General features: G+C 64.0%; 44 protein-coding genes and 2 tRNA genes (2 of these 46 cut by a window edge). 25 read left to right on the top strand and 21 right to left on the bottom strand.

Annotated features, from left to right (window positions below):
• Positions 1-3,336, bottom strand: partial view of an amino acid adenylation domain-containing protein gene (locus LZC95_17255; protein ID WXA98568.1) — the 5' portion only. It extends 2,985 nt beyond the left edge of the window; the window shows 3,336 of its 6,321 coding nt (coding positions 1-3,336); the start codon lies at positions 3,334-3,336; its stop codon lies beyond the left edge, outside the window.
• Between the two features lie 692 nt (positions 3,337-4,028).
• Here LZC95_17255 and LZC95_17260 point away from each other — a divergent pair.
• Complete coding sequence (locus LZC95_17260) at positions 4,029-5,945, top strand: M28 family peptidase (protein WXA98569.1); 1,917 nt, start codon at positions 4,029-4,031, stop codon at positions 5,943-5,945.
• Here LZC95_17260 and LZC95_17265 read toward each other — a convergent pair.
• Positions 5,924-6,967: a YCF48-related protein gene (locus tag LZC95_17265; protein ID WXA98570.1), complete on the bottom strand. Its 1,044-nt coding sequence runs from the start codon at positions 6,965-6,967 to the stop codon at positions 5,924-5,926. The genes LZC95_17260 and LZC95_17265 overlap by 22 nt on opposite strands.
• 182 nt (positions 6,968-7,149) lie before the next feature.
• Here LZC95_17265 and LZC95_17270 point away from each other — a divergent pair.
• The 3 genes from LZC95_17270 to LZC95_17280 all read left to right on the top strand — a co-directional run bounded on the left by LZC95_17270 (position 7,150) and on the right by LZC95_17280 (position 8,178).
• A tRNA-Val gene (locus LZC95_17270) sits at positions 7,150-7,221 on the top strand.
• Positions 7,222-7,372: 151 nt separating this feature from the next.
• Positions 7,373-7,446: transfer RNA gene (locus LZC95_17275), tRNA-Asp, on the top strand.
• Between the two features lie 486 nt (positions 7,447-7,932).
• On the top strand, positions 7,933-8,178 hold the full coding sequence (locus tag LZC95_17280; GenBank protein WXA98571.1) for a hypothetical protein: 246 nt from the start codon (positions 7,933-7,935) through the stop codon (positions 8,176-8,178).
• A 331-nt stretch (positions 8,179-8,509) separates the two neighbouring features.
• On the opposite strand, the gene LZC95_17285 is transcribed toward LZC95_17280, so the two are convergent.
• The 3 genes from LZC95_17285 to LZC95_17295 form a co-directional block, all read right to left on the bottom strand.
• On the bottom strand, positions 8,510-9,271 hold the full coding sequence (locus tag LZC95_17285; protein ID WXA98572.1) for a hypothetical protein: 762 nt from the start codon (positions 9,269-9,271) through the stop codon (positions 8,510-8,512).
• Positions 9,272-9,466: 195 nt separating this feature from the next.
• Positions 9,467-10,582, bottom strand: coding sequence for a chromate efflux transporter (chrA, locus tag LZC95_17290; protein ID WXA98573.1), 1,116 nt, complete (start codon positions 10,580-10,582; stop codon positions 9,467-9,469).
• A gap of 15 nt (positions 10,583-10,597) precedes the next feature.
• Positions 10,598-11,494 (bottom strand): LysR family transcriptional regulator, encoded by an 897-nt coding sequence (locus LZC95_17295; protein ID WXA98574.1) that lies wholly within the window; start codon positions 11,492-11,494, stop codon positions 10,598-10,600.
• A gap of 65 nt (positions 11,495-11,559) precedes the next feature.
• On the opposite strand from LZC95_17295, the gene LZC95_17300 reads away from it, so the two are divergent.
• The 5 genes from LZC95_17300 to LZC95_17320 all read left to right on the top strand — a co-directional run bounded on the left by LZC95_17300 (position 11,560) and on the right by LZC95_17320 (position 18,968).
• On the top strand, positions 11,560-12,312 hold the full coding sequence (locus LZC95_17300; GenBank protein ID WXA98575.1) for a class I SAM-dependent methyltransferase: 753 nt from the start codon (positions 11,560-11,562) through the stop codon (positions 12,310-12,312).
• 173 nt (positions 12,313-12,485) lie between these two features.
• Positions 12,486-12,926 (top strand): hypothetical protein, encoded by a 441-nt coding sequence (locus LZC95_17305; protein ID WXA98576.1) that lies wholly within the window; start codon positions 12,486-12,488, stop codon positions 12,924-12,926.
• Between the two features lie 60 nt (positions 12,927-12,986).
• The gene (locus tag LZC95_17310) at positions 12,987-14,111 is read left to right on the top strand and encodes a substrate-binding domain-containing protein (GenBank protein WXA98577.1); all 1,125 of its coding nucleotides are present in this window, start codon (positions 12,987-12,989) and stop codon (positions 14,109-14,111) included.
• A 264-nt stretch (positions 14,112-14,375) separates the two neighbouring features.
• Positions 14,376-17,240 carry a hypothetical protein gene (locus LZC95_17315; GenBank protein WXA98578.1) on the top strand — a complete coding sequence of 955 codons (2,865 nt, stop codon included), beginning with the start codon at positions 14,376-14,378 and terminating at the stop codon, positions 17,238-17,240.
• 6 nt (positions 17,241-17,246) lie between these two features.
• Positions 17,247-18,968, top strand: coding sequence for a hypothetical protein (locus LZC95_17320; protein ID WXA98579.1), 1,722 nt, complete (start codon positions 17,247-17,249; stop codon positions 18,966-18,968).
• Positions 18,969-18,975: 7 nt separating this feature from the next.
• Here LZC95_17320 and LZC95_17325 read toward each other — a convergent pair whose 3' ends face one another.
• Positions 18,976-20,793, bottom strand: a complete 1,818-nt coding sequence (locus LZC95_17325) for a long-chain fatty acid--CoA ligase (protein ID WXA98580.1) — start codon at positions 20,791-20,793, stop codon at positions 18,976-18,978.
• A 96-nt stretch (positions 20,794-20,889) separates the two neighbouring features.
• Here LZC95_17325 and LZC95_17330 point away from each other — a divergent pair, with 96 nt between their 5' ends.
• The gene (locus tag LZC95_17330; GenBank protein WXA98581.1) at positions 20,890-21,576 is read left to right on the top strand and encodes a TetR/AcrR family transcriptional regulator; all 687 of its coding nucleotides are present in this window, start codon (positions 20,890-20,892) and stop codon (positions 21,574-21,576) included.
• Here the strand turns inward: LZC95_17330 and LZC95_17335 are convergent.
• Positions 21,564-21,710 carry a hypothetical protein gene (locus LZC95_17335; protein WXA98582.1) on the bottom strand — a complete coding sequence of 49 codons (147 nt, stop codon included), beginning with the start codon at positions 21,708-21,710 and terminating at the stop codon, positions 21,564-21,566. The two genes, LZC95_17330 and LZC95_17335, sit on opposite strands and share 13 nt — an antisense overlap.
• A 107-nt stretch (positions 21,711-21,817) precedes the next feature.
• On the opposite strand from LZC95_17335, the gene LZC95_17340 reads away from it, so the two are divergent.
• Positions 21,818-22,978, top strand: coding sequence for a winged helix-turn-helix domain-containing protein (locus LZC95_17340; GenBank protein WXA98583.1), 1,161 nt, complete (start codon positions 21,818-21,820; stop codon positions 22,976-22,978).
• A 41-nt stretch (positions 22,979-23,019) separates the two neighbouring features.
• Positions 23,020-23,940, top strand: a complete 921-nt coding sequence (locus LZC95_17345; GenBank protein ID WXA98584.1) for a hypothetical protein — start codon at positions 23,020-23,022, stop codon at positions 23,938-23,940.
• A gap of 274 nt (positions 23,941-24,214) precedes the next feature.
• Here LZC95_17345 and LZC95_17350 read toward each other — a convergent pair whose 3' ends face one another.
• Positions 24,215-25,150 carry a squalene/phytoene synthase family protein gene (locus LZC95_17350; protein ID WXA98585.1) on the bottom strand — a complete coding sequence of 312 codons (936 nt, stop codon included), beginning with the start codon at positions 25,148-25,150 and terminating at the stop codon, positions 24,215-24,217.
• 265 nt (positions 25,151-25,415) lie between these two features.
• Here LZC95_17350 and LZC95_17355 point away from each other — a divergent pair, with 265 nt between their 5' ends.
• The 5 genes from LZC95_17355 (at position 25,416) to LZC95_17375 (ending at position 31,028) form a co-directional block, all read left to right on the top strand.
• Complete coding sequence (locus LZC95_17355; protein WXA98586.1) at positions 25,416-26,426, top strand: NAD-dependent epimerase/dehydratase family protein; 1,011 nt, start codon at positions 25,416-25,418, stop codon at positions 26,424-26,426.
• A gap of 120 nt (positions 26,427-26,546) precedes the next feature.
• A complete protein-coding gene (hpnH, locus tag LZC95_17360; GenBank protein ID WXA98587.1) occupies positions 26,547-27,560 on the top strand; it encodes an adenosyl-hopene transferase HpnH in 1,014 nt (337 codons plus the stop codon).
• A gap of 10 nt (positions 27,561-27,570) precedes the next feature.
• Positions 27,571-29,538 (top strand): squalene--hopene cyclase, encoded by a 1,968-nt coding sequence (gene shc, locus LZC95_17365; protein ID WXA98588.1) that lies wholly within the window; start codon positions 27,571-27,573, stop codon positions 29,536-29,538.
• Between the two features lie 4 nt (positions 29,539-29,542).
• Positions 29,543-30,307 carry a carotenoid biosynthesis protein gene (locus LZC95_17370; protein WXA98589.1) on the top strand — a complete coding sequence of 255 codons (765 nt, stop codon included), beginning with the start codon at positions 29,543-29,545 and terminating at the stop codon, positions 30,305-30,307.
• Between the two features lie 4 nt (positions 30,308-30,311).
• Entirely contained in the window at positions 30,312-31,028 is a 717-nt protein-coding gene (locus LZC95_17375; protein ID WXA98590.1) for a hypothetical protein, read from the top strand.
• Positions 31,029-31,093: 65 nt separating this feature from the next.
• On the opposite strand, the gene LZC95_17380 is transcribed toward LZC95_17375, so the two are convergent.
• The 3 genes from LZC95_17380 to LZC95_17390 form a co-directional block, all read right to left on the bottom strand.
• Positions 31,094-33,043, bottom strand: a complete 1,950-nt coding sequence (locus LZC95_17380) for a DUF4056 domain-containing protein (GenBank protein ID WXA98591.1) — start codon at positions 33,041-33,043, stop codon at positions 31,094-31,096.
• An 11-nt stretch (positions 33,044-33,054) separates the two neighbouring features.
• The gene (locus LZC95_17385) at positions 33,055-34,266 is read right to left on the bottom strand and encodes an outer membrane protein assembly factor (protein ID WXA98592.1); all 1,212 of its coding nucleotides are present in this window, start codon (positions 34,264-34,266) and stop codon (positions 33,055-33,057) included.
• Positions 34,267-34,332: 66 nt separating this feature from the next.
• Positions 34,333-35,667 carry an outer membrane protein assembly factor gene (locus LZC95_17390; protein WXA98593.1) on the bottom strand — a complete coding sequence of 445 codons (1,335 nt, stop codon included), beginning with the start codon at positions 35,665-35,667 and terminating at the stop codon, positions 34,333-34,335.
• A 100-nt stretch (positions 35,668-35,767) separates the two neighbouring features.
• On the opposite strand from LZC95_17390, the gene LZC95_17395 reads away from it, so the two are divergent.
• Complete coding sequence (locus LZC95_17395) at positions 35,768-36,466, top strand: hypothetical protein (protein WXA98594.1); 699 nt, start codon at positions 35,768-35,770, stop codon at positions 36,464-36,466.
• Positions 36,463-37,686, top strand: coding sequence for an alcohol dehydrogenase catalytic domain-containing protein (locus LZC95_17400; GenBank protein ID WXA98595.1), 1,224 nt, complete (start codon positions 36,463-36,465; stop codon positions 37,684-37,686). Before LZC95_17395 ends, LZC95_17400 begins: the two co-directional genes overlap by 4 nt.
• Here the strand turns inward: LZC95_17400 and LZC95_17405 are convergent.
• Positions 37,661-38,653 carry an NAD-dependent epimerase/dehydratase family protein gene (locus tag LZC95_17405; GenBank protein WXA98596.1) on the bottom strand — a complete coding sequence of 331 codons (993 nt, stop codon included), beginning with the start codon at positions 38,651-38,653 and terminating at the stop codon, positions 37,661-37,663. The two genes, LZC95_17400 and LZC95_17405, sit on opposite strands and share 26 nt — an antisense overlap.
• A gap of 124 nt (positions 38,654-38,777) precedes the next feature.
• Between LZC95_17405 and hpnR the strand changes: the two genes are divergently transcribed.
• The gene (gene hpnR, locus LZC95_17410) at positions 38,778-40,295 is read left to right on the top strand and encodes a hopanoid C-3 methylase HpnR (GenBank protein WXA98597.1); all 1,518 of its coding nucleotides are present in this window, start codon (positions 38,778-38,780) and stop codon (positions 40,293-40,295) included.
• On the opposite strand, the gene LZC95_17415 is transcribed toward hpnR, so the two are convergent.
• The 8 genes from LZC95_17415 to LZC95_17450 all read right to left on the bottom strand — a co-directional run bounded on the left by LZC95_17415 (position 40,279) and on the right by LZC95_17450 (position 49,265).
• Positions 40,279-41,172 carry a winged helix DNA-binding domain-containing protein gene (locus tag LZC95_17415; GenBank protein WXA98598.1) on the bottom strand — a complete coding sequence of 298 codons (894 nt, stop codon included), beginning with the start codon at positions 41,170-41,172 and terminating at the stop codon, positions 40,279-40,281. The genes hpnR and LZC95_17415 overlap by 17 nt on opposite strands.
• 258 nt (positions 41,173-41,430) lie before the next feature.
• On the bottom strand, positions 41,431-41,739 hold the full coding sequence (locus LZC95_17420; GenBank protein WXA98599.1) for a hypothetical protein: 309 nt from the start codon (positions 41,737-41,739) through the stop codon (positions 41,431-41,433).
• 659 nt (positions 41,740-42,398) lie between these two features.
• The gene (locus tag LZC95_17425) at positions 42,399-43,823 is read right to left on the bottom strand and encodes a hypothetical protein (protein ID WXA98600.1); all 1,425 of its coding nucleotides are present in this window, start codon (positions 43,821-43,823) and stop codon (positions 42,399-42,401) included.
• Between the two features lie 84 nt (positions 43,824-43,907).
• Positions 43,908-46,892: a TonB-dependent receptor gene (locus tag LZC95_17430; GenBank protein ID WXA98601.1), complete on the bottom strand. Its 2,985-nt coding sequence runs from the start codon at positions 46,890-46,892 to the stop codon at positions 43,908-43,910.
• Positions 46,892-47,332 (bottom strand): biopolymer transporter ExbD, encoded by a 441-nt coding sequence (locus LZC95_17435; protein WXA98602.1) that lies wholly within the window; start codon positions 47,330-47,332, stop codon positions 46,892-46,894. Before LZC95_17435 ends, LZC95_17430 begins: the two co-directional genes overlap by 1 nt.
• A gap of 3 nt (positions 47,333-47,335) precedes the next feature.
• Positions 47,336-47,785, bottom strand: a complete 450-nt coding sequence (locus LZC95_17440) for a biopolymer transporter ExbD (protein ID WXA98603.1) — start codon at positions 47,783-47,785, stop codon at positions 47,336-47,338.
• Between the two features lie 3 nt (positions 47,786-47,788).
• Positions 47,789-48,511, bottom strand: a complete 723-nt coding sequence (locus tag LZC95_17445; GenBank protein WXA98604.1) for a MotA/TolQ/ExbB proton channel family protein — start codon at positions 48,509-48,511, stop codon at positions 47,789-47,791.
• Positions 48,512-48,521: 10 nt separating this feature from the next.
• A complete protein-coding gene (locus LZC95_17450; GenBank protein WXA98605.1) occupies positions 48,522-49,265 on the bottom strand; it encodes an energy transducer TonB in 744 nt (247 codons plus the stop codon).
• Positions 49,266-49,527: 262 nt separating this feature from the next.
• Between LZC95_17450 and LZC95_17455 the strand changes: the two genes are divergently transcribed.
• Positions 49,528-50,916: an ATP-binding protein gene (locus tag LZC95_17455; protein ID WXA98606.1), complete on the top strand. Its 1,389-nt coding sequence runs from the start codon at positions 49,528-49,530 to the stop codon at positions 50,914-50,916.
• 342 nt (positions 50,917-51,258) lie between these two features.
• Here LZC95_17455 and polX read toward each other — a convergent pair whose 3' ends face one another.
• Positions 51,259-53,019: a DNA polymerase/3'-5' exonuclease PolX gene (gene polX, locus LZC95_17460; protein ID WXA98607.1), complete on the bottom strand. Its 1,761-nt coding sequence runs from the start codon at positions 53,017-53,019 to the stop codon at positions 51,259-51,261.
• A gap of 80 nt (positions 53,020-53,099) precedes the next feature.
• Here polX and LZC95_17465 point away from each other — a divergent pair, with 80 nt between their 5' ends.
• The 4 genes in view from LZC95_17465 to LZC95_17480 are tightly spaced (at most 43 nt apart) and all read left to right on the top strand, a layout consistent with a single transcriptional unit that may run on beyond the window.
• Positions 53,100-53,564 carry a PaaI family thioesterase gene (locus LZC95_17465; protein WXA98608.1) on the top strand — a complete coding sequence of 155 codons (465 nt, stop codon included), beginning with the start codon at positions 53,100-53,102 and terminating at the stop codon, positions 53,562-53,564.
• Positions 53,561-54,802 (top strand): HlyD family secretion protein, encoded by a 1,242-nt coding sequence (locus tag LZC95_17470; protein WXA98609.1) that lies wholly within the window; start codon positions 53,561-53,563, stop codon positions 54,800-54,802. The genes LZC95_17465 and LZC95_17470 overlap by 4 nt, the downstream gene beginning before the upstream one ends.
• Complete coding sequence (locus LZC95_17475; protein WXA98610.1) at positions 54,799-56,358, top strand: DHA2 family efflux MFS transporter permease subunit; 1,560 nt, start codon at positions 54,799-54,801, stop codon at positions 56,356-56,358. Before LZC95_17470 ends, LZC95_17475 begins: the two co-directional genes overlap by 4 nt.
• A gap of 43 nt (positions 56,359-56,401) precedes the next feature.
• A protein-coding gene (locus LZC95_17480) for a tetratricopeptide repeat protein (protein WXA98611.1) crosses the window boundary here: on the top strand, positions 56,402-57,671 show its 5' portion. 323 nt of this gene lie beyond the right edge of the window; the window shows 1,270 of its 1,593 coding nt (coding positions 1-1,270); the start codon lies at positions 56,402-56,404; its stop codon lies off the right edge, out of view.

Raw genomic sequence — 57,671 nt, forward strand, 5'->3', positions numbered from 1 at the left:
CCCGTCGCGGGTGATGAAACGCGTTCGCAGCACCTCGTGCCGCGCCACCACGCTCTCGAGCGCGCGCACCAGGGCGCCCTCGTCGAGCGGCCCCCGCAGCTTCACGGCCGCCGGCATGTTGTACGCCGTGCTGGCCGGATCGAGCTGCATGAGGAACCAGAGTCGCTCTTGCGAAAACGAGAGCGGCAGCGGGTGCGCTCTGCCCGCCGGTGCGATCGCCGCGCGCTGTGCTCCACCGCGCGCGTCGAGCCGGCGGGCCAGCGCTGCGACCGTGGGCGCCTCGAACAATGTGCGCAGCGGCAGATCGATTGCCGTGGCCTCGCGCAGCCTCGCCACGGCCCGCGTCGCCAGGAGCGAGTGCCCGCCCAGCTCGAAAAAGTCGTCTTCCGCGCCCGCCCGAGGGATCCCCAATAGCTCCTCGAACACGGTCGCCACCAATCGCTCCTGCGCATCGCGCGGCTCGACGAAGGAGGCACGCACGGGCTCCGCCGCCGCCGGCCGCGGAAGCGCCGCGCGATCGATCTTGCCATTTGGCGTCCGCGGCAGGGCATCCAGCCGCACGAGCACGCTCGGAACCATGTACCCCGGCAACAGCTTCCCCAGCGCCGCGCGCAGGCCCTCCGCATCGTGCGGCCCCTCCGCGCGTGCGACCCAGTAGCCCAGAAGCCTCGCGCCGGAGCCGGCGTCGCGCTCGACGACCACGGCGGCCTCTCGGGCGTGTGCCGTCATCGCTGCGGAGACCTCCCCGAGCTCGATCCGGTGTCCGCGCACCTTCACCTGCTCGTCGTTGCGTCCCAAGAACTCCAACACGCCGCGCGTATTCCAGCGAACGCGGTCCCCCGTCCGATAGAGGCGCGCCCCCGATACCTCGCCAAACGCGTCCGGCACGAACCGCTCCGCCGTCAGCTCCGGCCGGCCGATGTACCCGCGCGAGAGGCCCACGCCCCCGAGATACAATTCCCCTGGCACGCCAATCGGCGCCAATTCTCCGCGCGCGTCGACCACGTAGGCGCGCGTTCCGGGTAGCGGCCGCCCGATGGGCACCGACAAGGGAACATCGAGCGCGACCAGCTCCTCGGTGGAATACGTGGTGTCCTCCGATGGGCCATACAAGTTGTACAACCGTGTGACGTGCCCCCCGCGGTACGTGGCCCGCACGAGCTCACCCGGGAGCGCCTCGCCCGCAAGGTTCACGGTGCACACGGATGGCGGCAGCGCACGGGCGTGAACCAAGGCCGCCATCGCCGAGGGCACCGTGTTCACCAGGCGGATCCCTGCATCGGGCATTTCGGCCAGGGCCAGGGCATCGGCCACGAGCACGACGGTGCCGCCCACGCTGAGCGGGGCAAACAGCTCGAAAACCGACAAATCGAAGCAAATGGAGGTGGATGCCAGCACACACGCGAGCTCGTCCTGCGAAAAGCGCGTGCGCGCCCAGGCCATGCGCGCCACCGCACTGCGATGTTCGATGGCCACCCCCTTGGGCCGCCCCGTCGAACCGGAGGTGAAGATCAGGTAGGCGAGGGAGCCCGCCGTCGTTTCGCAAGGCAGATTCTCTTGCGATGCTTGGTCAATTGCATCCAGATGGACGTCGGATTCCGTAAGAACCAGCTTCGCGCCCGAGTCCTCCAGCATGGCGCGGACGCGTGCCTCCGGGTAGCTTGGGTCCAGCGGCACGTACGCGCCACCCGCCTTGAGCACGGCGAGCAAGGCCACGACCAGGGCCTCCGAGCGCGCCATGCGGATTCCCACCCGCGTTTCCGGCCCCACGCGGCGCGTACGAAGGCTTCGCGCAAGCTGGTTGGCCCTTGCATTGAGATCGCGGTACGTGAGCTCGCGGTCCTGGAAGCGCAGGGCCACCGCCTCGGGGGTCCGCGCGGCCTGCTCCTCGACGAGCTGGTGCAAACACGCGGGAGCCAAGGGCGCCACGGCCTCCGTGGTGCTCCAATCGAGCAAGGTTCGCCGCTCGCGCTGCCCGATGAGACGAAGCTGCACGATCGGCCGATCCGGCTCGAGCAGGGCCGACGCGAGCAGTCGCTCGTAGTGGTCCCAGAGCCGTCGGATCGTTTCGGGCTCGAACCGGTCCAAACTGTATTCGATGGCAGCCCCGATGCCGCCCGGGGTCTCGGCCAGGGAAATCGCAAGGTCGAATTCGATGGACAATCGGTCCAACGGAAAGGCTTCGACTTTCAACGCCCCCAGCTGGCAAACGTGTCCAGGTTGATCGATGGCCAGCGCATTCAGGCCCAGCGCCTCGTCGCCGGGGGCGGCCAACCATTGAAAGAGCACCTGGAACACGGGCGCATGCGGCAGATCGCGGTTCGCACGAATCCCCGAAGCAACGCGCGGAAAGGGGATGCGACGGTGTTTGAGACCGTCCTTGACGGATTGCCGTACCGTTTCGAGCAGCTGCAAAAAGCCCTGGTGTTCGTCGACCGAGGCCCGAATCGCAATGGGATTCACGAAATATCCCGTCGCGCGCCGCAATGCAAAGCGCTCGCGTCCCACCGTGGGGGTGCCCACCACGAGATCCGATCGTCCCGAGTACCGATAGAGAAGCGCGTAGAACACTGTCAGCAGCGCGACGTACGGTGTGACGCCGTGCTTGCGCGCGAATGCCGCCAGCGCGGCGCTCGACTGCGCGGGAAGGGCGAAGGTCGCCCGCTTTCCTCGGAACGACGGAACGGCAGGCCGCGGACGGTCCGCAGGCAGATCCAGAGGCGGAAGATCGCCGGCGAGTCGTTCCTTCCAATACGCGGCGGCGGCTTTTCCGTCCGGCCCTTCGAGATAGGCCTCTTCGTTCTGCACGTAAGCCGCCCACGGATCCTCGTCGGCGGTGAACGGCGGCATCGCCCCTTCGTGCGCGTGTCCGTAAAGCCGCGCCAGATCATCGGCCAGAATGAGCAGGGAACCCAAATCCGTCACGATATGGTGCACCGCGAAGAGCAGCACGGTGCCGCGCGAGCCCTGCGTGACCAGCACCGCACGCGCCACTGGACCGCGCTCCAGATCGAACGGGCGCGCCGCCTCCTCCGAGAGCAGCGCCCGCACTTGCTCGTCGCTCAGGCATTCACCCGAGATGCGCCGAATCCACGGCTCCATCGCGGGGAGCACGCGACGCACGGGGCCGTCGCCCTCGAGGGGAAAGACACTTCGAAGGGAAGGGTGCCTCGCCGGAAGCTCGTTCAACGCCTGCTCCAGCGCGCGCTCGTCCACGTCACTGTAGAATCGAAAGGCACGGGCTACCGTCGACGCGCGGCGCTCGGGTGCCAGCTTGTCGAGAAACCACAGGGCCCTTTGTCCGTCGGTCATCCCCTGCGAGCGATGTTCTGTCATTCGATCACCATTCATGTCGATCACGTCGATCACGTCGATTGCGTCGAATCATTGATTTCCAATGAGCGACACAATTCAAAGTAAGCCCGATGTCGAGACCGGACGGTTTGACCGCTGCCTATCCCTGCGTCTTCCAGCATCTTCCTGCATCTTCCAGCATCTGCACTGGTGATGCCAGAGCGTGAGAACGCGCGATTTCGAGAGTTTTTCGCCTGGTAACGATGAAATCGGCCGAGAGCGTCCGGGCGCCGTGGCCGGGAGCGTCCACGCGCCCGAATTGTCGAGACGAGCCGGGCACTTACGTTCGATGCGCGCGATGGTTCCATCGACCACGTGCTCGACGGATTTCGAAATACCGTCTTTGAACATTCGCACTCACGGGCGCATGCTCGCCGAGGTGGTCATTGGCATCGGACGGAAGCGTCCGCGTACCTTGGCCGGTGGCGTCCGCACTTGCAGCATTTTCCCGCATTTTGCGCCAATTGTCCTATGGCGCCGATGTTGAAAGTGTCCGTGCCGGCGCCGCCATGATGCGTATTCTGGTCTTGCTCCTTTTCCTGGGGGCATATGCTGCTTTGCAATCTCGGCTTCCCGCGAGCCTTCCAACCACGGCACCCGGGCCAAGCTTCTCCGCAGATCGAGCGCTCGGTACATTGCGCCGTATTCTCGGACCGGGGGAGCGGCCGCACCCTATGGGAAGTGAGGCAAACGCCGCGGTGTCCGAGCGCATCGTCGAGGTGCTTCGCGAGAATGGCTACACGCCGGCCATCGTGGAGGGCACCGTGTGCGGAGCCAACGCCATGTGCGGGAGGCCACGCAATATCGTGGTCCGCGGCGACAATCGATGGCCGCGCATTCTCGTCGCGGCGCATTACGATTCGGTCCCGGCGGGGCCCGGTGCGGCGGACGACGGGGCAGGGGTGGCGACGATGCTCGAGATGGCGCGTGCCATCGCCGCAGGCGCGAAAGTCACCGCCCGACCATGGTTGCTCTTCACCGATGGAGAGGAGGCGGGCCTTTTGGGCGCCGCACTATTCGAGAAGGAGGGCGCGCCCCATTTCGACTTCGTTCTCAACGTGGATGCGCGCGGTACGGGCGGCCCAGTGTTTCTCTTTCAGAGCAATCCCGAGTCTGCCCGCGCCGTGCACTGGTACGCGAAGGCGAGCCGGCACCCGCATACGAGCTCGCTCTTGCAAACCATCGCCGAGCAGCTGCCCAACGACACCGACTTCACAGTGCTCGATCGCGATGGCACGCCGGGGCTCAATTTCGCCTTCATCGGCCACCCGCTGCGGTACCACACGACCGCGGATCGCATCGATCATCTGGACGCGCGCTCCGTGCAGCACCTGGGGGAACAAATTCTCGATCTGTTGTCCACGCAGCCGCCCTCGGGGCCGGACGGGCGCCTCGTTTATTTCGACGTGCTCGGGCTCCTCGTCGTGCGCTGGGGGGAAGCACTCAACGGCTTGCTCGCGGTGGCGGCCTTCGTCGCGTGTGTCGCGGCGTCGGTGCGGCTGCGACCTTCGCGTCGCGCGTTCGTCCATGCGGCCATCGTCGCGGGGACCATTCCGCTCGCGGGCCTTGCGGCGTGGCCGTTGGTCCTGCTGCACCCCACGCCCTGGGTCGCAGCACCATTGGCCTTCGAATGCGCGGCCCTCTCGCTGGGCGTGCTCGCGGGCATTCTCGCTTCCGCGTGGACGGCATCGATCGATGCATGGGCAGGCACGTGGACCTTGCTCGCTGGTCTGGGCATCGTGCTCCACGTCGTCCTTCCAGGCGCGAGCTTCCTCCTCATCGTCCCGTCGCTCGTTGCCGGCGTGGCCATGCTCGTTGCGCCTTCGCATGCGCACGCGCTCGGCGCGCTCGCGTGGGGGCTCGTTCTCTGCGAACCCGCCGTTGCCATCTACGACGGTCTCGGAAGGGAAGGCCTCTGCGCGCTCGCCATGATGGCGGCCCTTGCGACCGTCGCTTCGAGCCCGGGGTGGCGGCCTACTCCTCGCGCAGCCTGGGCTCCGGCTGCCGCGCTGCTCGTAGCTTCCCTCATTGCCTGGCGCTCGGTCCGGGTCGACGCGCGCGATCCCGCCGGCGTGTGGCGCATCGCACGCTCGCAGCACGCGACGTGGCTCCTCGGTGCCCTCTCGGAGGCGTTCCTTCCGCCGCGCACCGCGAAGCTACCGCCGCAGGAGCCACCGCTCCCATGGCAGGACTTCGCGTTCTACGCGGACACCGGCGTGCCCGTCCGCACGGCATCCAAGCCGGGCGCCGAGTTCCACGTCGAGCAAGATCGCCTCGTCCTCACCGCGGGCGCCCGCCCATCGCGGCTCGCTCTTTCCGTGTGGCTCCCGAACAAAGGCGTCGCGCTCGACATCAACGGGCAACGCGTTCATCCGTCGCCCGAAGCCGGATGGCTGCGAGCCACGTGGGTCGGTGGCTCGGCGGCGACCTTTACCGTGTCGGGGCCGGAAGCCCCGCGCGCGGTGATCGCGGAGCTTCTCGCATGCCATGACGATCCCGCTTGCGAGGACGCGCCGCCCCTTCCGGCAGGGGCGGCGGAGTTCCAGATGGGGACGGTCCTCGAGCTCGTTTACAGGTCTTCCAATCCGTAGAGCGTCGCGGTGGTCTTGAGCGGGACCTTCGTCCAAGTGGCACCGCGGTCCTCGCTGCCGAGCAAGGTTCCGTTCGCGCCGGCCACGTACCAGTAGCGGCGCGTGAGGTAGCCCTCGCCCGAGTCGATGAGGGACGCATTGAGATCCGCCGTCGTTCCGGTGTTGGTCGCGTGCCAGGTTCCATCGGCGGTGCGCGTGAACGCTTTGCCGCCGGGGCCGACCGCCATGGCGAAGTCGCCGTGGCTGCTCACCGTGATGTGATTCAGCGGCACCCCGACGTCTTTCTCCAGCGCGAAGGTCGCGCCGTTGTCGCGGCTGAGGAAAATGTGCCCCGTCGCGTCCGCGGCGAGCAGGAGCGCTCCATCGATGTCACCTGCGACGCCGCGCAAGTCGCCCGCACCGGCAATGGTGCTCTTGGTGAAGGTCGCACCCGAGTCCAGCGAGCGAAGGATCGTTCCGCCATCCCCGGCGACGACGAAGAGCCCGCTCTTCGCAGCGGCGGCGCCGCGCAACGTGAGCTTCGGCGTGTTCGCGACCAGCCGCCAATGTTGACCGCTGTCTTCGGTCACGGCGAGTGCGCCGTTGTCGCCGGCGACCACACCGTGCTTCGTATCGAAGAAACGCACGGTGCGAAGCGCGGACGTCGTTCCCGAGCTTTGGTCGACCCAGGTCTTGCCCGCATCGACGGTGTACCAAACGCCGCCCTCGCTGCCGACGGCCCACCCAATGTAGTTGCCCATGCAGCCGACGCCGTAGAGGTTGCGCGTGCTGATCGAGCGCTCCGCCCACGTCTCCTCGTCGAACGTCTGGGCGAAGGTGCCGACGTCGCCCACGACCGACGACCAGCCCGGCGGGGGCTTGTCACCGCCACCGCTATCGCTTTTTCCACCATCGCCGCCGCCGACTGGCTGCTTCTGCTTGCTGTCGCCGTCATCGCTGCTTCCGCATGCGATCACGAGGGCAGATGCAAAGAGAACCGACGACAACGAAGCAACCAACCGGAGGGAGATGCTGTTGTTCATGTCGGCCAAACTAGCACCCGAAAAATACGCTACCAGACGGGACAATTTCCCCCCACCCCTGGGATTTCCATGCACCAACTACCCGTCCAGCCGGCCGTCCACGTGTCGAATGATCCGTACCTGCATTTTCTTTCTTGACCGAAGAGCTCTGAAGCTGCTTTATGAGCGCTCTCTTTCCGCCGGGGCGGGTAGCTCAGCGGTAGAGCGCTGGCCTTACAAGCCGGATGTCGCAGGTTCAAGCCCTGTCCCGCCCACGAAGAAGTCAGAGCGACGGACAGAAAAAAAACGGAAAAAACTCTTCGAAGTTCCTTCCGGTTGATGTAGAAGACGCGAACTCCAAACGGAGCAAGCAACACGAAGTAGACGAACGAGAATAGAGTAACTTATTGCAGCAAAGGCCAATCTGGGGCGGTAGTTAAGTCGGTTATAACGCCGGCCTGTCACGCCGGAGGCCGCGGGTTCGAGTCCCGTCCGCCCCGCAGATATGTGCTTGTTTCAGAAGTAGCGAATTCCTAAAGGTGTCACTGGTGACAGGTCCAGTGGCACCTTTTTCGTTTTGTCCCTTTCGCGCATTCGTCCCAGGGCGAACTCGTCCGGACGGCGCCGCGAGAAGGACCCACCGACATCGATGAGGTTCGGGTAGCGCGTCACTTCACCATCCGCGGGGATGCGGTTGCTCTCGAGACGGGAACCCGCGACCGCAACACGGCGACCGCGCCCGGCAGCTCCGATGCGACCGCGGTGGTGGATGCCGATGCGTCCAGCCGCTCGGCGGCAAGTGATGCCGGCCAAGTGGATGCTGCCGGATCGGCGCCGCACGCTGAAAATGTGGCGAGCGAGCGCCCCGGGAAAGGTCACGTGGCGTGTGACAGCCTATCGTTGCGCGCACGAGCACGTCTCCGAAGTACATCGCTCCCCCTCCCACCGTCCGAGTCGACAAGAAGAAGGCGAAGGCCTTCATTGCCATGCTGCGGGACGAAATTGCCGAGTCGCTCAGCGGCAATTGCCTGCGCGAACGGTACGTCGGCGACGAGCACAGTGCCCTCGGCGTGGAGATGGATCGCACGATTCCGCAAGACCAAAGTGGGTTCGAGACCATTCTGCTCAACGTCATGTTTTGCCGGCCATGTGACACGAAGGAGAGGCGATGCACCGATGCCTTCGAATCCCCCGAGGGGGCTGCCGTGTGGGTTGAACGATACGCGAAGTAGAGGCACGAGGTTCTCTCGATGGCCCGCGCGACCGGCGCAACCCCCGGATGATCCTGCGTGCGGAAGACATCCTGTCCGTTCTCGCGCGCGCCTACGCAACCGGCGACGAGACCCTTTTCGCGACGTCGCGAAAACGCTGGCGGAGGACGCTCCCGTGCCACCGGCCACCAGCCGACAGAATAGGCCAACTATTAGCTTCGCATTCTGGGATGTCTTGAGCAGTCGGGACCTTGCGTAGCGAATCCTTAAAGGTGGCACGGGTGACAGGTCCAGGCCCGCCGCGAGAAGGACCCACCCCGCGGAGCAGGTCCGAGTTCTCGCGGCGCGTGGATCAGAGCGCGCCGAAGATGACGCCCTCGAGTTCGAACCAGAAGGACGAATCCGCCTGGTCCGTGTAGCGGCCCGAGAAGGCATCTCGGAAGCACGTGGTGGTCAAGTGCGCGTCGCTCATGCTTTCGAGCGTATTTCCGGCGAAACGAACGAGGTGATCGCTTCCCCACATCGACGAGGTTCGGCAGCGCGTCACTTCACCATCCGCGGGGAGGCGGCAGGAGCCCGTGTACACGGTGTTGGTCGAGTAGACGAGCCCTCGATAGAGGAAGTGAATCTCGCCATTGGCCGCCGAAATGCGGAACTTACCCTCACGCAGAACGTTGTAGTACGTCGAGTCGTAGCCTTCGCCGATGTACGGCACCGGCGAATACTTGGCCGATGCGAGATTGCCGCTCTGCGCTTCCTCCGGCGGAGTGCGCCATGGCGAGCACCCGGTGAGCGCGGAGCAACGGCGCTTGCGGATGTAGAGTTTGTAATCACCAAGGTCCGGGGATTCCGTATTTCCCGGCGGAATGAGGGCGATGGCCTCCGGTCGGGTCATCGATGGTCCGGCGCAACTTGCCGGGTCGAACGGATCGACGGTGGGAGGCAATGCAAGGCATACCTGATTGGCGAGCAATTCCTGCTCGGTGTGGATTTCCGTTCGCCCGTCGTTGCACGTCACATCGAAGCGGCCGTCGGGTCGCTTCGATATCGTTTTCGCATCGCCCATTGCCGGGAACTGATCCGACGACGCCTCTTCCTTCCCACCGTCATTCATTTCGGACGCGCAACCGATTCCAAACAACGCGACGGAAACCGAGACGAAAGCAAAAGCATATGATGAACGCATTGGAGTGGACCCCTCTGGTTGATGGCCTACCGCTCTTCGCTGCGAAAGAGGTCTACTCGTACGCTCATCGATCGAGCGATCTCCCTTCCTTGCGAGGCAAATAAACGCGCATTCCGCGCGAATCTACCGATAGCCGAGGACGTGCGCGGCGACGCCGGCGATGGCACCGCCCAGAACGAGCCATGTGGTGTTCAGCTTGAAACGAACGAGCAACACCGCGCCCGCGATGGCGAGTATCGCGGTGACCGTATCGACCAACGCGGAGCGCGCGAGCTGGACCGTGACAACCGCCATCAATGCGAGCGTCGCCGCGTTGACCCCATCGAGAAAGGCGCCCGCACCGGCCGAGCGTCGCATGCGTCCGAGAATCGGACGGGTTGCGGCGACCAAAACGAAACCGGGAAGGAAGATTCCGACGGTGGAAACGGCGGCGCCGGCGGGACCCGCGATGATGTAGCCGATGAACGTGGCCGTGGTGAACACCGGCCCCGGTGTGATCTGACCCACGGCGACGGCATCGAGAAGTTGCGCCTCGGTGAGCCAGTGGAGCCGATCGACGAAGTCGGTGCGCAAGAATGCGAGCAGCACGTAGCCGCTGCCGAAGACGACGGCCCCCATCTTCACGAAGGTGAGGAACAGCGTCAGCAGGTTGAACGATGTGCCGCCGACGGCGAGCGCCGGTGCGAAGAAGGCAAGGCCCGACGCGTCCCCCGCGCGATGTCGAAAGCGATGCACCGCAAGGCAAAGCGCACCGGCGCCGACGAGCACGGCGAGCGGCTCGACCCCGCACGCAATTCCAATGCCCGCGAGCACCGCGAGTGCGCCCATCGCAGGTGAGGGAACCGCCTTGGGCGCGAGACCCCAAAGCGCCTGCACCACCACGGCGATGACCACCGGTTTGACGCCGTAGAGGACGCCCCCGAGTTGCGGCAGCGAACCAAAATGGACATAGGCCCAGGCGATGGCGGTGACCATCAACGCCGCAGGCAACACGAAGGCTGCGCCCGCAACGAGCAGCCCGCGCCAGCCGGCGCGCTCGTAGCCAATGTAAATCGCCAGCTCGCTGGAGCTGGGCCCGGGAATCAGGTTCGCCGCACCGAGCAGATCGAGAAAGCGCTCGTGTGCGAGCCACTGCCGCCGGCGCACGAACTCGTTTTCCATCATGGCGATGTGCGCGGCGGGACCGCCGAATGCGGTCACACCCAGCTTGAGGAACGCCCACGCGAGCTCGGCCAACATGCGGGTGCAGTATACCTATTCGCGGCCGCCGCGAAGCGCGGCGGCTTGGGCGCGGAAGACGCGGGCGAGCCCGTCCACGGAGCCCCGCAAAGCGGTATCGCGCCGGCGATCGTGCGCGAAGAGCGCGTACGTCGTTTGGGTCAAATCGTCCAACACCGGGGAGACGCGCACGAGGCTCGCATCCGAATCCGCGATCCAGCAGGGAAGGAGGGCCAGCCCCACCGAGGCGCGTGTTCCCTCGAGAATGGCCACGGCGTTGGTGAAGCGAAACGTGGCCGGGGCGCGGCGCCGCTCGGTGAGCCAGCGTGAGACGGGCATGTATTCGTGCTCGGCGTCGAAGCCGACCCAATCGCACGATGTGTAGCGCTTCTCGCTGTGCGCGAGCCGATGCCGCGCGACGTACTTGGACGCGCCGTAGATCGCGAAGGACATGGCGCCCAGCTTGCGCGTCACGAGATCGCCCGCGGCCGGGATGCTCGCGGTGAGCACCACGTCCACCTCGCGGCGTGCGAGGCTCGGTGGCTGGTGGGCCATCTGCACCTCCACCTCGAGCTTCGGCACGATGGCCCGCAACGCCCCGATGTGCCGCACCACGAACATGGTGTCCCATTCATTGGCCGACAGCCGCACCACGCGCGGACCGCGCAGATTTGCCGCGCGCACCAAATCGTCGGCCGCCGCCGCCATTTGCGTGGCCGCGGGAAGAAGCGCATGCCCCTCCGACGTGGGCCGGTAGCCCACGGGCATCCGTTCCATGAGAGGCACCCCGAGTGCGGCCTCCAGCGCTTGGATGCGCCGCCCCACCGTCATGACGCTCACGCCGCAATGGCCTGCGGCCTTGGCGTAACTACCGCTCGACGCTACGGCGAGGAAAATACGGACGTCGCTCCATTCCAGGTCGGGGCGTTTCATCGTTGTTATGGTCTATCACATTTTTGATACTTACCGCGGCCACGCCCTTCCTCCATGTTTGGTGCATGAACGACGCACACGAATGGATTCAGCGATGGGACAGCCAACAAGAGCGCTACATCGAACGGCGGGAGGAGCGCTTCACGGTCATCGGTGACGTGCTGGAGGAGGTTTGCCCGCCCGATGCCAAAATTCTCGATCTGTGCTGCGGCCCCGGCAGCCTTGGCTCCCGACTTGCCGCCCGGTTTCCGCGCGCGCACGTCACCGGGGTCGATTTCGATCCGGTGCTCCTCGGGCTCGCACGCGAGGTGCACGCCGCCGACCCGCGTCGGGCGTGGATTGAAACCGACCTTCGCCGCGCCGCTTGGTACAAGGAAGGGCAGCTGTCACCCGGATTCGATGCGGTGGTCAGCACGACGGCCCTTCATTGGCTCAGTGGGGCCGAACTCACCCGCGTCTACCGCGACCTTGCTGGTCTGCTCCGACGGGGCGGCGTCTTCCTGAACGGCGACCACATCGCGCCCGCGCCAAATGAGGCGCGCCTCGCCCGCATCGGCAAAGCTCGGCGCAATCTCGTAGAACGCGACGCCGACCTACGCGGGAGTGCCACATGGGATGGCTGGTGGGAGGAGATTGCCGCCGACCCTGCGTTTACCGCATTATGGCAAGAACGCCGTCGCCGCTTTGGCGATCGTCATGGCGAAGAGCCGATTACCTTGGCCTTTCACCTTGCGGCGCTGCGCCAGGCGGGATTCGTCGAAGCCAATGTCGTATGGCAGCGTTGGGACGACGTCGTCATGGCGGCCCTGGTTGCTTGAATTGATTTTAAAATCGGCCATGCCGGCGTAGTCGTAATTAAGTAACGCAATCGTCGCGGTGAAAGTTCGCCACGACGCTAGGTTGCCGCCTGACGAAGGAGCGAAGCCGGCGAGGTCCGAGGGTGGGGACCCCAATCGTTCGTGGACCCCCGGCTAACCCCACGCTCCAAGGGGTGACCCATGAAGACGATGTGGATCGCAGCCTGCGCCGCTGCCGCGATGGCGGGAAGCGCCGTCGCGACGCCGGCGAGCGCAGGCAAGTGTCAGGCAAAGGATGCCGGGACCATCGAGGAGTACCCGCTCTCCGCAGGGGCGGACTCCGCGTACATCGCACCAGCGATGCCCAAGGCAACGTGTGGGTGGCGGAGTTTTTCGCCCGCAAAATTGCGAAGGTCACCACGTCGGGTGTGATCACGGAATATCCGCTCGCGACCACCGCGGGAAGGCCGATTGCACTGACCCCCGGCCCGGACCGAAGGATTTCCGAAGCGGACGCCAACAAGGTAGCGCGCATCACCCCGGCGGGCATTCTCACCGAGTTTGCCCTCCCCAATGCAGGGGCTTCGCCGAACGGAGCGCGCCTTGGTCGCGTCCGCGCCGTGACGACGCATTGACGCGTGACAACTCATTTCCTTTCCAACGACTCGAAGAAGACAACTTTTTTGGAGGCCAACATGAAGAGGATTGAAGTCGGTATTCTGGCGGCCGTTGCGGCCGTCTCCGTCGCCGCGTGTGGATCGAATGGCGGAGCCAACGAAAACGAAGACGTCGGGAGCACGAAAGAGCGACTGACCGGCCCCGGTGCCGATGGCATCTACGGATCGGACACGCTCGCCGAAGCCATCAACGCCGCCCTCGCGGCCTCGCCCTCGACCCTCGCGTATTACGGCAGCGGTTCCGGCAACGGAGAGAAATGCCTGCGCGGCCAAGCCGTCACCTACAGCGGCGCCACCTACTGCAGCGGCACCCGCGATCAGTCGATCGCCCCCATGTCGCGCAACCTCAATGGGTGCCAGGCGGGTGAAGTGAGCCACCGCATTGCGCTCGACGGCATCGGTGTCTGGAGCGCCAGCGGCCAGACCATCTCGGATCTCTCGCTCGCGGACGTGCGCAAGGCATTCTGCGGCACCGACGGCAGCGGCAGCGCCGCCGCGTGTACCGCGACCACCTGGAGCACCCTTTCCAATGGCGCGTCGGCGACGAATCCGTCCGCGACCATCGTGAAATACCGCCGCGACGACGCGTCGGGCACGACCGACACCTTCAAGTCGATCCTGTCGGCCGCCGGCCTGGCCTGCAGCGCGTTCTGCGCGGACGTCAAGGTCGTCGTCGACACCGAGCAGGGCCCGAAGCTCTCCACGGACGGCACCGGCGCCTCGTCGATCCAGCCGCCCTGCCAGGCGAGCGACACGGCCACCGACTGCATCGGCCGCCTCGCCAACGCGAACAGCAGCGTTCTCGCTTACGCGGGCCTCGGCGCGACGGCGAAGGCGCCTGCCAAGGCCCTCTCCATTGCGGGCAAGACGCCCACCACGGCGAACATCCGCGCCCTCGTCACGACTCCGTCGAGCGCCTACGCGTTCGCGCGTTTCCTCTACCTCAACGAGAGCACCACCAACGTGCGCGATCTCGAGGAAGAGAAGTTCTTCAAGTGGGCGTTCGGTCAGTCGCCCTACGGCACCTCGTCGACGAAGCTCTCCTTCGAGAGCAAGCTCACGGGAGCCGGCTTCATCGCGTGCACGGATCCCGCGGTCTCGGGCCACGTCGCCCTCGACTGCGGCGCCAGCGCGTGCCCCTGAGATCAACACCATTGACCTGATATGATCCGACGCGCTGCGCCCGTCAGGACGCAGCGCGTAGGACTCTTTTGTCTTCGATGTCGATTGGCGCAGGCCGGCAAATTCGTAGTGCGCCCATGTCGTGGAAACGAATATATCGCGAATGTGTGACGTTTCCGAAGGTGTAATCAATTAAGTTGTTTAAAGGATAGCCCACTTCTATGTTCCCGGCGCCCAAAAAGGAGCTTAGCGGGGATGTACAATATATCGACGCGTAAGGGCGCGATGGCGCTGCTTATCATCATGATTGCGGCCGCGCTTGCAGGTGCAAGTTGCGGGGGAAGTGATTCCGCGACGCCGTCTGGCGACGCTGGGCCGGAAGCCGGGCCATCGGTGTGTACTCCGCCGGAGTCGCACGAACATATTCCGCAAAGAACGGCGGCAACTGCACAGGAGGCACTCGATACATTTGCAAATTTGTCGGGTGAAATCGAAATTCAATGTGGCAACTGCCACAAGGCTCCCGCGCAGCAAGGCGGATTTTCCTACGATGGCACGCGTGAGGGGCTCTGCTCCGCGAAGGGCCAGAGCGGGAAGACGCCGGCGCAAATGATGATCGAGGGCCGGATGCCCAAAGGCATCGGTGGGCAGCAGCCGCTCGGCCGCAGGCTCCAGGCGTGGATCGATCAAGGTTGTTCGGCAACGACGTACGCACTTCCCACCGGCAATGGATCGGTCAATACCGGTGACTTCCAGGTATCCGCCTCGGTCGGCGCCGCGCTGACGGATCTCGGGAGCTGCATTCCCAAGCCCGAGATTGCCGGGCGGGACGACGTGACGGACGCGCGTTTCGCTGCCGTGAAGTCGTTTGCCGATCTTCCGGTGAAGCTCCAGGAGACGGACGTGACGTCCCTCGATGCGGAGGTGCTCGCGCGAAAGGGAACATTTGCCTACGCGCCCGAGTACCCACTCTGGTCGGACGATGCGCAAAAGCTGCGATTGGTCCACGTACCTGCCGGCAAGCCGATAACGTACGATCCGGCGACCAAGCATTTCGTGATTCCGCCGAACACGCGGTTCTACAAGACGTTTTTCAAAGCGGTCGTCGAGCAGGACGGTGTGACGCGTTATCGCAAGATGGAGACGCGCATCATCCTGACCCGTGAGAAGGCGGAGGATGCCGTATTTGGCTCGTACGTGTGGAACAGCGACGAGACGAGCGCGAAGCTCCTCGGTACGGGACTCAACCCCGACGCACCGGATCAACGTGAGACCTATCTAAATGGGAAGCCATTCCCCGATTACGTGCGCCCCTACAGGATCAGCGAGATCTCGCAGGACAACCGCAGTTATGCCGTTCCCGGGAGCGAACGGTGCATTGCGTGCCACACGGGTTCGGAAGGCCAAAACTTCATCCTCGGGTTTACGCCGACCCAGATTCATCGGCGCCCGAAAGGCGAGGGCGGGAATCTGGCCCCGGAGGTAGGAGCCAGCGAGCTCGATATGGCGAGCCGTTTGATGGCCTACGGGGTAGTGACCGGCATTGCCGCGAGCGACTTGCCGAAACTCGAAGAGTCGGCCCTGCCGCGCCGGCCGCGCAATCAAGACGAGCTCCGCGTGCAGGCGTACGCGGTGGGCAACTGCGCGCATTGTCACAATGAGAACGGGTACGCGGTGCGCAGCAATCCATCGCTCGGCCGATTCGACCTTTCACCGGGCGGTACGGTGTTTGGTTTCGACTTCAAGTCCATCGGTGCGGACGGATCGCCGTATTTCACCTTCGATCCGAGCGATCCGTCGCCCGCCAGCGTCGTGTCCGCCCTCGTCCGGAGTAGGACGTATGCACGGACCGTGCTTCCGACGGGCGCCTTCGACATGGACGCCTTCGGGCTGCCCAAGGATCCCAATGGATTGACGGCCTTCTTCAATTTTCATATGCCCCTCAATGTACCGGGCGTCGACTGCCGATTGAGTACTCTGATGGCCCGCTGGTGGGCATCGGTGCCGCGCGATTACGGCAATCCCGGCGTCGAAGCTCCCGACAATCCCAAGGCCGTCGCGGACGGTCTTGCCGCCGCGGATGCCGCCGAGGCGCGTGCCAAGCTCGATTGCCGTCTGCCATCGGGGCTCGAGTGGGTGCTCGAGGATACGACGGAGCGCAAACCGTACTTGCCGCGCAATATCGACTGGCCGACGAAATTGGACGGCTGGATTCGCGACCGGGCCATCACCGCCCAGCACGAAGAACTCGCGAAGAAAACGTATTACCAAGGCTACTTCGACAATCGGTACAATAGCTGCAATTTCCCGGCGAACGCACCGCCGCCGGCCCGGATCGAGCCCTGGATGGTCAAGCCGACGGGCGACGGCGGGCCGGTAAGGCCGTGGGCGCAGCTCTATGTGACCAATCCCGGGGAGCATATCTATGCCGGAGTTTGTGCGAACTGCCATGGGGTGCGTGGCGATGCGCAAACGGGTGCCGCACGCGCGCTGCGGAGCACGTCGGGGGCCCGCGTTGCGGACTTTCTCGATGGAATGGTGGGCCCGCGCGACAATCCGGCCGCCAATGTCGACTGTTTCGACCACGGGACGGGAACGACCGGGTGCAACGGCGGTCTGGGGGCGAACGGCGCGGCCAAGTACCTCGTATGGATGGGCAATGGCGGTACGAATGTCAGCTTCGGTCGGACGCCCGACGAGGAGAAGACGTTCTTCAATGCATTCGTCACCCGCCGCGCGCTCGGGGCCGTCCCTCTTCCCATCGCGCTGACCACGGCCGATGCTGCGTTCACCAAATCCAAGGCCAACATGCTCGAAGTTGCCCGCGTCACGTGTGAAAGCATTCGCACGGACAAGGACCACTACGTCCAGACCTACGACCAATTCGTCGCGGCCAAAAATTGGGAAGGACTCCGCGCCGACCCCGCATTGTTCGGTGTGCCGATGTGGCGCGACGTCTGCACGCTCGACAATCCGCTCACCGACGCACTTCGAAGCGCCGACGCGCTGTCTCCGGAAGTCCGCGCGTGGCAGGACAAATCGGTCTTCAACGCCGGAACGATGGTCTACTTCTTCATGCGCGACGAATTGAGCAAGGGCACCGTCGCCATCGCACGCAATGCTTGCGATCTCAAATATCCAACGGAGTGATTTTCAATGAGAACTTCGACCGGAAAATGGCTTACGCTCGTGGGAACGTTGTGCGTCGCGGCGGCCGCGGCCAACGGATGCAGCGACGACGACCCAGCGACTCCCGGCGGTAACGGGGACGGCGGTCTGCCGGATCAATTCGTACCCGACGGCTCCGCGAAGGACACCGGTGCGGACGTCAAAGACGCCGGCTCCGACGTGGGGAAGGACACGGGCCCCACGACGTGCGGCGTCGCACCGGATCCCGATACGGCCGTCAAAGTCCGTTTCGTCAACCTATTGATGCCCGTAAACAGCGGCGCGGCCGTGGACCAGGCCCCAGGCTACGCGCTCCGCCTCAATGCCAGTTACGCCGACAATACGGTATTGTCGAATTTCCCCGTCGTGCCGGCCGGAACCGGTGCGGCGTCGGTCACGCCGTATGCAAAGATCCCGGCAGGTGACATCACGTTTGCCGCGCAGGAAAACAGCGCGGATGGTGGGCCGGGGTTCAAGGTCTCGGCGACGGTGCAATCGGTTCCTGCCAGGGCGCGCCTCACCGTCGTGGCCCTCGGGCGACCGCGCCTTACGGGATCGGCATCGAGCCGGGCGAAGCTTCTGATTCTCGATGAATCGAAGTTGTCCAAGCCGGCGTGCTCGGAGATCGGTCTGCGTTTTCTGAACGCCGACAACGCACTCGATAGTGATGCATTTACGCTCGGCGCCGCGACGACGCCGGCCGAGGCGGTGCCGAGATTGGCCGCGGGCGCGGACACGGGCTTCAAGGCGCCACTGGCAACCGCTGCGATGACCCTGACCGCGACGAGTGTCCCCGCCATTTTCGGCCCCACGGGACAGGCTCCGTTCACCATCCCTTCCACCGTATTCGCGGCAGGCCGGACCTATCTCGTGGCCAGTGTGGGGGAAACGTATCGATTTTCGGATGACGAACGAAGCCATGGTTTGCTGGTCATTCCCGTGGGAGACGATACCCCGGCACAGTTCATCAAACGCGATCCGCTCGTGTACTTCTTCCACGCCTCTCCGCCGAGCACCCCCTCGGAGCTCGAAGTTCGCTCCGGTGGAGGGCGGCTCGCCATCGGCCTAAAATACGCAGCGACGCCGACGTATGCCGATTTGCGGCCGAGTGGCGCGGCGTTGCAATTCGTCCAGCCTGCGGGGGACGCAGGGGCGCCGGTGACGGTTCTCGACAATCAGGCTACGGGGCCGCTGGATCCGGGCGGTGTCTACTTCGGTAGCCTCATGGGCCTCGCCAATGGTACGGGGGAGCAGCAGCTTCGGTTCAAATCGTGGAAGCTTCGGCCGCGGCCCGCCTACGGCGTCATCGGGACCCCCAGTGACTCCTATGCTGGTCCCGTCGTTGCTTTCGTGCAGGCATCGCCCACCGCGGCGGCCGTCGACGTGGGCTACTGGTCCGTCAATTCCGGTGGCAGCAAGGGCAGCACCTTTACGTCGCCGCTCACGAACATTCCTTATGGCGGTGTGAGCGCCCTTGAGGGCGTCAAGTTCCCGGTGACGTGGAACGTGCAATCCTGGTACGGCGTGCAGGGAACGGGCAGCGCCAGCACCAATCGTGCAAGCTCGGGGACGCAATTGGGCAATCGCTGGTACACCGCCGTCCTCGCGGGAGACTGGAATGCAACCGACGCCGAGCATGGCGCGCAGCTCGTCATCCTCGATCTCTCCGCCCCCTCGACGACGTTGAGTGTCGCTCTAGCGCACCCGTGATACCCATCTACGGACTCGAGAGATCGTCACCCGCGTAAAGCGCTTCGATGTCTGCGGCATATTTCGCCTGAATCGGGCGGCGTTTGAGCTTCATCGTCGGGGTGAGCTCGTCGCCGCCCGGATCCCACGGTGCATGCAAAAGCTTGTACCGCTTGATCTGCTCCACGCGGGAAAGCCGCTCGTTGGCGCGCTGCACGGCCTCGGCGATGGCCTCGGCCAGCGGCGGGGATTCCGCGAGCGCCGCCAGCGGCAGGTCCTGCATTCCCCGCTTTTTGGCCCATGCCGCGGCCGCCTCGGCCTCGAGCACGAGCAACGCCACGTTGTACGGGCGCCGATCGCCGATGCACACCGCTTGCCCGATGAGCGGGCTCGCGCTCTTGAGCGTGCCCTCGATGTTCGCCGGCGACATGTTCTTGCCCGCCGAATTGATGATCAATTCCTTCTTGCGGTCGACGATGCGCAGATAGCCCGCTTCGTCGACGGTTCCGATGTCGCCCGTGTGAAACCATCCGTCGCGGTCGAGGGCCTCCCGGGTCTGCTCGGGAAGTCCGCGGTAGCCCTTCATGATGGTGCGTCCGCGAAGGAGCACTTCGCCGTCCTCCGCAAGGCGCATTTCCACCCCTGGAATGGGCGGCCCCACGGTGCCGATGCGAATGGCCTCCGGCGGATTGAACGTCGCAATGCACGACGATTCCGAAAGCCCCCACACTTCGCAAATCGGAATTCCAATTGCCGCGAAGAACTCGAGCACGTTCTCCGCGATGGGGGCGGCGCCCGACAAATACCAGCGCACCCGATCGAGCCCCAGCATGGCCCGCAACGGCCGCAGGACCTGTTCGTCCGCCCGCGCGTATTCGGCGAGCAGTGCCTCGTCGGGACCGGGCCCGCGGCCATGAATCGCCGCCTGCTCGGCGTGCACCTTGCGAAGCCCCACACCCATGGCCCATTCGGCTCCGCGCTTCATCGATTCGTCGGCCGACGCCGCCAGGTGTGCCTCGAGGCCAGCTTTCATCTTTTCCCAAACACGCGGCACGCCTCCCCAAATCGTGGGCCGCGTATCCACCACCGCCGCACTCAGCGCGCGCATATCGCCGACGCTCGTAATGCGCGTGCCGAATACGAGTGATACGTAATGGTTCAACATCCGATCGGCAATGTGCGCCGATGGCAAATACGACACTTTGCTCTCGTCCGGGCGAATCGGATAAACGGCAGAAATGGCCGCCAGCTCCGCGAGCGCATTGGCATGCGTGAGCTCCACCCCCTTGGGTGCGCCCGTAGTGCCCGAGGTATAAATGAGCGTGAGCACGTCGTTCGGCTGCACGGCATGCCACGCCGTATCGAAATCGAAGTCCGCTTCGTCTCCCGCAATTTCCAAATCATCGAGGGTCATGGCGCCGTCCGGCGCATCGTCGTCGAGGCAAACGATATGTTCCACGGCGAGCTTCGCGCAGGCGGCTTTCACGCGGTCGAAAAATGCCCGCTCCGTAATCACGACATGGTTGTTGGCATTTCGAAGAATCTCAACCAACTGTGGTACGGACGACGTGTTGTACACGGAAAACGGTGTCGCCCCGAGATGCATGGCCGCCGTATCCACGAGGTGAAACTCGGGGCGATTGGTCAGCATGATCGCGACCGTATCGCCGCGCCGCACACCCAAGGTGAAGAGCCCCGAGGCCATCGAGCGCACGCGCCGCGCGTATTCACGCCAGGTAATGCGCTCCATGTCGCCCGGCGTTCGCAGTGCGATGGCATCCGGTTGGCGCTGGGCGTTCAGCTGAAAGGCTTCGCAGAGCGTTCGCACCCCCGGGCTCGTCTTCATCCGGCAAAGGCTAGCTCCGCGCCGGAAAAAAACAATCGTGACTGCTTTTTTCTGACCCCTTGATCTTTCCGACGGAACCGTCACCTTGCGGGGCGAATGGCTCGCGCGCCGATTTCATCTGCCGTCCCCAAGCAGCACCGCAGCCGCGTTACGCGCGAGCGGTTGCTGCGCGCGGCTGTCGAGTGCCTTGCGGAGCTGGGGTGGGCTCGTACGACGATGGGCGTCATTGCCGACCGTGCGGGTGTTTCACGCGGTGCATCGCAGCATCATTTCCACACACGCGACGAGCTGGTGACCGCGGCCATCGAGTACGGCGCCCGCGCGCGGTTGGAGGAGATCCGTCGCGAAGCATCCATTACCGCCATTCCGCGGCGGTCACGTTCGGAGGCCGTGCTCGACTTGCTCGTGCGCTCGTCCGGAAACACGCTTTTCATGGCCGCGCTGCAATTATGGGTCGCCGGCGCATCGGACGAGCGGCTGCGCGAGCAACTCATTCCATTGGAGGCGAGGGTAGGGCGCGAAGTGCATCGCGTGACTGCGGAACTGCTCGGCGTGGACGACCGTCAGCCCGGTGTTTACGAATCCATCGAGGCCACACTCGATTTGGTGCGCGGGCTGATGTTGGCCAATCTTCTTCGCGCGCATCCGGAGCGGAGTGAAAAGGTGCTTCACCAATACGCGCGCATGCTCGATGCCGCCGTCCCATCGGTCTCGTCACTCTCGTCGCTCTCGTCGACGGCGTCGAAGCGATCATCGAAAAAGGCAAAGCCTCAGGGCAAGTAGTGTTTTGATTCGGGCTGCAACGCAATGGGTTGTTGCGACGGCCTGTCCCCGGGGTGACCCAAACGGATCCCCTGCAGGATGACCGCCAACAGAACGACGTCGAGCAGCAGCCAGGGAAGGAGTGTACGTGTCATGCCCTGTTATATGGGCATCTAACTCGTTCGTGACAAGGCTAACTGTTAGACAAAGATCGAATCGGTTCGATTTGACCCGAACTCGTTAGGCTGGTATCGAACTTGCTGTGCCGAAGCCGCGTTCCGACGAAGACGCCGTAAGAAGCCGATTTTCCTTCGAGGTTCACCTCCGCTTCGAGCTTTGCCAGGCCGTGCAGATCCTCACCGATCCCACGAGTCGGGTTCACCCCGCCTGGCGCGCCGAGGCGCTTTCCAAGCTGCCGCCGGCCTTTCACGAGTCGTACGCCGCGTTGGGATCGTGGCCGCAAATGTGGTCCATGATCCCCGATGTCTACCGGGGCGAGTCCGTGCCATCGCGCTTCGAGGACCTGATGGCGCGCATGCGCGACATGCCCTTGAAGGACTTCCAATGGCGCGTGCTGATTGGCTCGCTCCACGGGACCAAGATCGTCGAGCGGCTGCTCGCCGGAAAAATCGACGTGGTGGAGGCCACCTCGAAGCTGCCGGCGTGGAAGCGCGAGTGGCTCGAATACGTGGAGCTCTATCCACCGAGCCTGGAGAGCTCCGGGGTGCGTTCGCTCACCTTGTTGTGCACCTCACCGGCGGAGTTCCGCGAGCGCCTCATCGCCGTGTTGACGCTCTTTTGGGAGCGCGTCTTCGCCCGCACGTGGGAAGCACTCTTGCCCCAACTCCAACGCTCGGTCGCCGAGAAGGAGCGCTTGTTCCAAACGTGCAGCATGAGCGAATTCATGCGATTGGCCTTGCTGAAAATCGAGGTCGAAGAGCATGGCTTTCGCTCACTGCGCGGTGGTTACCGCCTTCCTTATGCGGAGCTCCGCGAGGTGCACGTGCTTCCCTCCGCGGTCAATGAACACCGCTTTTGGTCGGTGTACGACGAGGGGCAGGGGGGCTCCTTCCTTTACCTGCCGTATTTCGATCCGGCGCTGACGCTCGATGCACCGCGTGTCGCCGCGCCCGCCGTGCCTTTCGAGCCCCTGGTGGACCCGGCCTTCATCTTCAAGGCCCTCGGCGACAGCACGCGCTTCACGATCGTCTCCATCATTGCCAAGTCGCCCCGCAGCTCGGCGGAACTAGCGACACTGCTCAAAGTGTCGCGCCCCACGATATCGCATCACATCGTTGTCTTGCGCGAAGCAGGACTCATCGACGAGGAGCACAAGAGCGGCTCCATCTTGCTTTCGCTGCGCCGAAAAACCATCGAAGGCTTGTCCGCGTCGACGTTGGCCCGCCTCTATCCGCACGGCTAGGGCCCGTCGCGTCGAGTTGTTCTGGTATCCGTTTTGCAGCGATGGCCCGCATGTTCAAGGTCTCTTATCGGCGCACTATCCTCTTAGGCTGCTTTCTCGTGGGGCAAGGGCTTGCGCTCGGCGCATGTGGTGGCTCGGATTCGACTGGCCAGGTCTCGACCCCCGAGACCCGCGACGCTCTCCTCGCGAGCGCGTGTGATCGCTGGGTCATGGACCTCGCGGAGCACGGGCTCACCCTGGACAGAATTATCAAGGCTGGGGCGAATGACGGGAGTGATGACAACGATTTTTATGACTGGGGCCCCAAACCGCCGCATGTCGATCTGCGCACGCTCACACCGGCGGGCCGCGAGATTGTCATGAACTCCTATCGCACGGCCTGCATCGACTACGCCGCGCTTCCTTCGTCGCAAATCACGGGCGCGTGGCTCGATGCCTGCCGCGAGGCGCTCGTCGCCGAGCTCTCCGCCGGGTCGCCACCCCACACGATGCCGGGATCGTGCAAGCCGCCAGCGGGTGTCGGGACCGTCGGTTCTCCTTGCACCGGTCATCACCAGTGCGGCAGCTTGCGTTGCGACGGCACCTACATGGGTCACTGCGGCACGTGCCTTCCGCCGGCCACCGTCGGCGAATCATGCGGGGGGATCTCGTGTGGCATCGGCTTCTTCTGCGCGGCAGGGCCGATTCCCCCAGGAGGGCATGCTCCCTCGCGGTGGACATGCGAAGTGAGCACCAGCCCCCGCGTTCCACCGGACCCTGTCGCCCCGGTCGTCTGCGGGAGCAGTGAAACCGGATCGTGCGCATCCGACCAGCTTTGTGGGGGGCCCGTATCGCGTTGTGCGCGGCTCGTGGCCGAGGGCGAAAGCTGCATTGAACAATACAATGACAAGCTGACCTGCGCCCCTCGAAGCAAGTGCGTCGACGGTCGTTGTCGCGCCATGGTGCCTACCTGCCCGCGCTGATCCACCGCTCCGCGGGTGCGTTCTTCGAAGTGAATCGGATTCGAAACGAAACCGTCACAATTGCCCGCACTTTATCCACAGCTTACACATTTTCATCCACAGCTCGGCGCTCGCCGGCGCTTCAGAGAATTCACGGGGAGGCGGGGAGTGGAACTGCATGCGCAGCGCGCAGGGTTTTTGGGGTTTCAATGGACTCATGGAGCCGATTGAAATCCCAAAAAACTCCCCGCCTCCCCGCCTCCCTGTGAATCTTCTGGAGCTTCGCGACCGCCGCCTAACGCCGTTTGGCGCTGCGGATTTTTTCTTGGAGGCGAGCGACCAGGCCGAGGACCTCGTTGCGGGGCACCTTGGCGCCCGAGCCGCGTGATTCGATGGCGGCGAGCGATCGGTCTGCGAGTTCGACGCTGAGCGTGGTGAAGCCGACGAAGCCTGCGGGTGAACCCGCCTCCTCCAGCGCCGCGATGTATTGGCGCGCTTCCCCGAGATCGGCCCGCGCGAGTGCGAGGATCTCTTCGCGGGCGATGCCGCGCGGAAGGTACGTCCGTCCGTCTTGGGCGTCGGAGCGCTCGTCCTTCAGAATGTTCACCAGTTGCAGCCCCTCGCCGAAGGCGCGCTCGTGTCGGACGAGGGTCGACTTCACGGCAGCGAGCTCCGGCACGTCGTAGACGAAGAGCGCCGTCACCAACTCACCGACGATGCCGGCCACCACGTAGCAGTAGGCACGCAGCGCAGGGACGTCGGCCAGTTGCACATGACCTGCCGCGTCGGCCTCGCGTAATGTTTGCGCCATCCCCTCGGCCGTTCGCGCGGCATGCTCGAGAACGATGCGCGCTCGGGCGGCAGGCCAGGTCGAAACCTGATCGAGAAGCGCTGGAAACGCGATCAGCAGATCGAGACACCCCGGGTCGGTCGTCGCGTTGCGCACCACCCAATCGCGACTCGCCGTCCTCGCGCGGGCTGCATCCCCGTGGCGAAGGATGGGAACGAGCTCGTCCAGCGCGGCCACCCGTGCATCGCGCGACCAATGGCCCGCGTCCTCCAAGGTGTCTGCGACTCTGAACAAGAGGTAAGCGAGCGCCAACGCGTTCTGCGTAGGTTCCGGCAGAAGCGGGATGGCCAGCGCAAAGGTGCGGCTCGTCCGTACAAGAAGATCCCGTATGACAGCGGGTGCAGCAGGCGTAGGACGCGATTCCGATGTCAGTCGAAGCATATTGTAGAGGTATGGGGCGAATGCTCCCGCCGTCGAGTGCAGTGTGTTCCGCTACCTAATCCTCGTAGTGATGCGAATCCCTTTTAGCAGATGCCCGCCTCGACGATGCAATAAGAAGCAACCGTCCCAGTTCGTTGGCTTTTTTTCATCACAAGCGTGTGGCGCCCTAAACAGCGTACCGAAACAGCCCTAAGGCATCCTTTCGACGCGCGGATTGCAGTGAAACGAGATGAAACGAGACGAAACGGGAGTAAGGTGCTCCATCGTGTTGAAGGCCATGGTGACAGGCGCGAGCGGCTTCGTAGGTGCAAATGTTGCGCGCGCGCTCGTCGAACGGGGTCGCTCGGTTCGTGTCTTCGTTCGCGCGAGTTCGGATCGCGGTAACCTGGAGGGGCTGGACGCCGAAGTCGCCGAGGGCGATTTGCGCGATGCCGAGTCCGTTGCCCGTGCAGTGCGCGGATGCGACGAGGTGTATCACGTAGCCGCCGAATACACCTTCTGGTCGAACGAGCCGGCATCGATGTACCAAAGTAACGTGCAGGGAACCAAGAATGTCATGGACGCCTGCCTCCGCGAAAACGTGGCTCGCGTCGTATACACATCGACGGTCGGGACCATCGGTCTCGCGTCGATTGACGGGGACGCGATGGGCGCTCGCGATGAGCGCACGCCGCTCGCCGACGGGCAGCTCACGGGCCACTACAAACGATCCAAGTTCGATGCAGAAAAGGTCGCGCTCGATTATGTGGCGCGGGGCCTTCCGGTTGTCGTGGTCAACCCGAGCGCGCCTGTGGGGCCTTGGGATCGCAAACCGACGCCCACCGGACAGATCCTCGTGGACTTCATGCTCGGAAAAATGCCCGCGTTCGTGGACACGGGCCTGAACATCGTTCACGTGCGCGACGTCGCCGAGGGGCACGTGCTGGCCGCCGAAAAGGGACGGGTCGGCGAGCGTTACATCCTGGGGCACGAGAACTTGACCCTGGCGCGCATCCTCGAGACGCTCGCGCGCCTCACCGGCAAACGCGCGCCAACGATGCGTATTCCCTATGGAGTCGCCTATGCGGCGGGCTGGTTGAGCACCCGGCTCGCCGACCTCGTCACCCACCGTCCGCCGGCCATCCCGCTCGAATCGGTGAAGATGGCGAAGCGCTATATGTTTTTCAGCTCGGCAAAGGCCGTTGCCGAATTGGGGTTGCCGCAAACCCCGACCGAGCGTGCATTCGCGGATGCACTGGACTGGTTCTCACATCGCCACTACTTCGCTGCGGCGTAGGCAGTTTGTGGGGGGCTCCGCCGCCCCACGCCGATAAGTCAGGTTTGTGGGGGGCTCCGCCGCCCCACCCCCCCGAGAGAAACGCTGAAGATTAGCTTCGTAACGCTGGAGACTTTCCCCATGGCCATTCCGATGACGCAAGCTGCAGCAGTCGGCAAGTACATCATGACGCAGAAGCTCAAGAGGCGGAAGCGTTACCCCCTCGTCACGATGCTCGAGCCGCTTTTCCGCTGCAACCTCGAGTGCATTGGCTGCGGGAAGATCCAGTATCCGGAAGAGATCCTCAAGCAGTCGCTCTCACCGGAAAAGTGCTTTGCCGCCGTGGAAGAGTGCGGCGCCCCCGTCGTGACGGTGGCCGGCGGCGAACCGCTCATCCACCCGCAGATCAAAGAGATCGTCGAAGGCCTCGTCGATCGGAAAAAGTTCGTCTACCTGTGCACCAACGCACTCTTGCTGCGCCGCAAGCTCGACTTGTTCGCGCCCAGCGATTACCTCACGTTGAGCATTCACCTCGACGGCGTTCAGAAGCACCACGACCACTGCGTGCAGAGGGAAGGGGTGTACGACACCGCGGTGGCCGCCATCAAAGAGGCGAAGTCGCGCGGTTTTCGCGTGACCACCAACTCGACCATCTTCTTGGATCACCCGGCGGAGGATCTGCATCGCTTCTTCGATGACATGATGAAGCTCGGCATCGACGGGATGATGATCTCGCCCGGTTACAGTTACGAGCGGGCGCCGGTGCAGGACAAATTCCTCAAGCGCAATCAGACCAAAGAGCTCTTTCGAAAGGTGCTCGAGCCCGCCGCCCAGCGCAAATGGACGTTCAACCACTCGCCGTTCTACCTCGACTTCTTGAAAGGCGAGCGGGACTACGAGTGCACGCCGTGGGGCAATCCCAATTATACGATCTTCGGCTGGCAGCGTCCCTGCTACCTCTTCAACGAGGGCGGCTACGCGGAGACCTTCAAAGAGCTGATGGAAACGACGGATTGGGACAAATTCGGCACCAAGAGCGGGCACCGAAAGTGCCGCGATTGCATGGTGCATTGCGGCTACGAGCCGACCGCCGTGGAGGACAGCATGGCGAGCGCCAAGAACATCTTCCGATCGATCACCGCCGCTTTCCAGTGACCGTCTCGACATGACCACATCGACGATTGCCATTCCTTCGCCCGCCGTTTCGACCCCCCTTCAAGCGGCGTCGAACGCCGTTCGAAAGGCGACGGATTACTCCTATTCGACGCAGCGGGCCGACGGACACTGGTGCGCCGAGCTCGAATCGAATTGCACCATCACCAGCGAGTACGTGTTCATGTGCCAGGCCCTCGGCCTGGACCTCGCGCAAAAGCGCGAGGGCTTGGTGCAGTATCTGTCCGAGCATCAAAACGCGGATGGGAGCTGGGGCATCGCCCATGCGGTCGATGGCGACGTGTCGACCACGGCGGAGTGCTACCTCGCGCTGCGCATTCTGGGCATTGCGACCACCGACGCGCGCCTGGAACGCGCCGCGTCCTTCATTTCGAATCACGGCGGGCTGGAGAAGATGCGCGTGTTCACCCGCATTTTCTTTGCGCTGTTCGGGCTCTTTCCGTGGGACTCGGTGCCCGTGCTGCCGCCGGAGCTCATTCTCCTTCCGGCCTCCAGCCCGGTGAACATCTACGCATTCGCAAGCTGGGCGCGCGGCACCATCGTTCCGCTGCTCGTGCTGTTTCATCACAAGCCGCTCTACGCCCTGCCGAATGGCAAGCACGCCGAGAACGACTGGCTCGATCATCTGTGGCAAAACCCGCGCGACAAGCACGTGCCCTACGCCGCCCCGCTGGGCAGCATCTTGCGCACGCACAAGGTGTCGGCGAAATCGATCATCTCGCTCGGCTACAAAGCCGTGCTCGGATACGAAACATTGACCGGCGGGCTCTTTTCCCCCGTGCGAAAGCGCGCCGTGCAGGCGTGCGTCGATTGGGTGCTCGAGCATCAGGAGCCAAGCGGCGATTGGGCGGGCATTTTCCCGCCCATGGTCAACGGCGTCCTTGCGTTGCATGCGCACGGGTACGCCGTCGACTCGGATCCGATGCGTCGCGGGCTCGAGGCCATCGAGCGTTTTACCATGACGGACACGGCCGGGGTGCGGGTCGAAGCATGCCAATCGCCGGTCTGGGACACCTGCCTGACCATGATTGGTCTGCTGGACTGCGAGGCCGGCGGCGAGCGGCTCTTGGCGCCGCGCGACTGGATGGCCAAGCTGCAGATCCTGGACGACCACGGCGACTGGAAGGTTTACAACGGGAAGGGCAAACCCGGCGGCTGGTCGTTCGAATATTCGAATACCTGGTATCCGGACGTGGACGACACGGCGGCCGTGGTCATGGCCCTATTGAAGCAAGATCGCTCGTCGGCCAAAAGCGATGTGGTTCGCCGGGCCATCGAGTGGATCGTAAGCATGCAGAACGACGACGGGGGTTGGGCCGCGTTCGATCGAAAGAACGACAAGCTCTTCCTGAACGATATCCCGTTCTCCGATATGGATTCGCTTTGCGATCCCAGCACGCCCGATATCGTGGGGCGCATTCTGGAGGCGCTCGGCATCTTGGGCGATCGCCGCTACGAGGCGGCGTGCGCACGTGGAATCGAGTACCTCCGCAAGAACCAGGAGCCCGAGGGCTCGTGGTACGGGCGCTGGGGCGTCAATTACGTGTACGGGACCTCCAATGTTCTCTGCGGCCTGGTGCACCACGGCTTCCGTGCGTCCGATCCGATGGTCGCGCGCGCCCTGGGCTGGTTGAAGGCCGTCCAGAATGCCGACGGCGGGTGGGGGGAGCACGTCCATTCGTATGCGGACCGGAATCTCATGGGACGCGGCACATCGACCGCCTCGCAAACGGCATGGGGCCTGATGGCTCTCCTGGCGTTCTTGCCGCCGGACGATCCTTCGGTGCAGCGTGGTATCGCGTGGCTGGTTTCGCGCCAGACCGACGAAGGCACCTGGAACGAAAAGGAGTTCACCGGGACGGGATTCCCCAAGTACTTCTATTTGCGCTACCACATGTACCGGCACTATTTTCCGCTCATGGCGCTCGGCCGCTACGTGCGGGCGCTGCGCGCTTCGTAAGAACGTGACTACGTGGGGCTTGCTCTGGGGCAGCGTGGTGCATCGCCCCTACGTCTATGCCTTTCTCGCGTGTTTCGTCGTCTTTGCGCTGCGGCATCTGGGCCTTTGGCGGATGCTGCTCTTCATGCTTCCGACGTGGGCCATCGCGTACGCGTGCGAGTACAGTTCGACGCGCAATGGGTTTCCCTTCGGGTACTACCGCTATTTCGATGACACGCGCACCCGGGAACTCTGGATATCCAACGTCCCGTTTTTCGATTCGCTGTCCTTCGTTTTTCTTTCGTATTTCAGCTTCGTGCTCGCCTCCGCGCTCGTGGGCAACGTTTCCCGGCCGGTGTCGCGCGCCATTCCGTGGCTCGGCGGCGTGTTGATGATGCTGCTGGACGTGGTGATCGACCCCGTGGCGCTGCAGGGCGACAAGTGGTTTCTGGGAAGGATTTACGATTATCCGTACCAAGGTTTCTATTTCGGGGTGACGGCGGCGAACTTTGCCGGATGGTTTTTCGTCGGGTTCGTGACGCAGGCGGTGTTTTGCATGCTTCTTCGCGGCCCACTGCGGGCGGTGCCACGGCTTTTCGTGCTCGGTGCGTATGGCGTGTACGCGGGAATCTTCCTGTTCAATTTGACCATGACGGTGCTCATCGGCGATTACCGATTGGCGGCGGCGAGCGCGGTCGTGACGGTCGGAACGTTGGGCGCGATGGCCATGGGGCTTCGGGCGCGCTGGGCTTCCGCCGGGCTCGCATCACGCGAAGAAAGGAGCGCGTAAGCGCGTGCTCCTGGTCTGTGCGGCCACGCGGCCCGAGTACGATGCCTGCCTGGCGGGGATCCGTGACGCGGGGCTTACGACGTCGTTCGACCTGCTGCGCGTTGGCGTCGGGCCTGCACATGCCGCGCGCAGCTTGCGCGAGCGCCTTGCCCGTGGCCCCGCTCCGAGCCGCATTCTATCGTGCGGGTTCGCGGGGGCGCTGGTCGGCGGAGTTCCGCTCGGCGCGTGGATCACCGCGGAAACGCTGTCCGAGTGGAAAGATGGCGCGCTCGTTCCGGTGGTGCGCCCGGTGGCCGTCGCCTCGTGCCTGCCATGCGACGTCGTTTCGGCGGATCATCTCGTGGGCCGAGATTCGCCGCTCCGCAGCGTCCCCCGTGATTCGTCGCGGCCTCTCGTCGCCGATATGGAGTCCGCCGCGCTGTCGATGGCGGCCGGAGCCATCGCGCTATCCGTCGTGCGCCTGGTGAGCGACACGCCGGAGCACCCGCTGCCCGAGTTTCTCGCGCCCTTCACGGCGGCGATGGCCGGAACCGATTCCCCCGCGCGCTCGGCCCTCCGCGGCGTCGGCTCCGCGCTCACCGATCCGCGTGGCGTGGCCCGCCTCCTCCGCGAAGGGCGAACTTGGACGAAAAAACTCCGCGAAGGCTTCGCCACCCTCGCGCCGTCTCTGGTCTCGTTCGAGAGCAACCGCCAAGACGCCAAGGACGCCAAGATGGATTGATGTGCTGATGCATCGGAAGCCCCAATCCTTGGCGATCTTGGCGCTTTGGCGGTTTTCTCCTCTGACTAGAACGTGAGCTTTTGCAGCCCCAACGTCGCTGTGAGCAGCAGTTGCCACGTGCCTGGATGATCGATCGAAGCGAACGGCGCGGCGATCTCGGGGAAGACATTTTGCGGGCGCGCCCAATAGGAATAACTCCCGCGCAAGCCCACGGAGCCGAGGCCGAACGGAATGAGTTCCCCGGGCCGGCCGGAGACCTTGGAGTGCCCGACGACGAAGTTGTACGAGAGGCGCACGTCCGACTCGAACACACCGTCGCGCGGTTTCGCGGGATCGAGGCGGTAGCCGGCGGCTGCGCGCAGCTCCATCTGCCGCGAAGGCGAACGCACGAGGAACGAGGCGCTCCCGCCCGTGCGCGGGATGGTCCGCCCGGAGCGCTCTTCGCTCCAGAGGTGCTCGAGCGCGCCCCCGAAATGGAGGAGCAGGCGCACGGCGTCGTAGCTCGCCGATTGACCATTCCCGAGAGGGTTCACCACGCCCGAAAGGCGAATGGGCCGCAGGGCCGACCGTCCCCGTTCGCCATCGAGAATCGCTTCGCCAATCGCACCGCCGAGCCCGAACCACTCGCCCGGCGCGCACGGACCCAACAGCGACACGAGGGGCGGCCGCAGCTCCCGAGTCTCCGGATCGTGGCAGAACCAAAGCGCCTCCGATTGAAAAAACGTGAGCTGCCCCATGAGCCCATGCGTCGGCGCATGCAGCACGTCGAACTTCAGAAGGCCGAAATCGCCTCCGCGCGTATCGCCGCGAACGATCTCGAGCCCGCCGCCACCCGCTCCGTCGAGCTCCCCGTCGCCGTTGCCCAGCACCCCCCCGAGCGCCGATAGCTCGAGCAGCCGTATTCCCGTGACGTAGTGCGCGACCGCCCCGTGGATTCCATCTTCTCGCATCTCCTGCGGCGGATTCGGTATCCCCGCCTCGATCGCGCGCCGCACTTCGTCCGTGAGGCGTGGAAGATCGGGCTCGCCGAGGATCTTTCCCGTCTCCTCTTTGGGAAACCGGAGCAATTCGTCCGTATGAGGGGCGATCGCCAGCGCATAGTACTGGGAGAGCGGAACCCCTCGGTCGTCCGTCTGCGGGACGGTCAGCACCACGGGATCGCCTTCCGTTGCCATCACGTCCGAGGGCGCCAACGTCGGCGGCACCTTGGGGCCCATGATGTAACTGCGTCGAATGGCAATTTGATGCGAGGGCCACGCATGCTTCGGGCTCCACCAGCGGCCGGCTAGCTCGTTCAGCGTCCTGCGCGTCTCCGCCTGCGAAACCGCGCCGAGCCGCTCGAACGTGGCCTGGAGCGCGATGTCCATCGCCTGGTCGTACGGAAGCGGGCTTTCGAGCGCGGCCACCCCCAGGTGGGCACCGAGCAGATTCGAATACAGATCGTCCGGCGTGAACGACGAATAGATCTCCTCGGCCGCGCGGAATTTCGTAAGCCCATAATATTGAACGAGCTCGGCCCAAACCGAGAGATGGAACGCGACGCGGATGGCGATGAGATCGCTGGTGCGTTCCAGATCCTGCGGCGGCACGGCCTGCAACACGAAGAGGGTTCGATCGGCGCCCTTGGGGCCGAGATCGATGCTTCCTGCTCCGCGGGCGAGGAGCGGGCGCAGGCGCATCGAGAGGTAGGCGGCGATGTCCGCGAAGTCCCGCGTGTGCCCGAGATCGACGAATCCCCCGCGGCGCGTGTAGAGAAAGCCGTTGTTTTCGGTCAATTCGCCGTCCACGGAGTAGGAATGGCGTCCCACGCCATGGGTCGAGATGACCCCGGCGATGACGATCGGAACGTGCGTGGCGCCCAAGTGGATCGGCATGTCGGGGGCCATCGCGCAACAAGGCCGTCCGCGCGGTGCGGCGCGACCCGGTTCCCGCGTATCGGCGTGAGCGAAGGACGGGGCGGCCACGAAGGCGACCCACACGAAGCAAAGGAGGAAACGAAATTGGAGAGCAGTCATCCCAGCCGCGATCAGAAAATAAGCCCGTTGGCGAGGTAATAGGCGAGAGGAAATTCGTCAGGAGCGTGATCCGTGGGCGAGTGGGCAATCTCCACCCGGAAGACACTCGATCGGTCCCACTGGAAGTAAAAGCCACCGCCCACGCTGTATTTGATGCCCGGCGTGGACCCATCGGCGACCGACGAGCCCCAGTCGTTCCAGACGCGGCCGGCATCGAGAAAGGTCGTCGTCCCAATCTGGAGTTGCCACGACAGAACGCGAAAGCTCGGGATGAACGAGGTGCGCAGCTCGTAATTGGCCATCACCTTGATGTGACCGGCGTAGCGAGCCTCTGGAATTCCCCGGACGCCACGCTCGCCTCCGACCATGTGTGTCGGGTTGAACACCCCGCCGCTCTGAAGTTCATAAAAGGGAACACGACCGAAGAGAAAGCTTGCCACATGGCGCATGGCAAAGGTCATCTTGGGTCCGAGGGGAATGTACGTGTGCAGTGCCGCCGAGGCCTCGCCGAAGCCCACGCGCTCCGCGGTGCCCGCCGTCCCGAGGAAGCCGACCTGGTAAAACACACCCTCATGTGGCACGAACTCGTCGTCGCGCGTATCGAGAAAGAGACCTGCGCCGAGGCTTCCGAGGAACGCTTTTTCCGTTCCGGGGAGGTCCGAACGCGCGATATCGTGGGCAAGCTTGGAGTCCTGGTAGACCGACGGAAACACGTACCGCAGGCTCGTCGTAAAGGCGGCCTCGAAGGGTGTACCCGTCTTCACGCGGGCGACGGAGCGAAGACGCACCTCCTGGGCGATGTATTCGTCTTTGCGGAGAGGATCGGCGCCGGGCGCGTCCTCCGCGGTGCTTGCATTGCCGACCCCCTCCCAGCGCGCGATGATGTTGCGCAAAAAGTGGGCGCGCGTGTCGATGCGAACGCGTCCGTCGAACAGGTTGGGCACGTCCAAGCGAAACGCGTGATAGTGCTGGACCAGGCGGAGACCGTCCGCATCGTCCTTGAAGCTGGTGCCCAGTGTTCCGCCAAAGAGCCATTTGTACGGGCGCGCCTCGTCGTAGAAGCGCGCGAGCGTGAACACGACGCCGAACTCCACACCGACGTCGCTGTTGCCTCCAACGTCGGGCACGGGGAGAAACTCGTAACGGCGCGCGGGCAGTGCGTCCTGCGATCCCGGCGTGGAAATCGTATCGGCAGCCGCCGTGGCAGGACTTGCGAGCACCATGAGGCGTGCAAGCCATTTCAGAAGGGGGCGTCTCGAAGAAAGGAAAGCCATCATTGCGAAACGCAATTAGAAGGTGAGCCCATTGGCGATGTAATAAGATAGAGGAAACCCGTTCCGCGGATGATCGCTCGGCGAATATGCCAATTCGACGCGAAAGACACTCGTGCGATCCCATTGGAAGAAGAACCCCCCGCCCACGCCATAATGGATGCCCGGCGTCTTGCCATCGGAGGCGGACGAGTTGATATCGTTCCAGACGCGGCCCAGGTCGAGGAAGGCCGTGTTTCCGACTTGGAGCTTCCACCGCAGAACGCGAAAGCGCGGTATCAGCGTGCTGCGTAGCTCGTAATTGGCCATCATTTTGACGTGGCCGGCATACCGCGCACCGGGAACGCCCCGGACACCGCGATCGCCGCCGACCATAGCCTGCGGAAGGAATGCATTGCCCTGCGCCAGATCGTAAAAGGGCACCCGGCCGAATTGGTAGCTTGCCACCACCCGGTTGAAAAACGTCAGCTTGGGGCCAAGGGGGAGGAAGGACGAGAGCGATGCGAACGTCTCGCCATAGGCCACCCGCTCTGCGCTGCCCACCGTACCGCCGACCCCGGCCTGGTAGTAAACGCCTCGGTGGGGCGCGAATTCGTTGTCGCGCGTATCGATGATGAAGCCCGTGGCAAGGGTGGTCAGAAAGGCGGGCTCCGTTCCTGGGATTCCGGAGTGCGCCGCATCGTATTGAATCTTGGATCCCTCGTAGATCGACGGAAATTCGTAGCGAAGGTTCGTCGAGAAGGCCGCATCGAACGGCGTACCCGTCTTCACGCGGACGACCGAGCGCAGGCGAACTTGCTCGGAGGTGAACTGGCCCTGTCTTACGCGGTCCGGTCCCGGGGGAAGGCCCTCCAACGTGCTCGCGTTGCCGAGTCCGTTCCATTTGGCGATGACGTTGCGCCCGAAGTTGACGATGGTGTTGATGCGGACGCGCCCGCCGAAGAGCCCGGGAACATCGAGGCGAAGGGCGTGGAACTGTTGGACCGTCCGGAAGTGGCCGTCATCGTCCTTGAAGCTCGTGATGAACACGCCGCCGAGGAGCCATTTGTACGGCTTCGCATCGTCGTAAAATCGCACGACCCCGAAGGCAACACCGAGCTCCAGGCCGACGTCGCTATTTCCCCCGATGTTCGGCACCGGGAGAAACTCCCAGCGGCGCGGGTCATCTTTCGATGCTTCCCAGTCCTTCGCTGCCTTTCCGCTTTTCTCCTCCGCGCGAGCCTCTCCCGTGCTGGCGAAAAAGACGAAAAAGCAGGCAAGGCATTTCAGCCCCGCGAGCAGGGCCTTCCAGGCAAGGCGGGGACGCAGCACGCGACGGGGCATGCGACGGGACGTGAACGGCGAAGTGATCATTCGATGTCGGACTGGAACTCTGCTTATAGGGCGACGAGGGCGTTCGGGAGGTCTTTTTTGGCGCTTGTCGCCAGGCTCCGAGGAGCCTAGGGTTGCCAGAATGGACACACGCCGTGGCGTCATCGGGACGCTAGCGGGCCTCTTCGTCGGCGTCATGGTCATCCCAATGATTGCGTCTGGGCCGGCCGCAGCCGACGACAAGCCCGACGCCGCAGCCTGCGAAGCATGGCAGATCGAGTACGTGGTGAACGCGACCGTCATCATCAGCGACACCCCCATGGGCGCCGGCGATGGCAAGTACCCGAATGGCCCCGGCAAGGTGGTGCTTCGTTTCGACAACCGCGGCGGGCAGCCCGGCGGGAACGTCAAGTTGATCGAGTACGAGATGAAGGACAACTTCACGGTCGTGAGCCACGCCTTGATGTGGGAAGCGCGCGTGACCGCCGACACGATCAGCCGCACCACGCCAGACAGGTGCGGAAGCTCGGCCGAGGGCACCTTGGACGGCCGTACCCTCCGCTGGGGGATCTGGCGCGGAATGCGCAGCGATGGCAGCGTCATTTGCCAAGGGGGTCTCTGCGGGAAATTCGGGGCGCCCCCATCGGGTCGAAGCGACATGCATGTCCCTCCGCACGCGGCCCATTTCAAGCCGTTCGTCTACGCCGCGGATTTCCAGACCTTCACGATGAATCCCTCCGTCGCGTCGCAGAACTCCTCGCCGAGTCAGACCTCGAGCATCTCGCTCGCCGGGCGGGAGGTGCGGCGCACCTGTGTTCCTGCTCCGGTTTGCAAGCCATGAAGGCGCTCACGTTCGACTTGCACCTTCCGCGGCTCGCGTTTGCGCGTGCGCTCGGCACGGTCTCGGCGCACGGCTATTTGAACGGGCTCGGTCCGCTGCGCCTCGCCGAGGTGCCCGATGCGCGCGTGCTCGGCGATCACTGGGTCGTCGTGGAGACGAAGGCGTGTGGCATTTGCGGCAGCGACGTCAAGGAAGTCTTCATGGACGCCGCCGTCGACAACCCGCTCACCGCGGTCATTTCCTTTCCCCACGTCATGGGCCACGAGCACGTGGGCGTCGTGGCGGAGACCGGCCGCGCCGTCACCCGTGTGAAGCGCGGCGATCGCGTGGCGTGCTCTCCCTGGTTCAGTTGCGCCGTGCGCGGTCTCCCCGAATGCGACGCGTGCCGCCGCGGCCAGATCGCGCTTTGCGAAAGCTTCACCGAGGGCACCTTCGCCCCGGGCATGCACGCCGGCACCTGCCGCGACATCTCGGGTGGCTTCGCGCCGCTCGTTCCGGTGCACGAATCGGCGTGTTTCCCGATGCCCGATGGCGTTCCTTTCTCGACCGCCGTTCTCGCCGATCCGTTCGCCGTGGCGCTGCACGCGGTGCTCAAATCGCCGCCGGAGCCCGGCGAGACGGTGCTCGTGTACGGATGCGGCGGGCTCGGTGTGCTCGTGATCCACATTCTCGCGCGGCTCTTTCCGCGCACGCGCGTCTTGGCGGTGGACCCGCGGCCGCACGCCCGCGCACTGGCCGAGCAGCTCGGGGCCGCCGCGACCTTCTCGGCGCGCGGTGCGGAGCTCATCGAGGCCATTGCGCAGGCTGCCGACGTGCCCGTACGTCGTCCGCAGTTCGCGTTGCCATGGCTGCACAAGGGGGTCGACCGCGTTTACGATACCGTGGGCTCGGCCGCGACCCTCGAGACCGCGGTGCGCATCACGAGGCCGCTCGGTGTCTTGGTGCTGGTAGGCGTCGCCACCCCGGCGCGCTTCGAATGGACGCCGCTCTACTTCAAAGAGCTCCACATCATGGGCTCGAGCGGATACGGCATCGAGGACTTCGCCGGGCGGCGCGCACACGCCTTCGAGCATTTTTTTGCCCTTCTCGAGCAGCGCACCCTCGATTTGTCGAACGTCGTCACCCACCGCTTTCCGCTGGCCGAGTACAAGGACGCATTCTTGACGGCACGCTCGAAAGGCGCAGCGCCGGCCATCAAAGTGGTGTTCGACTTCGGGTGAGCTCGCACAGGTGATCGACGGCGCTCGAAAAGGAGTAGCGCGGCGTCCAACCGAGCTGCTCGCGGATCTTTCGAATCGACATTTCGCTCTTCGTCGTCACCATGTCGATGGCCGTATGCGTGAGGAGCGGCCGCGCCGTCGCACGACGAAGGCGCGCCATCGCCTCGAGGGAAGAGGCCATCGTGCGCGCGACGGGCAAGGGGATCGACCGGCGCACGGGCGGGCGCCCCGCGATTTTGGCCACCGCATCGAAGTAATCGCGAAAAGAAATGGCCTCGCCGTCCCCGACGATGAACGCTTCGCCCAGCGCGCTCGGGTGCTCGGCGGCGAGCAAGGTCGCATCGAGCAAGTTCTCGATGTAGCACGGATGGCACGTACCGACGCCGCCGCCCAACAGGAACATCTTGCCCTGTCGGATCATCGCAAGGGGCTCCTCGAGCCAAGTCCCGCGCGGACCGTACACCACGGCAGGCCGCAAAATGGAGAGCGGCAGACCTGACTCGAAGGCCTTCCGTGCGACGGCCTCGCCGTGGGCCTTGGTGAGCGAATAGCCATCCCACGCCTGCCCATCCAAGGGCGTCGTGTCGTCGAAATACTTCGGTGAAGGTGTTCCGAACACGGCGATGGAGCTGAAATGAACGACGCGCCGCACGCCGGCTGCACGCGCCGCGCGATACAGCGCTTCCGTGCCGCGGACATTGGCGCCTGCGAACTCGTCCGCGGTCCCCCAATCCGAAACGTGGCCTGCGCAATGAAAGATGCGTGCCGCCCCCGCCACAGCCGCGACGAGCGAGCGTTCATCCCGCAGATCGCCCTGCACGAGCTGCGCGCCCGTGGCCACCGCAGCCGTGAGCTTGCCCTCGCTCCCCGCACGGCAGAGCACCCGCACCTGGCGCCCTTCGCGTAGCAAGCGTTCCGCGAGATGGCTGCCGATGAACCCCGTCGCGCCCGTTATCAGATCGATCATTTGTACTTTCCGCTTTTACCAAAGTACCCAAAACAGAAGGACACCCACGTGCGGTAGCTCAGTCACGTTGGTTGCGTTTACCATCGACGCACCAACGGCCGACCGCGAACGATAGGAGACGACCATGAAGGTCCTGTGCGTTCATCCGAGTGGTCTCATGTACACCGAGATCTTCCTTCGTTTGGAGCCCCTGGGCGTCGAGCTCGTCGCGGCGGCGGTTCGTCGGGCCGGGCACGACACCCGGCTGCTCGATCTTCAGGCGGCCACGCATCGCGACTACTTTCGCCTCCTCGACGATTTTCGTCCGGACGCGGTGCTCTTCGGCATGAACTACCTCGCGAACGTCCCCGAGGTCGTCGACCTCTGCAAGGAGACCAAGGCGCGCCACCCGCGGATCCTCACCTGTGTGGGCGGCCACAGTGCGTCCTTCACGGCGAGGGAGCTCCTCGCGCATGCAGAAGGCAGCATCGATTGCGTGGTGCGCGGAGAAGGGGAGGAGGCCGCACCGCGCGTGCTCGATGCCTGGCGCGACGACCCGAAGAGCCTGCATCTGCTCGACGGCGTGATCACCCTGGACGGTGAAGGCCCGCCCCCCAAGCAGATTCACTCGCTCGACGATCTGCGCCCGGCGCGCGACTTGCTGCCCAATCGAAAAAAGTACTTCATCGGCGTGCTGGATCCCGCGGCATCGATCGAGTTCTCACGTGGCTGCCCGTGGGACTGCTCGTTCTGCAGCGCCTGGACCTTCTACGGACGAAGCTATCGCAAAGTAAACCCGGAGATCTGCGCCGAAGATCTCGCGAGCATCCGCGAACAAGGCGTCTTCATCGTCGACGACGTGGCCTTCATCCAGGCCGAGCACGGCAACGCCATTGCGGACGCCATCGAGCGCCGTGGCCTCAAGAAGCGGTATTATTTGGAGACGCGCGGCGACGTGCTCCTGCGCAACAAAGAGTTGTTCGTGCGCTGGAAGAAACTCGGCCTCGAGTACATGTTCCTCGGCCTCGAAGCCATCGATGCCGAAGGCCTCAAAGCCTTTCGAAAGCGCGTGCCATTGGGCAAAAACTTCGAAGCCCTCGAATACGCGCGTTCCCTCGGCATCATGGTGGCGGTGAACATCATTGCCGATCCCGACTGGGACGAGGCGCGCTTTCAAGTCATCCGCGAATGGGCCCTGTCCGTGCCCGAAATCGTCAACATCAGCGTGAATACGCCCTATCCGGGCACCGAGACCTTCCTCACCGACGCCCGCACCTTCACCACGCGCGATTATCGCCTTTTCGACATTCAACACGCCGTTCTCCCGACCAAGTTGCCACTTCGGCGCTTCTACGAAGAGCTCGTAAAAACGCAACAAGTGCTCAACAAGAAGCATTTGGGCATCGCCGCATTGAAGGCGACGGCCGCGATCTCGGCGCGCTTGCTGCTCCAGGGCCAAACGAACTTCGTCAAAATGCTCTGGAAGTTCAACTCGGTGTACGATCCCCGGCGGCAACTCTCCGATCATGCCCAGCCGGTCAAATACGAAATGAAGTTGCCCGTGGTGTCTCCGACGAAGAAGGTGGATCCGCGAAAGCTTTACGTTCTGCCGCCCAACAGCAAAGCCGCGCAGGCGAATGCATTGATCACGCGGGAGACCTGAAATGGACGACCACCGGACCTTCGAGGCCCGGTAGCGGTAGCGACATGGCTTCGGCTTCCGCCGCCTCCCGTTCCGACGAGGAGAGGCGGCGCCACGCCTCGATCGCGATCTCGCCCGCCGTCCGGCGCCAGACACCGACGATTTCGCCATGGACGAGCAACGCGCCCGGCCACACGCGCGATGTCCAGAGCGCCGCGCGTCGTTTGGCGTTGGGCACGAGAAGCTCCCGATCGGCTCCCCAGAGAAGATAGTACGCGTCCCCACTGGGGAGGAGCCGCGCCGGCGCAGCAGGCCCGGGGGGCGCCCGAAACGCGGGTTCGTCGTCGGCGAGAATCCAGGCATCGCCAATCGGCGTGCGCACCGGCGTCAGCGCAGGATGCAGCGCTTCGAAGGCGGCAAGTGCGGCCGCAGGCGAAATGCCGGCCCACTCCGCGAAGGAAGCCGCAGTCGTCGGGCCGAAGACGTGAAGGTATCGACGCGCGAGTTCGAGGCGCGCATCCCGCGGGGCCATGTTGGGCGCCGGCTGGGTCCAGACGACGGGCTGGCGTGCCCCTTCCCAGCGCAGCAGGACCCTGCCCGTCGGGGCCGCGTACCGGAGGCTGTTGTGAGGTACGCCCATCCCGTGCCCTGCCTGGCCGAATGGCATCTTGCGGCCGTCGAGGAACGTGTGAAGTCGGGACGCCGTATGGTGTGCCCTCGCGAGGCCACGGGCGTCCTCTGGCAGCCGCCCAAGCGAGAACAGGGGGAGATCCTTGGCGGCCACGACGTACGCACTGAACCGCGGGCCCCAAAGTTGAATGAGTGAGCGATGCTCCCACGCCGCCGGGCCGGTGCCGGCGATCCGCGCATGGATGGACAAGAGCGCAGCGCGCGGCATGGAGTCCTGCAACCCGCACCACGCCGCGCGTCGGAGTGACTCCGAGCGCATCGGCAAACGCTCGGCGAGCGAACCGATCCGTCGCCTGAAATCGAGTATCTGTGCGCGCGTCAGCTCGAGCCGTGACTGGACCACCCGGGAATCCTCTCACGGGTGGCGCGGTTTGGGCCGGGAATCTTTGCATCGTCGATAACCCCGGCCCAAACGTTGCACTACTCGATCAATCGACTTTGCCGCACGACAGGCGTGCGCACGCGATCATAGGCACGCACACGCGACGACCAATTGCGTGACTTCGACGAGGCGGCAGCTTGCGTCGTAATGCCTGCATGCCCGCTCGAAGTCGTCGTCGGTCGCACCGGAGCATTCCGCGAGATGCGTCGGTGTCTCGACGCACAGAAGGGCCGTTCCATTCGCATCCTCGCACGCTTCTCTCAAGTCTTCGCAGAAGCGATCTCCACCCCCACCCGAGGCGTTGCTGGCCAATCCGGGGGCGGCCACGCTGAGCGCCACCAATGCACATGCCACGATGATCGTTGCCTTGATATGCTTCTTGGTATGTTGCATGCTCTCCTCCGTTGGATGTGCCGCCGCACACACCGAGACCATTCACGGCAGGCACGGCAGCCAATGATATGAATTTTGGGATCGCTGATTGCTTATCGACCGGCTCTGGCGGTGCTCGATAATGACGCGCTTAATTCACACGCGAGACACCAAATGCGATGATCGGCGTGAATGATTCATGTATCCGCTGCGACGGTATGTTTTCGTTTTCGCCAACTCTGCGACTGAACAACGGCATGCATACGAGCGCGCGACATCGCGGTAGCTCCAAAATCAGTTGCGGGCAGGACCTACCTCGCTCGGCATCCGCGCGCAACGATTCTCATGCTCGGGCTCGATTTTATTTTTATTCATGTTTCGCCAACAACATTCCATTCGTCATCGTTCGAGCTGAGTTGGAGAAGGTGTCGTTACGTCACAGTAAGCAAGATGCGAAAGATGTGCCGATTTGGGTCAAGGATTATTGGGCATTCCTCCGCTGCCTCCGAAAGCGGCCGGCCAAGGCGTCGCTCTCGCGCGCGAGTAACTCCGCATCGCTCCCAACGATGGGCGTCCTCTTCGGAGCACGAGCCGCACCCGCTCTGAAATGAGAAACGAGGACCACGGCGGCGCGCGCCATGACCCTCGTTTTTACGGGACTCCGAGAAGAAAGAAGCTTCTCAGTTCGCCTTCCACACGGCCCACTTGCCGGTGGTGGCCCACGTGTCATTCGCGTCCTTGAAGGCGCCAATGTACGCTGCGCTCGCGTCGAAGAAAGCGTCGCTCGGGGGCGGCGAAGCGTTCTCGGTCAGAGAGGTCGCGGGGCCGAACACCGGATTGACGGCATCGAAGCATCCCGCAATGTTCGGATTCTTGTCCGAATTCTTGTAATCCGAATTGAGCAAGAGCTCGTGCTCGACGAACAGCGTGCCGTCGTCCTGCTTGTCGTTGTCCTTGTCCGGCGCCGTGCTCCCCGTTTCGGGGTAGGCGATGGCGTTCGCGAGGCCGGTGCCCGTGCTGCCGAAGAAGATGCTGCTTCGGATATCGAGGCCCTTGCCCCAATTGGCTGCGGTGGCTTTGTCGCGAATGTCGATGCCCGCCTCGAAGCCCACGGCAACGGTGTTGTAGATGTGGCCCTTCGTGTTCCTGCGAAGGAGCATTCCGTATTGGGCCTTCGGCGCATTGTTGTTCTGGCCGCACAGCGTCACGTTGGAGATTTTCGGCTCCGAAAAGGGCTCTTTTGCCGACCCGACCTCGTCGTTGTCCGCTTCGAACCCGTTCATTTCCTCGCCCGTGGCCGGATTCTGCTGGAGTACGAAGAATTGCAGATTGCCTTGCCAGCCGAGGTCCCAGTCGATTCCGTCGTCCTCGTTGTACTGGCAGGCGAGGTATTTCGCATTGACCGTTCCACCGAAGAACTCGAAGCAATCATCCTTCGTGTGACGAATCTGCACATGGTCGATGGTGGTGCCGCTGCCGACGCCGGCCAAGGTGAGGCCGTTCACCTCGTTGTCGGGGCTCAGCTCGATGCCGCTGTACTCGATGCGGACGTAGCGGAACGTGCCGCTCGATTCGGTTGGATTGTTCCCGCCGAACGTACCGCCCTCGGATAGGCCGTCCACGCGGTGCGTTCCCTTGTTGACGGGCGCGTTGCCAAGAATGATTACGCCACCCCAGTCACCGGCTCGGCGCGAGCCCTCGGGCAGCTGGCTGGTGAAGACGATGGGCTCATCGGCGGTGCCTTCCGCGACGATCTTCGCGCCCGGCTGAATGACCAGCACGCCCTTGCTGGAGTTTTCACCTTGAATCGTGGTTCCCTTTTCGATTGTCAGGGTGGCGCCCGAACGCACGAACACCGTACCTTTGATGAGCCAGGTTTTGTCCTTGGTCAGTGTCTTGTTGCCGGTCACTTGGCCGAGAAGTTCGCTGCTCGTGCTGTTGTTCGGCGGCGGGTTACCACCGCCTCCAGGCGAATCGTCATCGCTGCTGCAGCCGACGCCCGCGACGCCGATGGCAACGAGGGACGCGAGGGACAGAGTCAAGAATCCCGCGGAACGCGAAACCTTCGCAAAGCGCGGGAGAAGAGAAAAGAGCCGGGATTTCATCGTGGTGGTCTCCTGGGGCCGGCAACGTGCGGCCAATATGTGACGGAAAGGTTTCTCGTCCGCGAACTGTTCGCGAACGCGGGGCTATTGGATATTCACGGTGGCGCTGAGCCAGACGGACGTTCCGAGCTTGTAGCGTTGAACGATATTGTCGGCTTGGAGGAAGCGATAGGGCGCGTCGAGAAGGTTGTCGGCGGCCAGTTTCAGGTCGACGTATTTGCCAATCCCTTGCGTGATGGACGCATCGAGCTGGCTGCGGGGTTGTTCGTAAATATCGGGCAATCCAAGCTGGCCGACTTGGGCAATGCGCTCCCCGAAAATATTATACAATACACGAATACGTGTGCGCGAGCTTTCGTGATTGTAATCGATGGCGAAATTGACGATGAAAGGCGATTGTTGGGCCAAAGGTCGAACGTTGCTCGTTTGCACCTGTCCAGGACCGGAGTCGAGCTCGACCCGGGAATGGACCAACGTCAAATTCGACAGAACACTGAAGTCTTGCAGCGCTTTGGAGATGAACCCCAACTGCTTCCGCGCCTCCAGCTCGATGCCCAGATTCGTCGCACCGCGCGCGTTCTGGTACGACAACACCCCGCGTCCCTGCGAAATGATGATGGGCTCGATGGGCTTGTCGAACGACTTGGCGAAAGCCGTGGCCGCGAGCACGTCCGCCTCCCCAGGGAACCACTCGAAGCGAACGTCGTAATTGTTGATACGGGTTCGATCGAGGTTTGGATTTCCCTCGATTTCGCGTGCGCCGAAGTAATCCGTGAACGAAAAAGGCGCAAGCTCGCGAAGTTGCGGCCGCGCAACGGTTCGAGACGCCGAGAGCCGAAGATTGGAGGCTTCCGTGACCTTGAAGATCAGATTGGCGGAGGGAAGGAGGTCGGTCTTGGCCAATTTGGCCTGGACTGCCGTGCTGACGCCCACGTGCGGGTCGAACGAGTCGATGGTTTGCGTCGACGATTCGACGCGCGCTCCAACGATGGCGCGCAGCCGTTCGCCGAACCAGAAGTCGCCCATCAGGTAGCCGGCGTATACGTTGTGATCGGCATTGTACGCGTCGTTCTTCCGCGTGTACTCCGTCAGTTCGAGCGCGCTCGTGCCGTCTTGCGCATCGCCGATGTTCGGGTTGGTGAAGAGTTGATCCGGCGGTAAGAGGATGGCGCCGGGGTTCTGTCCCGTATCGGTGTAGCGAAACCTTCGCGCATTGAACTCGCGGTGTCTGCGGGTTATCAGGCCACCGAACTTGAAATTCTTCGTAGCCTTCAATTCCCGGGTGACCGGTTGCGTGACATCGACGCTGCCTCCGTACGTGGTCTCGCTCTGCTTGGCATAGAAATGCGAACCGCTCAGCGTTCCTTGGAGCCAGCTGCGTCCCAGCGTGGGATCGTCGGAGTAGACGGTCTCGCGGGTGTTGGGTTCGTCGAGCTTGGCGCGCGAAGCCGTTCCCGTCCATGCGATCTGCGTGCCCATGGTCGAGGGAAACCGATGTTCGCCGCGAAGCTGACCGAATGCGAGATCGCGGGACACGAATCGAAGACGGGTATCGTAGACGACCGCGCCATTTCGTTCGGCGTTGGGACCCGTAATCTCGCGCCCCTCTTTTTCCGAGCCGCGGCTGTAGAGTCCCGTCAGGGTAAATCGATGATCGAGGCTTGGCGCGTACGTCAACGTCGAGAGCCCGTTCCACGCCACCAAATCGAGGCCGGTGTTCGCCCTGTAGTCGTTCTGAAGGATCAGTTGTCCCGGATTCTGCGGATCGGGATTGAAGTTGCGCAGAATCTCGTCGTTTCTGCGGACGAAACGACGCGAGTAGCCGGCGGCAAACTGATAGCCGAACGCCTGCTCGTTCTTCTTTCCGAAGCGGATCGAATTGCCGACGTACGCGCTGATCGTGCCGTTGGGCAGCGAAATGGGGTTCGTCGTCGTCATGGGCGAGTTCATCGCCCGCCCATACTCGGTGAGCCGCGGATTCCGGCCGGAAGCGCCCGGGACGAAGGCCTGCACGTTCTCGTTCGGAATCACCGACGGCAGCTTTCGTCCGCCGTCGTCGATGCCGAGCCAGTCCGTGCTGCCGCCCTGGTGAGAAAGGCGTCGCTGGAAGGTCGTCTCCGTATTGAACCCGAGCCCCACGTTGGCTTGAAACTGAAACTTGGGCGGCAGATCGCGCGTATGAATGTTGACGGATCCACCCGCGAAGTCGCCCGGCATGTCGGGCACGAATGTCTTCGAAACGGTGACGTCGGACAAAACCGCCGTTGGGAAGATATCGAGTGGGACGGCTTGCCGGTCCGGCTCGGGGCTCGGCAGCGGTGCACCATTCAAAAGCGCATTCGAATACCGCTCACCCAAACCGCGGACGAACAGATAGCGACCCTCGACCAGCGTCACACCGACGACGCGTCGCGATGCATCTGCCGCGTTCCGGTCGGGCGTCTTGGCAATGTCCTGCGCACCGACGCCATCGGACGCCGTCGCGGCATTCCGCCGTATCTGAATCTGCGCTGCGGCGCTCGCGCGCTCGATGTCGGCCTCGATGGGCGACAATTCCTCGTGAGCCTCTTTGTCCGACTCCATCGGCACGTCGATGCGGCGCGTTTTTCCCGCAACCACGCGCACCCTCTTCAGCCGGCGCGTCTGGTGCAGTTCGTACACCACGCGAAAGTCGTAATCGCCCGGTGGAAGCTCGATGCGGTAGCGGCCGTCGACGTCCGTCAGTACGCGCTTGTCTTTCCCCAGGACGAAAACCTGGGCTTCAATCAGCGTGTCCTTGGTATCGCTATCGGTGATGACGCCCCAAACGGCGCCCTTGCCCTTGGGCGGCGGTCGCGACGGATCTTCCTCTTTGAGCTCCTCGGCGGCTTCCTCCGCAGTCGCATCGGCCGGAATGGGATCCGGGGCTGGAGTCGGCGCCGTCGGCGGCGCGGGCGCAGATTGCGTAGCTGCGTCCGGTGCAGGCGCGTCTTGCGCGAACGCAACACCGGGCGCGAAATACGTCGCGGACGACACGGCCGTGGCGAACAACAAATACACGTTTCCTGGGAAACGAGACGTAAGCGGCATTACTGCGCGACTTTCTCCGTAAGGATCGCGATCGCTTTTCCGCCGGCACGGCGCGTGCGATCGAGGGTTTGCACGACGAGCGCGTAAGGCGCTTCGTCGTCTGCATCGAAGTAAACGACTTTGTCGCTGCGGGCGGCGAGCATGCGGGGCAGCTTTTCCGCCAATTCATTGTCGTCAATCACGTCCCGATTGATGCGAATCGTGCCTTCCTTGCTGACCGTCAGCACGATGCGCGTATCGTTTTCGGGCGATGGTTGTTCCTTGTTGTCTTCTTTTTTGGGCAGGTGGATTTTGAACTCCTTGTTCAGCAGGGGAGTCACCACCATGAAAATGATGAGAAGCACCAGGACGACGTCGACCAGCGGCGTCACGTTGATCGCCGGGGGTACGGGCCCCGTGCGTTTTGCCCCCGGCTTGTCGGCTTCGAGCGTAATGGCCATGGCTTACCTCCCGCTCTCCGCCGCGGCGAGTTCCGCCTCTTCCGGCTCGTCCTCTTTGCCCTTCTTGCTCACCATGAGGGAACAGCCGCCGAAACCGGTTTTCTCCACCATGGCGAAGACGGCGCGCGCCTCCCCATAATTCAGGCTCGAGTCACCCTTCAACACGACCCGGCGCTCGGCGTCTTTCTCGTGCAGCTCGTCGAGCTTCGCGCCCAGCGTGTCGCGATCGACCATGTCTTTCTCGAGGAAAATCTTACCGCTCGCGGCGATGCTCACGGTGATCGGCTCTTGTTTCAATTTGGACTTCGGATCCGGCCGCACGATGGCGGGGAGCTCCACGCGCTCGCCGTGTTCGAGCGCGGGGGCGATGACCATGAAGATGATGAGAAGCACGAGAACGACGTCCACCAGCGGCGTCACGTTGATCTCGGGCTGCGGCATGTACTTGCTCATGGGCTACTCGGCGGCTTGCGCTTCCCGTGCGAATCGCCCGGACGTTTCGCGTCCCTGATGCGTCTCCATCTCGTCGATCAGCTCCCCGAGCGAGCGCTGGAGCGCACCCTCCATGCGCGTAATCGTGTTGCTCAGGAAGTTGAAGATGAGAACCGACGGAATGGCCACCATGAGACCGAGCGCCGTTTCGACGAGCGCTTCCGCGATACCGCCCGAAACGGCCCCGAGGCCTCCCGAGCCCGTCGCCGCGATTCCCTGAAACGCGGTGATGATACCGACGACGGTACCGAGCAATCCCACGAAGGGCGAAATCGACCCAATCGTGGCCAGCATGCCCATGCCACGGCGCAAATCGGCCCCGAGCTCCTCGGTTTGCCGCGCACCTTCGCGCTTGGCCAGCTCGATCGGCGTCAAATCGTCACCGGCCTCCACGCCATCCGCACGCGCACGCAGGTAACGCTTCACCGTCGCACCAACGAGGCGCGAAAGGGGCGCCTGCTCGTGATCCGCCGACAGCGTCACCAGCGTCTCGAACTCACGCGCATTGAGCGCAGAGCCCGCAGCCGAGGCAAACCGTTGCGAGGCGCGCGTGCCGCGGAAAAGGGCAATCCATCGTTCGACCACGACGGTGACGGTGCAAAGTGCCATGACGAGCAATACCGAAGTAACGATTTTGCTCATGAGGCCCATGCTGGCCCAGAGATGAATCGGGTTGAACGACATCATAGCAGTAACCTCAAGTCCTGAGTTTGAAGGGGATTTTCACAACGCGGTAAACGCGAATGGCATGACCGTCCATGACGGCCGGTTGAAAGCGCCAAGTCTTCACCGTGGCCAGCACCGCCTCGTCGAGCAGCGGGTGCCCTCGTAGAATCGTGGGTTCGGCGACCTCGCCCGTTTCCGTGACGACGAACTTGATGATGACGACCGTCTCGATACCCTGCTTGCGTGCCGCCTCGGGATATTCGGGCATCGGCTTGTGGATCGCCTGCGGCGGGTCCACGTGCTCGGGCAACTGAATCGGCGGAGGAGGCGGCGCCGGGGGCGCAGGAGGTGCCGTTGGCGCAACGGCGACACCACCCGAGCCTCGCCCGCCGGCCTTGCCGTTCGGATCTCCATTGGGATCGCCGTCGCCAATCGGGATTTCGCTCTTGGCATTCTGCAAATCCGTCTCCGGCGGCTTCTCCTGCGGAATCACCGTGGGCGGCGTGAGCGGGCTGGCCTTCTTCGCCCCGAGCGGCGCCGGTGACTTGGGCCGGGGCGGGGGAGGAGGTGGCGGCGGTGGAGGCTTTGCCTCGGGCACCTTGGCCACGAGTTTCACGTCCACCTCTTCCTCTTGTTGGAGAGGCGCTATGGCCCCGAATGCAATTCCGACCGCAAGCAAGCCACCCAAAACCACGAGCCCTGCGCCCGCTCCAACGGCAAGACGCCGTTTGCGTGCAGGATCGTGATCCTGTTGGCCGAAAGATTCGAAGCCCATCGCTTGCGCCTGTTTAATGGCGGCTTGTGACGTCCGTGCGACATCTGGGCGACGACTATCGACCGGTCTCGTGACAGACTTCGGCACCTCCAACATACCTCAGCGTCACAGCGCAATTCCTTACATCACGTTCAGAAGCGTCATGAAATGCACAGCGAGCTCTGCCTTGTTGTTGCGAACTACAAGCCATGCGTACTACACGCAGCTTGTAGTGCATGTTCTTCGAGGTACATGGGCCATGTACTTCATGTAAAATGGAGTGATGTCCCTCCTCGGCCGCGCTCGAGAGCTCGAACGACTTCGCGCCGCGTGGAAGCTTGCCCAGCGTGGCCGCGCTCAGTTCGCGTTGGTTTGGGGAAAGAGGCGCGTGGGAAAGACATTCCTTCTCTCCCATTTCGTCCAAGGCCGGCGCGCCGTGTTTTTCGGCGCAACGGAGCAGTCCGAGTCGGTGGAGCTCGGGCGCCTCCACGATGCGCTTCGCCAAAGCTTGGGCGATCACGTTGCCGATCGAACCGGCGGCTCGTTCGCCTCCTGGGAGGCCGCGCTCAAGTACTTTGCGGCGCTGGCCAAGGACGAACCGCTGATGCTCGTCCTCGACGAGGTCCCCTATCTCCTCGCATCGACTCCGGCATTCGCCAGCATCGTGCAAGTCGTCTGGGATCACCTGCCTTCGAAGAGCAAATTGATGCTGGTCCTCACCGGATCGGCCATTCGCGTCGTCGAAGATCTCATTGGCCCGGACGGCCCACTGCGTGGCCGGCCCACGCTCCCTCTCCGGCTCGAGCCGCTGGAGCCGCTCGCTGCGCGTTCCTTTTTGCCGCGCCTCTCGCCACCGGACTTTCTCCGCGCCTATGCGGCATGCGGCGGTTATCCATTGCACCTTCGGTCCTGGGACGCTGCGAAAAGCGTGGAGCACAACCTGCTCACGCACGCGTACGACTCCGCGGGGCTTTTGACCCTCGACGCCGAGGCCATGCTCATCGAGCAGACCTCCGCCAGCGTCGGCTATGCGCGCATCCTCGCGGCCATCGGGCGCGGGCGCACGCGCTATTCGGATATCGCCTCCGACGCTGGCCAGCGCGTCGAAATGCCGCTCGAGCAATTGGTGCGCGCGGGGCTCGTCCGCAAAGTCCTTCCCGTCGGGTCTCCAAAGGGCGCGAAACCGAATTACGCCATCGACGACGTTTATTTGGACTTTTGGTTCTCCTGCATCTACGCAAACCGCGCGGAAATCGCCTCGGGCCAAGGTCGCGCCGTCTTGCAGCGGGTCGAGCCCATTTGGCAAAGGCATCTCGGCGCGGTCTTCGAGGACCTGGCCCGCCACCACGCGCGCCGGCTCGTCGAGAAAGGCGAACTCCCCGAAGACCTGGTCGTCGGCCGCTGGTGGTCCGTGAGGGGCCCGCAATGTGAGGTCGACGTGCTTGGCCTTCAGGGAAGCCGCACTGCCCTAATCGGTGAAGCCCGATGGCAGGAACGCCCGCTCGACATCGCCGACCGCGTGCGCCTCGAGCAGAAGCTTGCGTCCGTCCCAAGCCCGGTCGGCGAACCCGTTTATGCCCTTTGGGGACGCGCCGGCGGCACGGCCGCGCTCAAGAAAAGCGGTACCTTGGTCTTCGGCCTGAAAGAGATGCTCCAAAAACCGAGCCCTTGACGCCGCCGGCATGGAGCCGTCGAACTTCGACAGGTCCGGGAGTTCTCTGCCCGCTCCCGCTCCCGAATTCTTCGTGCAAGTTCTTACAGAGGGCGACCAGCACCTTCCGCAATGTTGTTCACGATGGAGAGCGACGCTCGAGTGGGTTGGTCGGCAAGATGTCCGCGACCTCGAGGCAGATGCTCGACAACATCGTCGGCGAGATCAAAGAATTCGAGCGCCAGCTGATGGACATCGAGCTTCTCGTGGTCAAACGGCATTGGCGATGATTTCGGGAGCGGGAGCGGGCAGAACGAGGCCGCTGGCGAGCGGCCCCATAATCATACGCTGATTTGACCGTCCTCACGTCGATGGACGAGGCGATCCGCCGCCATCGCGTTTGCCTTGGGTCCAGGCGATGAGCCGCTCGGGCGTGCCTGCGTTCACCACCCGGTCCGGATCGACCCACGCGCGCTCCGCATTCAAGGACGCATAACGCACGCGCTCCAATTCGTCCGCGTGGTGGGCATCGCTCGTGAGCACGAATTGGATGTCCCGCCCGCGCGCCCGCCGCAGCGCCTCGACGGACATATCGAGGCGGGGCAGGGCACCGTTCACCTCCAGCGCGGTGCCCGTCTTTTCCGCGGTCTCCAGAATCGCATCCAGATCCAGCTCGATGGGCGGCCGCCCGCCGATCATGCGCGCCGACAGGTGCCCGATCATGCGCACCGTCGGATCCTGCATCGCCGTCACGATGCGCTTCGTTTGCGCGGCGCGATCCAGTTCGAAATGGTCGTGCACCGACGCCAGGCAGAAATCGAAACCCCGCCGGAACTCCAAATCGTAATCCAGCTCGCCATTGGGCCCGATGTTCAGCTCCACGCCGTGGAGCAGCTTCAGCGAATCGCCGAGCTCCGCCTGCATCGCGCGGATCTTCGCGCGCTGCTCCAAAAAGGCTTCGCGCCCCACACCGGACAGCGTCCCTTCGGCATGATCGGTCAACGCCAGCACGCGGTATCCGCGCGCCTTGGCGGCTGCCACCACGTCCTCGATCGACGAACGGCCATCGCCCGACACCGTCGTGTGCACGTGAAAATCGCCAATGACCCTTCCCATGGGTCGCGGCAAGGCGCCCGTTTCCGCGGCCTCGATCTCGCCGGCATCCTCGCGCAGCATGGGCGGAATGAAGCGCAGGCCCAGCGCCGCATAGATCTGTTCCTCGGTTTCGCTGGCGACGACCTTGCCGCCGTCGAGCTCCGACAGCGCATACTCGTTGAGCGTCCAGCCCCGTGCGAGGGCGCGCTGGCGCAGCTTGATGTTGTGCCCCTTCGAGCCGGTGAAGTACATGAGCGCGGCGCCCAGCTGGTGCTGCGCGACCACCCGGAGATCCACCTGCGTTCCGCGCTTGGTGACCACGCTCGTCTTCGAGTCGCCTTGGACGAGCACGCGCTCGACGAGGTTCATCGACACGAAGGCCTCCATGACCCGCGCCGGATCTCCGCCCGCGACCATGATGTCCACATCGCCCACCGTCTCGCAAAAGCGGCGCAGCGATCCGCAGTACGACGCATGCGTCACCCCGGGCAACTCGAGCATGCGCGCCACCACGCGGTTGGCCAGCGGCAGCGCCACCGAAATGGGCGTGCGCGACGTCGTCCCTTGCTGCTCGAGCCGCGCCAACGAAGCTGCCAGCTTCTCCTCGGACTTCGCCCCGAAGCCCTTGAGCCCGCGCAACTTCTGCGCCGCCAATGCCTCCCGCAGATCGTCGATGGACTGCACGCCGAGTTCGGCGCGCAGCCGCTTCACCGCCTTGGGCCCGAGCCCCTGGATGCGCAGCATCGCCACCACGCTCGGCGGGTGCTTCTGCCGCAGGGCCTCCAGCTTCTCCACCCTGCCGGTATCGATCAGCTCGCGGATCTTTTCCGCGGTGCTCTTGCCGATTCCCTCGATCTTCTGAAGGTCCTTCGCGGTGAGCTTTCCCAGATCGGTGGCCTGCGCCTCGATGGCATTGGCCGCGCTCTCATAGGCGCGTACCCGGAACGACTGCGGATCGCCCTCCTCGATCATCGTGAGCTCGGCGAGCTCGTGAAGCATGTCGAGGACGTCTTGCTTCGAATCGGACATGCCCACCTTGTAGCCCAAAACGAAGCGTGCTGCTCGAGGCCTTGACCCACGTATGATTGGCATCATATTACGTTCGTACTATGAAAGAAACGGCAAGGATTCCGAAGACCCAAGGGCACCTTCGTTGGATCGAAAAATTGGTTCGCGGTGAGGTTTCGCCACCGCCGTCGGCGAAGCTCCTCGGCTTTCGCGCCGTCCAAATCGAAGTGGGGCGTGCGGTCTTCGAGTTGGACGTGGGCGCTCAGCACGCGAGCGTCATAGGAACGATGCACGGCGGCATTCTTTGCGACTTGGGCGACGCCGCCATGGGCTTGGCGATGTCCTCGACCCTCGAGGACGACGAGTCGTTCACCACCATCGAGCTCTCGGCGAAGTACTTCAAACCGGTCTGGACGGGGCGCCTCACCGCGGTCGGTCGCGTGAGCAAACGCACGCGGAAGCTGGGCGCGCTCGAGGCCGACGTCACCGATGAAAGCGGGAGCCTCGTGGGCAAGCTTTCGAGCACCTGCCTGGTGCTGCGTGGTGAGGAGGCCAAGGGCCGATGAGCGCTGCGACGTCGACGACCGAGGTGCCGTCCACGGAAGCCGTGAGGGAAGCACTGGCGGAAACCGCGCCGCCGCGCAAACGGCGAACCCCGAGGCTCCTTGCCGCGTTGGGCACCGTGGCGCTGGTGGGGGCGGGCAGCTGGTATGCGCTGACCGCGGGGCGTGAGAACACGGACGATGCGCAGGTGGAAGGCCGCGTGATGAACGTGTCCGCACGCGTGCCGGGCCAAGTGTTGCACGTGCGGGTGAGCGACAATCAAACGGTGAACGCGGGCGATGTGCTCATCGAGCTCGATCCCGCGGACTACCAGGCCAAGGTCGATGCGGCGCGCGCCGATGTGGTGGCTGCACGCGCGCAGGCCGAGGGTGCGCGTGCGTCGCTGGCCCTCATCGAGAAGACGGCCCCGGCCAACGTCGTGCAGGCCAAGGGCGGGATGACCGCGGCCACGTCCTCGATGGCGTCGGCGCAAGCCGCCATTGCCGAGGCCAAGGCCGATTACGCGGCCGCGGCGTCGCGCAAGTCGCTGGCCGAGCTCAATTTGAAGCGATCGCGCGCCCTGCTGGAGCAAAAGGCCGTTCCGCAGCTGGATCTCGATTCTCGGCAAACGGAGTTCGACAATGCGAGCGCGCAGCTCGATCAGGCGCGCGCACGGCAGTTGGCCGCCGAGGCCTCGCTGGCCAGCTCGAACGGCGGCGTGGTGCTTGCGAAAGGCCGTCTCACCGCGGCGGATACCTCGATGGAGCAGGTGGCCTCCGCCCGGGCGGCGCTGGCACTCGCGGAGGCGAAGGTGGAGCAGGCCGAGTCCGCGCGCAAGCTGGCAGAGCTCAATTTGTCGTACACGACGTTGCGGGCTGCCCGCCGTGGTGTGGTGTCGCGGCGCACGGTCGAAGAAGGGCAGATGGTGAGCCCGGAGCGGCCTCTGTTCGCCGTCGTGCCGCTGGACGACGTGTGGGTCGTGGCGAACTTCAAGGAGGACCAACTCGCCGAGATGCGCCCTGGCCAGCCGGTGACCGTGCGCCTCGATACGTACGGCCGTCGCGATTTCCAGGCCCGTGTCGACAGCATCGCCGGCGGAACCGGCGCGCGGTTTGCGCTCCTTCCGCCGGACAACGCGACGGGGAACTTCGTCAAGGTCGTGCAGCGCGTCCCGGTGCTCGTGCGCTTCGATGGGCCGCTGGACGTGGAGCTCCGTCCGGGCATGAGCGCCGATGTCACCGTTCGAACGAGGGCGCGGTGAGCTCCGCCGACGAGGGAACGCTCCTGCGCGGGAACAAGGCGCTCATCACCCTGGGCACGATGTTCGCCGGATTGATGGCGTTTCTCGATATCTCCATCGTGAACGTGGCGTTGAACGACATCCGCGCCAACTTCGGTACGCCGCTGGACCGCATCGCATGGGTGTCGACGGCCTACGCCATGGCCAACATCACCGTCATTCCGATGTCCGGCTGGCTCCTCAAGCGCTTCGGTTTTCGTCGTTATTATACCGCCTCCATTCTCGTCTTCACCGCGGCCAGCGCCTTGTGCGGCCTTTCGTGGAATCTCTTGTCCCTGGTGTTCTTTCGCATTCTGCAGGGCCTGGGCGGCGGTGCCATCATTCCCACGTCGCAGAGCGTGTTGTTCTCGCGCTATCCGGAAAAGCAGCACGGTATGGCCGGTGCGCTATTTGCCATTGGTGCGATCACCGGCCCGCTGCTCGGGCCGAGCATCGGCGGATATTTGGTCGACTTGGCAAGTTGGCATTGGATCTTCTTCGTCAATATCCCGTTTGGCCTCTTCGCCGCGTACACCGCGTGGAAGCACATCGAGCAGCCGAGCTTCGTGCCCGATCGCGCCCCCGTGGATCGCTTCGGCATCGCCCTTCTGACCGTGGGCATGGTGTCGCTGCAATACGTGCTCGAGGAAGGCAACCGCGACGGCTGGTTCGAGAGCACCACCATCCTGGTGCTGGCCATCGTGGCGGCGATTTCGCTCATTGGATTCATCAGCCACGAGCTGGAGACGCCGCATCCCGTGGTGGAATTGCGCGTATTCGCCAATGCGGGGTACACGGCGGCCACCACGCTCAACTTTCTCGTGGGAACGGCCGTTTTCGGCGGCTCGCTGTTGCTGTCGCTGTATTGCGGCAACATCATGCATTACCGCGCGCTGCAGATCGGGCGTGTGTTCCTTCTGGGAAGCTGGATTCAAATCTTGATTTTCCCTTTGGCCGGCCGCCTCGTCACCAAAATCGACCCGCGCATCCTCATGGTGCTGGCCAATGCCGGCATCTTCACGAGCCTCTGGCTGAACGCCCACCTCACCGCGGACGCGGACGTGGGGGCCATCGTCAAACCGCTTTTCATTCGCGCCGTGGGGACCGGCATCGGCTTCGTGCCGCTCACGTTTCTCGCCGTCCAAGCGCTGCCCGTCGCACAGCGCCCCGGTGGTACAGCCTTGTTCAACCTAACGCGCGAGCTCGGCGCATCGATTGGTACCGCGTGGATGAGCACCATGCTCGATCGCGAGAGCAAGCGCGCCTTCACCTTCATGACGAGCCACGTGGATGCCTACAGTTCTCTGGTTGCCGACCAAGCCTCCCTCCTGGAGCACGGCCCCGGCGCCCGCCTGGCCGATCCCCAGGGGGCGGCCCTCGCGGTTCTCAAGCTTCGCATCGATCAGCAAGCCTTGCTCCGCGCCTTCAATGGAAATTTCCTCATGCTGGCCTTTGCCTTCCTCGCCGCGAGCTGGCTCATTCTTTTGATGCGAAAGCCCAAAATGGGCGCCACCGTCGATACGAAGGATGCACATTAGAAATACGTAGGAAGATCGCTGGCGCGTATGGCGTACTTCGGTCGTGATTGTCACGCGGTACGTCGCAACTTGGCTCGTGATCGTTCTGTTCTCACTGATCGCCCTCCCGCTGGCCCACGCCGGCGAGGCCGCCGAGCGAAAGGTCCTCGACGACATTCGCGCGGAGAACCCGGACGCCGTCCCGGTTTACGAGCAGGCGGTTGCGACGCTCGACCATGGCGACACCGACGGAGCACGCGCCCTCTTCCGGCGTGTCACCGAGCTGGCCCCCAAGAGCGATCATGCCTACCGCCGCCTTTGCCGGCTCGAGCTCGTGTACGAGTCTTGGTACGTGGAGGCCGTCCCCGATTGCCGGCGCGCGCTGGCGCTGCGTGAGGCAACCGAGAACCACCTGATGCTCGCCCGTGCGCTCGTGGAGCCGGAAGAGCCATCCGCGGAGAGCGTCCAAGAGGCCCTCGAGCATGCGACGCAGGCGCTCGCGCAGAAGCCCGAGGATCCGCACGCGCTCAACGCGATGATTCGCGTGCAGCTCGCGCGCAAAGACATCGAGCGCGCAGAGGCCTACGTCGGCCACCTCGAACAGGTTGCGCCCCGCGATCCGCAGACCTACGCCCTGCTTGCGCGCGTTCGCCTCTTGGCGGGCGACCGCTCGGGGGCGGAAGGTGCCCTCGAGCAGGCCGAGGAAAAGGGCCTACCCTATGGCAAAGTCGTCGCGATTCGCCACGCAATCCAGGGGGCATCTCCGGCGTGGCCATGGCTCGTGCGCTTCGCGTGTGCCGTCGGCATTTGGCTCGGCACCTTCGCGCTGCTCTTTCTTTTGGGGTGGACCGCGAGTCAAATCGTTTTGCGGTTCGCCACCAGGGTGCCCCTGTTCGTGCTTCGGGCGTACCAAGGAGTGCTCTGGCTTTCGAGCGTGTACTTCTACCTATCTTTGCCCATCCTTTTGGGCCTTTGCGGATCGGCGGGCGTGCTCGTCTTCATCGAATACGGCACCGGTACGGACTCGTGGGCGCCGTTTCTGAGCGTCGCTACGGTCACCCTCTTTACCTTGGCGGCGGTGGGCAAAGCCATCTGGGGCATCGCATTTCCGCCCGCGTCGGAAGATCCGGGGGAGCCCATGGACTTGGCCTCGGAGCCGAAATGGCGCGCCCTGCTCGAAGACGTTGCGCATCGCATGGGCACTCGCCCGGTGGACCGGGTGTTTCTCACCAAGGGCGCCACGTTCGGGATCACGCACCGAGGGACCGGATGGCTCGGACTCGGGGGCGAGCGTTGGCTGACTCTCGGGGTCGCGATGCTGGCAGAAGATATGT

Source organism: Sorangiineae bacterium MSr12523, assembly GCA_037157775.1.
Taxonomy (GTDB): Bacteria; Myxococcota_A; Polyangia; order Polyangiales; family Polyangiaceae; genus Pendulispora; species Pendulispora brunnea.

Coding starts and splice junctions, on each gene's coding strand:
- LZC95_17260 (WXA98569.1), top strand. CDS start 4,029: ATGGGAAGTGAGGCAAACGCCGCGGTGTCCGAGCGCATCGTCGAGGTG.
- LZC95_17265 (WXA98570.1), bottom strand. CDS start 6,967: ATGAACAACAGCATCTCCCTCCGGTTGGTTGCTTCGTTGTCGTCGGTT.
- LZC95_17280 (WXA98571.1), top strand. CDS start 7,933: ATGCTGCGGGACGAAATTGCCGAGTCGCTCAGCGGCAATTGCCTGCGC.
- LZC95_17285 (WXA98572.1), bottom strand. CDS start 9,271: ATGAATGACGGTGGGAAGGAAGAGGCGTCGTCGGATCAGTTCCCGGCA.
- chrA (WXA98573.1), bottom strand. CDS start 10,582: ATGTTGGCCGAGCTCGCGTGGGCGTTCCTCAAGCTGGGTGTGACCGCA.
- LZC95_17295 (WXA98574.1), bottom strand. CDS start 11,494: ATGAAACGCCCCGACCTGGAATGGAGCGACGTCCGTATTTTCCTCGCC.
- LZC95_17300 (WXA98575.1), top strand. CDS start 11,560: ATGAACGACGCACACGAATGGATTCAGCGATGGGACAGCCAACAAGAG.
- LZC95_17310 (WXA98577.1), top strand. CDS start 12,987: ATGAAGAGGATTGAAGTCGGTATTCTGGCGGCCGTTGCGGCCGTCTCC.
- LZC95_17315 (WXA98578.1), top strand. CDS start 14,376: ATGGCGCTGCTTATCATCATGATTGCGGCCGCGCTTGCAGGTGCAAGT.
- LZC95_17320 (WXA98579.1), top strand. CDS start 17,247: ATGAGAACTTCGACCGGAAAATGGCTTACGCTCGTGGGAACGTTGTGC.
- LZC95_17325 (WXA98580.1), bottom strand. CDS start 20,793: ATGAAGACGAGCCCGGGGGTGCGAACGCTCTGCGAAGCCTTTCAGCTG.
- LZC95_17330 (WXA98581.1), top strand. CDS start 20,890: ATGGCTCGCGCGCCGATTTCATCTGCCGTCCCCAAGCAGCACCGCAGC.
- LZC95_17335 (WXA98582.1), bottom strand. CDS start 21,710: ATGACACGTACACTCCTTCCCTGGCTGCTGCTCGACGTCGTTCTGTTG.
- LZC95_17345 (WXA98584.1), top strand. CDS start 23,020: ATGGCCCGCATGTTCAAGGTCTCTTATCGGCGCACTATCCTCTTAGGC.
- LZC95_17350 (WXA98585.1), bottom strand. CDS start 25,150: ATGCTTCGACTGACATCGGAATCGCGTCCTACGCCTGCTGCACCCGCT.
- hpnH (WXA98587.1), top strand. CDS start 26,547: ATGGCCATTCCGATGACGCAAGCTGCAGCAGTCGGCAAGTACATCATG.
- shc (WXA98588.1), top strand. CDS start 27,571: ATGACCACATCGACGATTGCCATTCCTTCGCCCGCCGTTTCGACCCCC.
- LZC95_17380 (WXA98591.1), bottom strand. CDS start 33,043: ATGACTGCTCTCCAATTTCGTTTCCTCCTTTGCTTCGTGTGGGTCGCC.
- LZC95_17385 (WXA98592.1), bottom strand. CDS start 34,266: ATGGTGCTCGCAAGTCCTGCCACGGCGGCTGCCGATACGATTTCCACG.
- LZC95_17390 (WXA98593.1), bottom strand. CDS start 35,667: ATGATCACTTCGCCGTTCACGTCCCGTCGCATGCCCCGTCGCGTGCTG.
- LZC95_17395 (WXA98594.1), top strand. CDS start 35,768: ATGGACACACGCCGTGGCGTCATCGGGACGCTAGCGGGCCTCTTCGTC.
- LZC95_17400 (WXA98595.1), top strand. CDS start 36,463: ATGAAGGCGCTCACGTTCGACTTGCACCTTCCGCGGCTCGCGTTTGCG.
- LZC95_17405 (WXA98596.1), bottom strand. CDS start 38,653: ATGATCGATCTGATAACGGGCGCGACGGGGTTCATCGGCAGCCATCTC.
- hpnR (WXA98597.1), top strand. CDS start 38,778: ATGAAGGTCCTGTGCGTTCATCCGAGTGGTCTCATGTACACCGAGATC.
- LZC95_17415 (WXA98598.1), bottom strand. CDS start 41,172: ATGCCGCGCGCTGCGCTCTTGTCCATCCATGCGCGGATCGCCGGCACC.
- LZC95_17420 (WXA98599.1), bottom strand. CDS start 41,739: ATGCAACATACCAAGAAGCATATCAAGGCAACGATCATCGTGGCATGT.
- LZC95_17425 (WXA98600.1), bottom strand. CDS start 43,823: ATGAAATCCCGGCTCTTTTCTCTTCTCCCGCGCTTTGCGAAGGTTTCG.
- LZC95_17430 (WXA98601.1), bottom strand. CDS start 46,892: ATGCCGCTTACGTCTCGTTTCCCAGGAAACGTGTATTTGTTGTTCGCC.
- LZC95_17435 (WXA98602.1), bottom strand. CDS start 47,332: ATGGCCATTACGCTCGAAGCCGACAAGCCGGGGGCAAAACGCACGGGG.
- LZC95_17440 (WXA98603.1), bottom strand. CDS start 47,785: ATGAGCAAGTACATGCCGCAGCCCGAGATCAACGTGACGCCGCTGGTG.
- LZC95_17445 (WXA98604.1), bottom strand. CDS start 48,511: ATGATGTCGTTCAACCCGATTCATCTCTGGGCCAGCATGGGCCTCATG.
- LZC95_17450 (WXA98605.1), bottom strand. CDS start 49,265: ATGGGCTTCGAATCTTTCGGCCAACAGGATCACGATCCTGCACGCAAA.
- LZC95_17455 (WXA98606.1), top strand. CDS start 49,528: ATGTCCCTCCTCGGCCGCGCTCGAGAGCTCGAACGACTTCGCGCCGCG.
- polX (WXA98607.1), bottom strand. CDS start 53,019: ATGTCCGATTCGAAGCAAGACGTCCTCGACATGCTTCACGAGCTCGCC.
- LZC95_17465 (WXA98608.1), top strand. CDS start 53,100: ATGAAAGAAACGGCAAGGATTCCGAAGACCCAAGGGCACCTTCGTTGG.
- LZC95_17470 (WXA98609.1), top strand. CDS start 53,561: ATGAGCGCTGCGACGTCGACGACCGAGGTGCCGTCCACGGAAGCCGTG.